This is a genomic window from Bradyrhizobium sp. LA2.1, from assembly GCF_040547725.1.
GTDB classification, from domain to species: Bacteria; Pseudomonadota; Alphaproteobacteria; order Rhizobiales; family Xanthobacteraceae; genus Bradyrhizobium; species Bradyrhizobium barranii.
This window is the reverse complement of sequence record NZ_JBEPQI010000019.1, coordinates 53925-109417: the sequence shown is the minus strand read 5'-3', so window position 1 is coordinate 109417 and position 55493 is coordinate 53925. Positions and strand designations below refer to the sequence as shown.

At 65.1% G+C, this 55493-nt stretch carries 55 protein-coding genes and 1 pseudogene (2 of these 56 cut by a window edge); 22 read left to right on the top strand and 34 right to left on the bottom strand.

Going from position 1 to position 55493, the window contains the following annotated elements; genetic code table 11:
* The 3 genes from ABIB95_RS31245 to ABIB95_RS31235 form a co-directional block, all read left to right on the top strand.
* Window positions 1-2137: the 3' portion of a T6SS phospholipase effector Tle1-like catalytic domain-containing protein gene (locus ABIB95_RS31245; protein WP_354245131.1), read on the top strand. The gene continues 611 nt to the left of window position 1, outside the view; only the last 2137 of its 2748 coding nucleotides appear in the window; its start codon lies off the left edge, out of view; the stop codon is at window positions 2135-2137.
* A gap of 121 nt (window positions 2138-2258) precedes the next feature.
* Complete coding sequence (locus ABIB95_RS31240; RefSeq protein WP_028147348.1) at window positions 2259-2942, top strand: response regulator; 684 nt, start codon at window positions 2259-2261, stop codon at window positions 2940-2942.
* On the top strand, window positions 2939-4888 hold the full coding sequence (locus ABIB95_RS31235; protein WP_354245127.1) for a sensor histidine kinase: 1950 nt from the start codon (window positions 2939-2941) through the stop codon (window positions 4886-4888). The genes ABIB95_RS31240 and ABIB95_RS31235 overlap by 4 nt, the downstream gene beginning before the upstream one ends.
* Window positions 4889-5025: 137 nt before the next feature.
* Here the strand turns inward: ABIB95_RS31235 and ABIB95_RS31230 are convergent, their stop codons facing one another.
* Window positions 5026-5307, bottom strand: coding sequence for a hypothetical protein (locus ABIB95_RS31230; protein WP_014491556.1), 282 nt, complete (start codon window positions 5305-5307; stop codon window positions 5026-5028).
* A 226-nt stretch (window positions 5308-5533) separates the two neighbouring features.
* Between ABIB95_RS31230 and ABIB95_RS31225 the strand changes: the two genes are divergently transcribed.
* Window positions 5534-5758, top strand: a complete 225-nt coding sequence (locus ABIB95_RS31225; RefSeq protein WP_354245124.1) for a hypothetical protein — start codon at window positions 5534-5536, stop codon at window positions 5756-5758.
* A 137-nt stretch (window positions 5759-5895) separates the two neighbouring features.
* On the opposite strand, the gene ABIB95_RS31220 is transcribed toward ABIB95_RS31225, so the two are convergent.
* The 7 genes from ABIB95_RS31220 to ABIB95_RS31190 all read right to left on the bottom strand — a co-directional run bounded on the left by ABIB95_RS31220 (window position 5896) and on the right by ABIB95_RS31190 (window position 11607).
* Window positions 5896-7785 carry a hypothetical protein gene (locus ABIB95_RS31220; RefSeq protein WP_354245121.1) on the bottom strand — a complete coding sequence of 630 codons (1890 nt, stop codon included), beginning with the start codon at window positions 7783-7785 and terminating at the stop codon, window positions 5896-5898.
* Window positions 7786-7787: 2 nt separating this feature from the next.
* Window positions 7788-8255, bottom strand: a complete 468-nt coding sequence (locus ABIB95_RS31215) for a hypothetical protein (RefSeq protein ID WP_354245119.1) — start codon at window positions 8253-8255, stop codon at window positions 7788-7790.
* An 8-nt stretch (window positions 8256-8263) separates the two neighbouring features.
* A complete protein-coding gene (locus ABIB95_RS31210; RefSeq protein WP_354114106.1) occupies window positions 8264-8485 on the bottom strand; it encodes a hypothetical protein in 222 nt (73 codons plus the stop codon).
* 130 nt (window positions 8486-8615) lie between these two features.
* The gene (locus ABIB95_RS31205) at window positions 8616-9296 is read right to left on the bottom strand and encodes a hypothetical protein (RefSeq protein ID WP_354245115.1); all 681 of its coding nucleotides are present in this window, start codon (window positions 9294-9296) and stop codon (window positions 8616-8618) included.
* An 87-nt stretch (window positions 9297-9383) separates the two neighbouring features.
* Window positions 9384-10091 carry a hypothetical protein gene (locus ABIB95_RS31200; protein ID WP_166104261.1) on the bottom strand — a complete coding sequence of 236 codons (708 nt, stop codon included), beginning with the start codon at window positions 10089-10091 and terminating at the stop codon, window positions 9384-9386.
* A gap of 131 nt (window positions 10092-10222) precedes the next feature.
* Window positions 10223-10471, bottom strand: coding sequence for a hypothetical protein (locus tag ABIB95_RS31195; protein WP_028147356.1), 249 nt, complete (start codon window positions 10469-10471; stop codon window positions 10223-10225).
* Between the two features lie 170 nt (window positions 10472-10641).
* Window positions 10642-11607, bottom strand: a complete 966-nt coding sequence (locus tag ABIB95_RS31190) for an NAD(P)H-dependent flavin oxidoreductase (protein ID WP_354177710.1) — start codon at window positions 11605-11607, stop codon at window positions 10642-10644.
* 108 nt (window positions 11608-11715) lie between these two features.
* Between ABIB95_RS31190 and ABIB95_RS31185 the strand changes: the two genes are divergently transcribed.
* A complete protein-coding gene (locus ABIB95_RS31185) occupies window positions 11716-13278 on the top strand; it encodes an AMP-binding protein (RefSeq protein ID WP_354245112.1) in 1563 nt (520 codons plus the stop codon).
* 421 nt (window positions 13279-13699) lie between these two features.
* Here ABIB95_RS31185 and ABIB95_RS31180 read toward each other — a convergent pair whose 3' ends face one another.
* The 8 genes and pseudogenes from ABIB95_RS31180 to ABIB95_RS31145 all read right to left on the bottom strand — a co-directional run bounded on the left by ABIB95_RS31180 (window position 13700) and on the right by ABIB95_RS31145 (window position 19496).
* Complete coding sequence (locus tag ABIB95_RS31180; protein WP_354245264.1) at window positions 13700-14080, bottom strand: thioesterase family protein; 381 nt, start codon at window positions 14078-14080, stop codon at window positions 13700-13702.
* Window positions 14081-14237: 157 nt separating this feature from the next.
* Window positions 14238-14399 (bottom strand): annotated as a pseudogene (locus ABIB95_RS31175) (acyl-CoA thioesterase domain-containing protein); the annotation flags it as partial.
* Between the two features lie 217 nt (window positions 14400-14616).
* Window positions 14617-15585: an NAD(P)H-dependent flavin oxidoreductase gene (locus tag ABIB95_RS31170; RefSeq protein WP_354245109.1), complete on the bottom strand. Its 969-nt coding sequence runs from the start codon at window positions 15583-15585 to the stop codon at window positions 14617-14619.
* 155 nt (window positions 15586-15740) lie between these two features.
* The gene (locus tag ABIB95_RS31165; RefSeq protein ID WP_208084269.1) at window positions 15741-17141 is read right to left on the bottom strand and encodes an aspartate ammonia-lyase; all 1401 of its coding nucleotides are present in this window, start codon (window positions 17139-17141) and stop codon (window positions 15741-15743) included.
* A gap of 27 nt (window positions 17142-17168) precedes the next feature.
* Window positions 17169-17708, bottom strand: a complete 540-nt coding sequence (locus ABIB95_RS31160; RefSeq protein WP_354245105.1) for a hypothetical protein — start codon at window positions 17706-17708, stop codon at window positions 17169-17171.
* A 122-nt stretch (window positions 17709-17830) separates the two neighbouring features.
* Window positions 17831-18433: a YqaA family protein gene (locus ABIB95_RS31155; protein WP_081369120.1), complete on the bottom strand. Its 603-nt coding sequence runs from the start codon at window positions 18431-18433 to the stop codon at window positions 17831-17833.
* 132 nt (window positions 18434-18565) lie between these two features.
* Entirely contained in the window at window positions 18566-18970 is a 405-nt protein-coding gene (gene hisE / locus ABIB95_RS31150; RefSeq protein ID WP_028147364.1) for a phosphoribosyl-ATP diphosphatase, read from the bottom strand.
* Window positions 18971-19118: 148 nt separating this feature from the next.
* A complete protein-coding gene (locus ABIB95_RS31145; protein ID WP_063985842.1) occupies window positions 19119-19496 on the bottom strand; it encodes a hypothetical protein in 378 nt (125 codons plus the stop codon).
* Between the two features lie 227 nt (window positions 19497-19723).
* Here ABIB95_RS31145 and ABIB95_RS31140 point away from each other — a divergent pair, with 227 nt between their 5' ends.
* The 6 genes from ABIB95_RS31140 to ABIB95_RS31115 all read left to right on the top strand — a co-directional run bounded on the left by ABIB95_RS31140 (window position 19724) and on the right by ABIB95_RS31115 (window position 27351).
* A complete protein-coding gene (locus tag ABIB95_RS31140) occupies window positions 19724-20773 on the top strand; it encodes an ABC transporter substrate-binding protein (protein ID WP_354245102.1) in 1050 nt (349 codons plus the stop codon).
* A 91-nt stretch (window positions 20774-20864) separates the two neighbouring features.
* On the top strand, window positions 20865-22661 hold the full coding sequence (locus ABIB95_RS31135) for a glucan ABC transporter ATP-binding protein/ permease (RefSeq protein WP_354245099.1): 1797 nt from the start codon (window positions 20865-20867) through the stop codon (window positions 22659-22661).
* Between the two features lie 176 nt (window positions 22662-22837).
* Window positions 22838-24307, top strand: coding sequence for a D-alanyl-D-alanine carboxypeptidase family protein (locus ABIB95_RS31130; RefSeq protein ID WP_354245097.1), 1470 nt, complete (start codon window positions 22838-22840; stop codon window positions 24305-24307).
* Window positions 24308-24498: 191 nt separating this feature from the next.
* Window positions 24499-26184, top strand: a complete 1686-nt coding sequence (locus ABIB95_RS31125) for a long-chain fatty acid--CoA ligase (protein WP_354245094.1) — start codon at window positions 24499-24501, stop codon at window positions 26182-26184.
* A gap of 30 nt (window positions 26185-26214) precedes the next feature.
* Window positions 26215-26769, top strand: coding sequence for a DUF924 family protein (locus ABIB95_RS31120; RefSeq protein WP_354245091.1), 555 nt, complete (start codon window positions 26215-26217; stop codon window positions 26767-26769).
* A gap of 96 nt (window positions 26770-26865) precedes the next feature.
* Window positions 26866-27351: a peroxiredoxin gene (locus tag ABIB95_RS31115; protein WP_007597501.1), complete on the top strand. Its 486-nt coding sequence runs from the start codon at window positions 26866-26868 to the stop codon at window positions 27349-27351.
* Between the two features lie 180 nt (window positions 27352-27531).
* Here ABIB95_RS31115 and rnhA read toward each other — a convergent pair whose 3' ends face one another.
* From rnhA to ispH, 3 genes are read right to left on the bottom strand one after another with little or no spacing between them, the layout of a single operon-like run.
* Entirely contained in the window at window positions 27532-27996 is a 465-nt protein-coding gene (rnhA, locus tag ABIB95_RS31110; RefSeq protein WP_014491534.1) for a ribonuclease HI, read from the bottom strand.
* Window positions 27993-28976 (bottom strand): homoserine kinase, encoded by a 984-nt coding sequence (locus ABIB95_RS31105; protein ID WP_354245087.1) that lies wholly within the window; start codon window positions 28974-28976, stop codon window positions 27993-27995. Before ABIB95_RS31105 ends, rnhA begins: the two co-directional genes overlap by 4 nt.
* A gap of 6 nt (window positions 28977-28982) precedes the next feature.
* Window positions 28983-29951: a 4-hydroxy-3-methylbut-2-enyl diphosphate reductase gene (ispH, locus tag ABIB95_RS31100; protein ID WP_063985850.1), complete on the bottom strand. Its 969-nt coding sequence runs from the start codon at window positions 29949-29951 to the stop codon at window positions 28983-28985.
* A gap of 265 nt (window positions 29952-30216) precedes the next feature.
* On the opposite strand from ispH, the gene ABIB95_RS31095 reads away from it, so the two are divergent.
* Window positions 30217-30912 (top strand): DUF1013 domain-containing protein, encoded by a 696-nt coding sequence (locus ABIB95_RS31095; RefSeq protein WP_166104219.1) that lies wholly within the window; start codon window positions 30217-30219, stop codon window positions 30910-30912.
* Window positions 30913-31221: 309 nt separating this feature from the next.
* Here the strand turns inward: ABIB95_RS31095 and ABIB95_RS31090 are convergent, their stop codons facing one another.
* The 5 genes from ABIB95_RS31090 to ABIB95_RS31070 all read right to left on the bottom strand — a co-directional run bounded on the left by ABIB95_RS31090 (window position 31222) and on the right by ABIB95_RS31070 (window position 37206).
* On the bottom strand, window positions 31222-31968 hold the full coding sequence (locus ABIB95_RS31090; protein WP_354245083.1) for an OmpW/AlkL family protein: 747 nt from the start codon (window positions 31966-31968) through the stop codon (window positions 31222-31224).
* A gap of 181 nt (window positions 31969-32149) precedes the next feature.
* Window positions 32150-32419 carry a hypothetical protein gene (locus ABIB95_RS31085; RefSeq protein WP_354245080.1) on the bottom strand — a complete coding sequence of 90 codons (270 nt, stop codon included), beginning with the start codon at window positions 32417-32419 and terminating at the stop codon, window positions 32150-32152.
* Between the two features lie 260 nt (window positions 32420-32679).
* Window positions 32680-34590: a propionyl-CoA synthetase gene (locus ABIB95_RS31080; RefSeq protein WP_354245077.1), complete on the bottom strand. Its 1911-nt coding sequence runs from the start codon at window positions 34588-34590 to the stop codon at window positions 32680-32682.
* Window positions 34591-34923: 333 nt separating this feature from the next.
* Window positions 34924-36309, bottom strand: coding sequence for a tetratricopeptide repeat protein (locus tag ABIB95_RS31075; protein ID WP_354245074.1), 1386 nt, complete (start codon window positions 36307-36309; stop codon window positions 34924-34926).
* A 132-nt stretch (window positions 36310-36441) separates the two neighbouring features.
* The gene (locus ABIB95_RS31070; RefSeq protein ID WP_354245071.1) at window positions 36442-37206 is read right to left on the bottom strand and encodes a tetratricopeptide repeat protein; all 765 of its coding nucleotides are present in this window, start codon (window positions 37204-37206) and stop codon (window positions 36442-36444) included.
* A 130-nt stretch (window positions 37207-37336) separates the two neighbouring features.
* Between ABIB95_RS31070 and ABIB95_RS31065 the strand changes: the two genes are divergently transcribed.
* Both ABIB95_RS31065 and ABIB95_RS31060 read left to right on the top strand, forming a co-directional pair.
* Entirely contained in the window at window positions 37337-38914 is a 1578-nt protein-coding gene (locus tag ABIB95_RS31065) for a cation:proton antiporter (protein WP_081369119.1), read from the top strand.
* Between the two features lie 86 nt (window positions 38915-39000).
* Window positions 39001-39771 (top strand): hypothetical protein, encoded by a 771-nt coding sequence (locus ABIB95_RS31060; RefSeq protein ID WP_354245067.1) that lies wholly within the window; start codon window positions 39001-39003, stop codon window positions 39769-39771.
* A 183-nt stretch (window positions 39772-39954) separates the two neighbouring features.
* On the opposite strand, the gene ABIB95_RS31055 is transcribed toward ABIB95_RS31060, so the two are convergent.
* From ABIB95_RS31055 to ABIB95_RS31035, 5 genes are all read right to left on the bottom strand, one after another.
* Window positions 39955-40761: an SDR family NAD(P)-dependent oxidoreductase gene (locus ABIB95_RS31055; protein ID WP_354245064.1), complete on the bottom strand. Its 807-nt coding sequence runs from the start codon at window positions 40759-40761 to the stop codon at window positions 39955-39957.
* A gap of 93 nt (window positions 40762-40854) precedes the next feature.
* Window positions 40855-41268 (bottom strand): DUF1850 domain-containing protein, encoded by a 414-nt coding sequence (locus ABIB95_RS31050; RefSeq protein WP_354245061.1) that lies wholly within the window; start codon window positions 41266-41268, stop codon window positions 40855-40857.
* Window positions 41229-43337 carry a TRAP transporter permease gene (locus ABIB95_RS31045; RefSeq protein WP_354245058.1) on the bottom strand — a complete coding sequence of 703 codons (2109 nt, stop codon included), beginning with the start codon at window positions 43335-43337 and terminating at the stop codon, window positions 41229-41231. The genes ABIB95_RS31050 and ABIB95_RS31045 overlap by 40 nt, the downstream gene beginning before the upstream one ends.
* Window positions 43338-43521: 184 nt before the next feature.
* On the bottom strand, window positions 43522-44469 hold the full coding sequence (locus ABIB95_RS31040) for a TAXI family TRAP transporter solute-binding subunit (protein ID WP_166348695.1): 948 nt from the start codon (window positions 44467-44469) through the stop codon (window positions 43522-43524).
* A gap of 209 nt (window positions 44470-44678) precedes the next feature.
* A complete protein-coding gene (locus ABIB95_RS31035) occupies window positions 44679-45158 on the bottom strand; it encodes a hypothetical protein (protein WP_354114086.1) in 480 nt (159 codons plus the stop codon).
* Between the two features lie 197 nt (window positions 45159-45355).
* Between ABIB95_RS31035 and ABIB95_RS31030 the strand changes: the two genes are divergently transcribed.
* Window positions 45356-45664, top strand: a complete 309-nt coding sequence (locus ABIB95_RS31030; RefSeq protein ID WP_208089254.1) for a hypothetical protein — start codon at window positions 45356-45358, stop codon at window positions 45662-45664.
* Between the two features lie 172 nt (window positions 45665-45836).
* Here the strand turns inward: ABIB95_RS31030 and ABIB95_RS31025 are convergent, their stop codons facing one another.
* Window positions 45837-47051, bottom strand: a complete 1215-nt coding sequence (locus ABIB95_RS31025; RefSeq protein ID WP_354245053.1) for a hypothetical protein — start codon at window positions 47049-47051, stop codon at window positions 45837-45839.
* A gap of 56 nt (window positions 47052-47107) precedes the next feature.
* Window positions 47108-47734: an NUDIX hydrolase gene (locus ABIB95_RS31020; RefSeq protein ID WP_354245050.1), complete on the bottom strand. Its 627-nt coding sequence runs from the start codon at window positions 47732-47734 to the stop codon at window positions 47108-47110.
* Between the two features lie 71 nt (window positions 47735-47805).
* Between ABIB95_RS31020 and ABIB95_RS31015 the strand changes: the two genes are divergently transcribed.
* From ABIB95_RS31015 to ABIB95_RS30985, 7 genes are all read left to right on the top strand, one after another.
* Entirely contained in the window at window positions 47806-48231 is a 426-nt protein-coding gene (locus tag ABIB95_RS31015; protein WP_063986737.1) for a PaaI family thioesterase, read from the top strand.
* Window positions 48232-48601: 370 nt separating this feature from the next.
* Window positions 48602-49624: an aldo/keto reductase gene (locus ABIB95_RS31010; protein ID WP_354114083.1), complete on the top strand. Its 1023-nt coding sequence runs from the start codon at window positions 48602-48604 to the stop codon at window positions 49622-49624.
* 12 nt (window positions 49625-49636) lie between these two features.
* A complete protein-coding gene (locus ABIB95_RS31005) occupies window positions 49637-50953 on the top strand; it encodes a tetratricopeptide repeat protein (RefSeq protein ID WP_354245046.1) in 1317 nt (438 codons plus the stop codon).
* Between the two features lie 202 nt (window positions 50954-51155).
* Window positions 51156-51731 carry a hypothetical protein gene (locus tag ABIB95_RS31000; RefSeq protein ID WP_071917092.1) on the top strand — a complete coding sequence of 192 codons (576 nt, stop codon included), beginning with the start codon at window positions 51156-51158 and terminating at the stop codon, window positions 51729-51731.
* Window positions 51732-51786: 55 nt separating this feature from the next.
* Window positions 51787-52134 (top strand): DUF3088 domain-containing protein, encoded by a 348-nt coding sequence (locus ABIB95_RS30995; protein ID WP_354245043.1) that lies wholly within the window; start codon window positions 51787-51789, stop codon window positions 52132-52134.
* Between the two features lie 133 nt (window positions 52135-52267).
* Window positions 52268-52843, top strand: a complete 576-nt coding sequence (locus ABIB95_RS30990; RefSeq protein ID WP_354245040.1) for a cysteine hydrolase family protein — start codon at window positions 52268-52270, stop codon at window positions 52841-52843.
* Window positions 52844-52970: 127 nt separating this feature from the next.
* Entirely contained in the window at window positions 52971-53291 is a 321-nt protein-coding gene (locus tag ABIB95_RS30985) for a hypothetical protein (RefSeq protein ID WP_354245037.1), read from the top strand.
* A gap of 46 nt (window positions 53292-53337) precedes the next feature.
* Here ABIB95_RS30985 and ABIB95_RS30980 read toward each other — a convergent pair whose 3' ends face one another.
* The 3 genes in view from ABIB95_RS30980 to ABIB95_RS30970 are tightly spaced (at most 19 nt apart) and all read right to left on the bottom strand, a layout consistent with a single transcriptional unit that may run on beyond the window.
* On the bottom strand, window positions 53338-54606 hold the full coding sequence (locus ABIB95_RS30980) for a flavin monoamine oxidase family protein (protein ID WP_354245034.1): 1269 nt from the start codon (window positions 54604-54606) through the stop codon (window positions 53338-53340).
* A 9-nt stretch (window positions 54607-54615) separates the two neighbouring features.
* Window positions 54616-55326: a RibD family protein gene (locus ABIB95_RS30975; protein ID WP_354245031.1), complete on the bottom strand. Its 711-nt coding sequence runs from the start codon at window positions 55324-55326 to the stop codon at window positions 54616-54618.
* 19 nt (window positions 55327-55345) lie between these two features.
* Window positions 55346-55493 carry the end of an FABP family protein gene (locus ABIB95_RS30970; protein ID WP_063985871.1) on the bottom strand. 515 nt of this gene lie beyond the right edge of the window, so only the last 148 of its 663 coding nucleotides appear in the window; its start codon lies beyond the right edge, outside the window; its stop codon occupies window positions 55346-55348.

Below are 55493 nucleotides of genomic sequence, written 5' to 3'. Positions count from 1 at the left end.
CACGGTCCGCAAGGCCATGGCCGGCCGCAAGAACGTCAAGATCGAATTCCTCGGGCTGTTCGACACGGTCGAGGCTTTCGGCGTACCGATCGAGGAGCTGCGCGTCGCGATCGACTGGGCAATTTGGCCGATTTCGTTCCGCAATCATCGGCCCTCGCGCAAGGCGAAGCACATCTGTCACGCGCTCGCGCTCGACGACGAGCGCACCACCTTTCATCCGCTGCGGATCGACCAGAGCCGTCTGGCGAATGATCAGACTGTCAAGGAGGTGTGGTTCGCGGGCGTCCATTCCGACATTGGCGGCGGTTACCCGGAATCCACCCTCTCCTTCGTTCCGCTGGTCTGGATGACCGAGCAGCTCGGTGGCCAATTGCGCTTCCAGAACGGCACGATCGAGCGTTTCCGCGAGTATCAATCGGCGATCGGGCCAAAGCACGATTCACGCAGCGGCGCCGCCGTGCTTTACCGCTACGGTCCGCGGCCGATCCTCGAAGGCGATGTGAACGGCGGCAAACCGGTCGTTCACTTCGCCGTGGTCGAACGAATGCTGTTCGGATGCGACGATTATGCGCCGATCATGCTGCCGGCGAACGCGCGGGTGCTGATGCCCGACGCAAGCATCAGGGAGCTCACCAATGACGGCGCGCACCAGGCCATGCATGACGCCTACGCGAAGAAAGCGAGGCGTCCGATAAGCAAGGAGGAATCCGACGCCTTCACTGGAATGAAAGCGCCAGACGCGGACATGGCGAATCTGGCGCGCGGCGCCGTGTGGTGGCGACGCGTGGCCTATTTCGCGCTCCTGATCATGACGGGCATCATTGCCGCCTGGCCGTGGATCGCCCACAAGATCATAGATACATCCGGCAAGAGCCTGCGCGATTTTGTCAGCAACATCGACTGGGGTTTCAGCGCCATACTCGGCTCCGTCGCGAACCTGCTCAAGAACGTGTTGCCCTCCTATGCGGGGCCATGGCTCAATATCGCACTCTATTATCCTGTCGCGACCTCACTCGTCGTGCTGGTCACGTGGTGGGTCTGGAGCATCAACGCCTCGCTGCGTGATGGCATCCAGGAGCGGGCGCGGCTCGCCTGGTACCGGCCGGAACGGAAGGCGAGCGCAAAAAACCTCAGCCGGATGAGTTGGTTGTTCAGGTTTGGCGGTTTGATGCAGCGAAATGCGCGGTGGATGAGCTTTCCGTTCACCAAGATCATCTTTCCCATCGTCTCCATCGTCGTCATCTACGCCGCGGGCTTGCTGATCGCCTCGAGCAGCTTCTTCACCTGGCGCGTCGCGACCGGACAGGTTTGTGAAGCCCCGGAAACAAAAGCCGCAGAGGCGAAGAAAAAGGGAGCGAACGTCGCGGTAGACATTCCGCCAGCCAAGCCGGTGGGCGACAACGCGCTTCCTGCGGCCGAGCTTTTCAACGTCAACCAGTTCTGCTGGGCAAGCAGGCTCGCCGTGGAGAAGGGCCGCAAATACCGGGTCTGGATCGATATCGACCAACGCTGGTTCGACCGCACGATCATGACCGGCGTCAACGGATTCCAGACCTACGAAAACCACCATTACCTCGCTCTCCCGACCCGGCGACTGTTCGGCGCGGACTGGTTCCAGCCGGTCGTACGCGTCGGCGAGAAGGGCCTGAACGATCAGCCACTGCAGGCCATGAACGTGATGTCGGCAGATGAACTGCCGCGCCGCATTGACCCGACCCTCCCCGAGGACAATGCTCAGGATGAGCCAAAAAACAGATATCCCGTCCGCATCGAAAACGCTGAGGAATCGAGCACGGACGATGCGGCGAAGCTGACGAAACTCAAGGCCGATATCGCGAAGATGGGCACATTCGATGCGCTTCCGCCAGACGAGTCGGCCCGCAAGGTCTGGGACACGCAGAAACTTGCAGACCGGATGGTGGCCGAATTCACCGCACCTGATTCCGGCGAGCTGTTCTTCTACGTCAACGACGCCGTGCAGATCGTCCCGGGCTTCCTGCGATGGCTGGCCCCGGCAAAATACGCCGACTATTTCGGGTCGGACGAACAATACTACAAGAACAACAGCGGCACGGCGCGGATCACGGTACAGCGTCTGCCCGCGCCGCCGACGCCATCGGCTGCGGCAAAGCAGTAGGCGCCGGCCACAACGGAGCGGAAGAGTGACAACGCCCCCATGATTATGGGTGTCGCGGCGTCCGCGCCGCGGCTAAACTTGGCCTCGCGCCGCGGGGGACACGCGGTGCGGGACGATGAACATGAGCGAACAGGGCGAGACGGGTGAGGCCATCACCATCCTCCTCGTCGAGGACGACGCGCCGACCTGCTGGCGGCTCCAGGATGCGCTGGTCAAGGCCGGCTACAAGGTGCGCAGCGCAGGAACGCTCGGCGAGGCGCGCCAGGCCCTGAACGGCGGCGCGCCGCGCGTGCTGCTGACCGATCTGCGATTGCCCGACGGCCATGGCATCGAGCTGATCCGCGAGACCCGGCAGCGCTTTCCCGACACCGAGATCATGGTGATCTCGGCGCTCGGCGACGAGGAGAGCGTGATCTCGGCGATCACGGTCGGAGCCACCGGCTATCTCCTGAAGGACGCCTTCCCGACCGACATCGCCACCACCGTGCGCGATCTGGTCGCCGGCCATTCGCCGATCTCGGCCTCGATCGCCCGTTTCATCGTGCGCAGAACGCAAGGCGTCGCGCCGAGTTCGGCCGAGCCGCCGCGGGGTCCCGTGCTCAACACCGCGCGACTCACCCCGCGCGAGATCGATATCCTCTGGGGCATCGCAAAGGGTTTCAGCTACGCCGAGATCGCGAGCCATCTCGGCCTGTCCAGGCAGACCGTGCCCGGCCACATCAAGAACATCTATCGCAAGCTCGAGGTGCACACGCGCAGCGAAGCGGTGTTCGAGGCGGTGCAGCAGGGCCTGATCAAGCTGTGAGCGAGATAGCGGCGAAGGCACCTGCACGCCCGCGGCGCCGGCTGATCGCGGCGCGCCTCGTGCCCTATCTGCTGCTACAGGCGCTGATCGTGATCGTCACCATCCAGGGGCTGCGGCTACTCCAGCCCAGCGACCCCGATGATTTTGCCGTGAGCGAATTTTCGCTGCGGGAGGACGGCACGACCCGGGCGGTGACGTTGCCGCATTTCACGTCGTCGCGCTACGCGCTCCAGGACCCGCCGCTCTATTCGGGCGCGTTCGTCTTCAAGCCCGACGCGGCAAACACCGCCTGGTCGGTCTTTCTGCCGCGCTTCAGCAATGGCGTGGAGGTCGCGGTCAACGGCGTCGCGATCCTGGACTCCCGGCGCGATCCCACCGCCAACCGGCCCGACCGCAACACGCCGGAGATCACAGTGATCCCGTCGTCGCTGCTGCGCGACGGCAGCAACACCATCACCGTGCGGCTGTTGGTGTGGGGTCCGCTGCGAGGCTTCCTCGACACCGTCTATGTCGGGCCGGACGAAAGCCTGCGGGGAGCCTACGAGACGCGCACGCTGCTGTTCGTGACGCTGCCCGTGGTGTTCTCGGCCTGGCAATCGTTGCTGGCGGTGATCCTCGCCATCATGTGGCTGATGCGACGCCGCGAGCCGGTCTATGGCGTGCTGGCGGCAGGAATGCTCGTCGGCGCGATGCAGGCCTTCGCGCCGGCGCCGCTGCCACCCGCGCCTTATCCGCGGCTGGCCGCCATCTTGCTGGCGTCCGCGCCGATCGAGAGCGCGCTGGTCGTGACGTTCGCGGTGCTGTTCTTCGGCTGGCGCTGGCCGCGCTACGGGCTGCTGTTGTTCGCGCCGGGGCTCGTCATCCTGCTGGTCGGGCTCTTTGCGGGCCAGCCGATCCCGCGCGTCACCTTCCTGTTCCTCGGCGTGCCGACCGTGGGCCTGTGCCTGATGCTGCTGGTCGTCATCCTGACGTGGGCGGTGATCAGGCGGCAGGACGCGGCGAGCTTTACCTTCGGCTGCGCCGTGACCATCGTGCTGACCTGCTGGTTTCACGACATGCTCTCGGCGTTCGAGTTCGTGCCGGACGATCGCACCTTCGTCACGCGGCTGTCCTATTCCGCGATGCTGGTGGCGATAGGCGCCGGACTGACCTGGCGCTTCGCCCGCGCGCTCAACGAGGTCGACAGCTTCGCCGGCCAGCTCATCGCACGCGTGCGCGAGGCCGAGGAGCGGCTGAAGGCAAGCTTCGCCCGCGAAGAAGAGCGCGCCCGTGCCGCCGCACTCGCCAACGAGCGCACGCGCTTGATGCGCGACCTGCATGACGGCCTCGGCGGTCAGCTCGTCAGCATCGTCGCGCTCTCCGAGCGCGGGCACGAGAGCTCGAGCATCACGGACGCGGCGCGCGCCGCGCTGAAGGATCTGCGCCTCGTCATCGATTCCATGGACGACATCGGCGGCGACCTGATGCTTGCGCTCGGCTCCTGGCGCGAGCGCGCGGCGGCACAATTGCGGCCGCACGACGTCGCACTCGAATGGCACGTGGCGACGCCGCAGGGCCTGCCGCTGCATCCCGAATTGCGGCCATGGCACGTCATCCAGATCGTGCGCATCCTCGACGAGGCCGTGACCAACGCGGTCAAGCACGCGCAGGCGCGCCATATCGTTGTTACCATCGAGACGCTCGACGATGGCCAGGGAGATGGCCAAGATAACGGCCAAGGACCGCGTGGCATGATCAGCGTCGCGGACGACGGCAAGGGCTTTGCCCTGCCCGGCAACGGCGAAGCCGGCAGTGCGGGCCAGACCGCACGGGGTCTGCGCAACATGCGAAGCCGGGCCGCGCGCTGCGGCGCGGTGCTGGATCTCGCCTCGGATTCCTCGGGTACGCGCGTGCGGCTACAACTGCCGAAAATCTTTCCCGATAGCGACGCCGCCGCCACGGGCTGAAAAGCCCCCTCCCCGAACGTGTGGGACGTACGGAGAGAGGGAACGGGCCGGATTATCGTCATGCGGAGGACGGGGGGTTCGTCCGCAAGTCATCCTTTCGCCCGAAGCGATGCAATCAACTCAATCAAACGAGATCGTCAGCGCACGCCGACGCGATTGACCGGGCCTCCGCGATTCATCGGCGTTCCCGCACGAACGCCGACGCCGGGCGCGCCGACCCCGGGCGTCGCCACCGCGACCGCGGCGGCCGGCGCAACCACCACCGCCCCGGTCGGCCGCACCACGCAGCCCTTGGGCACGCCGACCGTCTTGCAATAGACCACCGCCTGCGCCGGGCTCGTGCCCAGCGACACCATCGCCGCACCCGCGAGCATCATGACCGTCAGGCCGGCGCTCAGCGCTCCCACGTTTTTCGACATCTTGCTCTCCTGCTTCCCGTTCGGCGCCCCGATGCAATCACCGGGTTTCGCAGCCGACGTGCAGCCTGAATGGCAAAAGACGGCGCGCGGATACATGCCATGAAGATGGGGGTACGGCGGGCGAGCCGATGCCATGAACATGGCATGGACCGGCAACGGACCTTCGCGAGATGGTCCGGCTCACCCGATCCCAGCGGGACCCGTCACAATCCCAAAGAGGTGTTTCATGAAGACTTCAGTCCTTGCCGCGCTGCTGCTCGCTGCCGTCATCCTGCCCGCCGCTGCGCAATCCGGTCCGACGCCGCAGGAGCAGATGGCCTGCCGCGGCGACGCCGGCAAATTCTGCGCCGAACATATCGGCAAGCCGCCGCAGATGAATGCCTGCCTGCGCGAGAACAAGACAAAGCTCTCGGATGCCTGCCGCAAGGTGGTGGAGTCGCACGGCGGGTGATCTTCTTCCCCCTGTGGGAGAAGGTGCCTTGCCAATGGCAAGGCGGATGAGAGCTGCTTCAACGCACCCAGAGCACGGCCGCTCCGCGGCTCTGCCGCGAACCACCCTCTCCCGCGAAGAAGGGAGAGGGACAGCAGCTAGTTCGTCAGGCCATAGACGTCGATGCGGCCGTCATAAGTCGGGCGATAGATGCGGCCTTTCCAGACGATCGGACGATTGAACTTGGGATGCATGAAGGCGTGCTCCGGCCCCCAGTCCTCGCTGTCCCAGATCACCTGGAGCCGTTTGGAGCCATCCGGATTGGTGGCGAAATTCTGCGCGTCGTAGACCAGGAAGCGGCCCGGACTGAGAATCATGTTGCTGTCCTGATAGGGCACCATCGCCACGATGATGCCATCGGTGCCGTTGTTGGCGGCAAGCGTGATGCTCCAGCCGGGCATGCCGCCCGGCGGACGCGGCGATTGCGGCGAGGCGATCTCGTTGCCCCCGGCGAGATAGGTCGTTCTCCCGTCGGCCGCAATCGACCAGGCCCGCAAGGCGCTGTTCTCGCCGCCAACGAAATGCATGGTGCCGTGGGTGGCGGACTGGAACAGCAGCGGCGTGCCATGCAGATGCCGCGTCGCGCCGCCGGGAAACACGTTCAGCTCCATCGGTGACGTCGGCGCCGGCGGCACGGCGGGATCGAAATACGTGTACAGGATCGGTGGCATGAGCAGCCTGTTGTAGTTCGCCGCGAAATGGCCGGCCGCAAGTTCGCCCGGCTGCGTCTTGCCGAGCGCATTGGCATTGCCGGTGTAGAGGATGCCGTCCTTGCCCGCGGCCAGAATGGCATGGGCGGAGGCGACATAGACCGGACCGCCGGAACCGAAATCCTGGTCGCCCCACATCGACTCGTTCATCGCCTCCATGTGATGCGCCACGACCGGCGCGATCTGCGCATCGGTTGCACTGCGACCCGAGGTGACCGCGACATGTGGCATCTCGCGCGCATACCGAGGCTTCAGCGTCATTCCCATGCGCCTTGCATGCGCGATCACGGAGGGCAGGGAAACGTTCGACGGCAACGCCAGTTCGTCATTGTCGTCGTCGGCGGCTGCTGCGTCCGCGGCCGCGCCGACCCGGTTGGCGTCGGTCCATGGCGCCCACCACGACATGACTTCGAAATGCGCATGGCTTCCGGTGTGCAAGGCGAGCCGCACGATGCTCTCGCCGAAATCGCCATGCTGCGGCGAGAACGCTCCGTTGCCGGTGATGACGTAGATTGAACCGTCGGGAGCGAGGGCCGGGCCGGCCCCGCTCTGCCACAGCCCGCCGCCGGAGCCGGTGACGGTGGAGCACCACGACGCAGCGAGCCGCCAGGCATGGACGTCGACCGCGAGCAGCCAGCCGCGCGCCGTCTTCGACGTCTCGGCGATCGTGCCGAAAGGAATCAGCACGTGGTTCCGCGTCAGCGTCAGGGCGCTGCGCTGCTTGCGCTGGGCCGAGACGAATTTCTGCACCGGCAGGCCGTTCGGCGGCGTGTAGACCGCGCCCTCCAGGTTCAGCAGCCCATGCACCTTCGAGCCGTCGCGGATCCGCAGCGCCGCGAGGAAATGTTGCCCCTTGGCGACGCTGCCGTCGTCGCTGATCCAGGCGCAGGCGTAGAGAATGCCCGCCCCCTCGTCGATCACCGGGGTCGAGAGAATGCCCCAATGGACGTTGGTCATGTGGCCGTCGATCGCCCTCGTTCCGACGATGGGACGTCCGAGGTTGGTCGCCCAGATCTTCTCGCCGGTCAAAGCGTCGAATGCATAGACCCAATTGCCCATGCTGGCCTGGAAGATCAGGTCGCGGGTCTTGCCATCGGCTGTGTGCAAGCCACCGACCGCCAGCGGCTGCGCCTCGAGCCTGGGATCGTCGGGAATCGGAAGGCTGAAGAGTTTGATGATGCCCCTGGTGCGGACGGCGGTCGCCGTCAGCACCGTCTCGGAATTGTTCGTACCGGTACGGGCACGGTCGTAGCTGCGGGTCGTGACGGAGGCGACCATAGTCAGGCTCCGTAAGCGAGGAGGCTTCCGGCCGCAATCAGGCAAGCCGCTGCGAGCGGTCGTACGTCGCGCAAGCCTGCGCGCCACCCGCGCGACACGACGGCTCCGCAGGCAAACCCAAGCCCGGCCATCATCGCACTCGACAGTGCGGCAACGGCCGGCGCATCAGGCGAGCGCGACACGAGATTGTCGATCGCCAGCAGCGGTGGCAGCACATAGAGCCAGCCCGGCGCATTCAAAAGACGTTGCGTGATGGGGTGGCGCACCACCAGCGATGCGCCGCACGCGATCAACAGGATCGCTGCGAGCCCGCCCGCGACCGGCATCGTGACGCCGAGCGCGGAACCCAGTGCATCGCAAGCGCCGAACATCAGAATGAGCGACAGCACATGCCGTTGCGGAACGATGAATGCGAGTGCAAAGGCCACGATGAGACTGTCCGCGGACGTCCACAACAGATGTATCGACATGGAAACCTCTAAAAGGTTTGCAATGCGAGATAAGTGAGGTCAGTCGAGAAGGCCGCCCCGCCATCCGCCTTCGCGGGCAATTGCAGCGCGGTGAGGCCGCGATTCCGCGCGTGTCGTGCGAGAAAGTGGAGCAGCCAGGCAATGCCGGCTCTATCAACCGGCGTCGGCACGGTGACGCCTTCGCGGTCCGGCGCGAAGAAGCGACCCCAAGCTAACAGCGCTACGCCCATGACGCGGCCTTTGGCTAGCCACGCCAATCATGCATTGAACGGAGATCGTCTGGAAGTTGAAATTCGAGGCAAGCGCGTCCGCAGAACGAACCGTCGCTCACGATCGCGTGCGCGACGGCGGGGATCGGCGCTAATCGTCGTCGGACCCGAACAGCCTGATCTGCGGCAAGCCGCCGCGCGGCCGGCTCGCGACATCGCGCGCATCGGAATCTTCGCGGATGTTGCGCGCGACGTCATCCCAATCGGTGCGGTCGCGCATGCCACGCGGCTCGCGGGGATCGTAGTGCCGGCGCTCGGCCCAGCGCTCGCGGCGCTCCATGCGGCGCCGTTCGGACGCGGCGCGCTTCACGTCGGAATCCCTCGCCTTGGCATAGGCGTTGTCGGGTGAGGATGGCGGCTCTGTCGATGCCTGCTGCTCGGCAGGCCTTGCGACTTGCGGAGGCGATGCCGGTGCCGCCGGCTTGGGCGGCTCGGCCGCGGCCGCCTGGGAAGGCTGCGGCGCTGACGGCTCGGCGTTCGCGTGACTCGCCTGCGTGTCGGACTTTGCGGGTTCGGCTTTGGCCTGTGCCGGCGCGGCGATCATGGCGCCGAAGGCTTGCGAGCCGGTGAGATATTGCAAGCGCTCGGAAGGCGCGTCCGTCATCGCGGGTTTGGCAGCTTCAGCGCGCTGCGCCATCTTGCTCGTGTCCGGCCCCAGCTTGGGAGCGACCGGATTCATGATATTGCCGGCGACGATGCCGCCACCGAGACCAATGGCGATGGCCGCGACGATCGTTCCTGCACCGACGAAATAAGCTGTCGAGGCGCGCATTGGTCCACTCCCTCTTTGGAGCGGGCAACGTTTGTCGATTGCCGGATGTTCCCGATGCGGGGCGGAGTTCCCGGAGGAACTTACGCGTCAGATCTGCTGCGCGACTTTTTCGAGCCCGATGATGCGGGCGAGCTTGCGCACTTCTTCCTTCTGATCCTCGCGCAGCTGGAACAGCAGCGGCATTGCGGCCGACTTCAACTGCTGGACCTCGTCGCAGTTCGGATCGATCGGCACGCCCGGCGCGTTCGGATTCGAGAGCTTGTTCGCGGAGATCTTGCGGACGACATTGCGCAGCGCGGTCTCGACCGAGGGCCAGTAATATTCCTGCGACGACGATAGTTTCAGGCGATCCCTGATGCCTGCGATCTGCACGTCGGACAGCAACGAATAGTTTTTCTGCGGCTGCGGCTTGGCGGCGACCTTCGGCTTGGCCGGAGCTTCGACGGGAGCTTCTGCGGCGGCAGGCGCTTCATGCACACTCGCCTTGGGCATCGGGAAATCGGCGGGCGTCGCGGCGGCAAACGCCTGGCGCAGCGGCTCGGTCAGCACCGGCGCCTGTGAGAGCTTGTCGGCAGAGACCTGGACCGGATCGATCGCGGCCGAGGCCAGTGCCAGCGTCGGAACCAGACGGTCGGCCTTGGCGGCGCGATTTGTCGAAAGCTGCTTGGGCGGCGGGGCCTGCGTGATCATCTCCGCGCTGACGCTGGGCACGCTGTCACGGCCGAGGATGGCGGTGGTGGCGGCGCCGAGGACGAGGAAACAGGTCAGCACGACGATGGTGATGGCTTTGGACAAACGTCTCTCCAGGCCCAGCTTCAAGTCCACGTGACGAGTGCCCGGAAACTGGGCGGTAAATAAGGCTTAACCGAGCCATCGCGACGGCAATCGCGCGGACTGTGGCGACATGCCCCGAAATCTCAAGGAAATCAGGCAGCTAGCGCCAGGTCGTAGGCATCCTGGATGTCGGCGACGATCTCGGAGGCCTCCCAGACCGCGCGCGGCTCGACCGATTGCAGCGTCACCGTCCAATTGCCGCCCCGGCGGGTGCGGGGGACGCTGAGGATGTCGAAGCGCACGTTGCGGCACAGCGGATGACGGGCCAGAGCATGGGCCACGCGGACCCGGATTTCGTCCAGCGTCGCGGCTGTCTTGCTATTGAGAAAATCGAAGTCCATCGCCTGTCCCTCTCGGTCCTGATTGGCGGCCGTGAGGGGGATTCTTGGCGGGCGTTGGTTAATCTGCCGTTAAGTACGGGGCCGGGGAGGAGCGCTCGATTAACTGTGATCGGGAGCGACGGCTCCTCCTCTCCCTCCCCCACAAGCGGCGGCGAGGGGAAAGACGCCGCCTACCGCCCGCCCGCTTCGCGATATTCGGCAAGGGTCCGCGCCACGAGATCGTCGACCGCCATCACGTCGGTCACGCCCGATGTCGCGTGTCCCCCGCTCCAGATATCGCGCCAGCGTTTCGGGCGGTTTTCGCGTGCGTCGACGTCAATGTCCTTGCCGATGTCGATCGCGCCCCGCGCCGGCAGATCGTCGGGATCGAGGCCCGCAGCCACGATCGACGGCTTCAGCATGCTGGTCTGCAACCCCGTGAACGCGGTGGTGAGCAGGATGTCGTCGGCGCTGCTGTCGACCAGCATGTCCTTGTGGCGCTCGTCCGCCATGCTCTCGCGCGTCGCGATGAATTTCGTGCCCATGTAGCCGAGATCGCAGCCGAGGACTCCAGCCGCATGCAGCGCGCGGCCGTCGCTGATCCCTCCGGCGAGCACGATGATGCCGTCAAAGAATGCGCGCACCGCGCGGACGAAGGCGAACGGATTGAGCCAGCCGGTCTGCCCGCCTGCGCCCGCGGTGAGCAGCACCAGCCCGTCGGCGCCGGCTTCCGCCGCGCGCTGGGCGTGGCGGATCGAGGCCACGTCCGCCAGCACCAGCGCGCCGGCATCGTGCAGCGGCTTCAACACCGGCGCGGGCGATCCAACAGAGGTGATGACGATCTCCGGCTTGTGTCGCAGCAGCACCGCGAGATCCTGCTCCAGCCGCGCGTTGGAGCGATGCACGATCAGGTTCGGGCAAAGCGGCGCGGCCTTACGACCTGTGTGATCTTCGTGTTGCCGCAGTCGCGTTTCGATCTCGGTGAACCACGCCTCGAGTTGTTCCGTGCTGCGGCAATTCACGGTGGGGAAGCTGCCGATCACGCCATTGCGACAGGCCGCGACCATGAGCTCGACGCCCGACACCAGAAACATCGGCGCCGCGATCAGAGGCAGAGCGAGACGATCACGGAAGTGTTGCAGTCGATCGGATGCCACTCACGCCTCCTTGCGCGGGCTTTGTCGTTCCATCCCGCCTTCCCTGTGCTAGCGTTGCGCGCAAACATTGGCACGTCAAAAGCCGATGACAAAGCAACGGGGAAACATATGTCCGATCCGCTCCACGCATCGTCCCCGACTTGCGCGCAGACGCTGCGGGCACTGTCGCGCTATCCCGGCCGCACCGCTTTCGCCTGGCCCGGTGGATCGCTGAGCTATCAGGGCACCATCGACCTGATCGGACGCATCCAGGCCGTGTTCATGCGGCTGGGCTTGCAGCCCGGCGCGCGCGTCGCATTTCTCACCGCGAACCGTGCAGACACCTGGTGCGCCGGTGTCGCCGCGCAATTATCCAGGCTCTGCGTCACCTGGCTGCATCCGCTGGGATCGCGGGCAGACCAGCTCTTCCAGCTCGAGGATTCCGAGGCCGAGATGCTGGTGGTCGATGCCGCCACCTTCCGCGATCGCGGCGGCGAGCTCGCCGCGAGTGCGAGCCGGCTCAAGGCGGTCTTCACCACGGGACCGGCCGACTATGGCGTCGACCTCCTGCAGGCGATCGAGATCGAAGGCCATGCCAGCGCGCATTGCTTCGCCGGCCCCGACGATCTCTCCACGCTGAATTACACCGGTGGCACGACCGGAAAATCCAAGGGCGCACTGCGCTATCACCGCGAGAACGCCGGGGGTGCTGCCGCGATCCTCGCCGACTTCGAGATCCCTGACACCCCGCACTACCTCGCGGTTGCCCCGATCAGCCATGTCGCCGGCACGAAAGTCGTGCCGACCCTGATGCGCGGGGGCACCGTGCATATGCTGAAGGGTTTCGATCCCGAGGCGGTGCTGGCGACGATCGCGCGCGAGCGCATCAATTTTACGCTGTTCGTGCCGACCATGATCTATGTGCTGCTCGATCATCCCGCGCTGAGCAGGACCGATCTGTCCTCGCTCGAGCTCGTGCTCTATGGCGCTTCCGCGATGTCGCCGAGCCGGCTGGTCGAGGGCATCGAACGCATTGGGCCGGTGTTCTCGCAGCTTTACGGGCAGACCGAATGCTATCCGATTTCGGTGCTGCGCAAGGCGGATCATGATCCAAAAACGCCGGAGTTGTTCCTGTCCTGCGGTTTCCCGATCTCGGCCTGCGAGGTCAGGATCCTGGACGACAACGACCAGGAAGTGAAGACGGGCGAAGCCGGCGAGATCTGCGTGCGCGCTCCGCATGCCATGGCCGAATACTGGAAGCGGCCTGACATCACAGCCGAGACGCTGAGGAATGGCTGGGTCCACACCGGCGACGTCGCGCGCAAGGACGAGCGCGGCTACATGTTCATCCTCGACCGCAAGAAGGACATGATCGTCTCCGGCGGCTTCAACATTTTTCCGCGCGAGGTCGAGGACGTGCTGTCGCAGCATGCGGATGTCGCGATGGTCGCGGTCGTCGGCATTCCCGACGAGAAATGGGGCGAAGCCGTTACCGCCATCGTCGTGCCGCGTGAGGGGGCACAGCCCGATCCGGACGAGCTGATCAATCTGGTGAGGACGCGAAAAGGCTCGGCACATGCACCGAAGCAGATCCAGTTCGTCAAGCAGCTGCCGATGACCGGCGTCGGCAAGGTCGACAAGAAGGTGCTGCGCGCGGGCTTCTGGAGTGGACGGGACCGGATGGTGGGGTAGTCATCCCCGATCTGCAACTTGTGGCAGGTAGCACCGCACGTATTCCCGCGGCCGGACCCCGGGGTTCTACGGTCGCTGTGACCCGCGAACAACAGCTCGGAAGGGACTTTTCAGGCACGCCGTCCGCGCAATTGCAGGCGAATCAACGAATCAACTAGACCGCTGACGGGGCTGGGAAGCGGAGTATCAAATGAGAGTCGCTTCCTTGGAAAGTGCGTTGGCCGCGATCACGTTGATCACGGCTATCATCGTCCTGCTGTGGGAGATCAAGATCGTCTACGGCAGCTGAACTGGCAGGACGCTGGCGTCGAGCAGAGACCTCCGGACAAGAAGAGGTTCGCGACCAGGGCATCCCTTCCGCGGCGGCGGAAGTCTGCCGTTCAATCGGCGCAAGGAGCGATCACGGCGCTTGCCGTCACGCTTAGCGCTTTTCGATCACCAGACTCTGCACCGCCCGGCCGAAATAGCCGTGACGATCCGCGAGCCGCGACATCGCGAGGCCGGCGCCGTCGGGACCGATCCAGGATTCGCCGTCGAGCAAGATCCACTCGCCGACCGGCTGGCGCGATAGGTTCACGGTGAGGTCGGCATTGATGTAGGTCCAGGCACGGAAGTCGAGCGGTCGAGGCGGTGCCGTTGGAAAAGTCGGCGGCGACCACGGCGCGCATCGCCTGCGAGACCGCTTCGCCTTCGACCAGCGGATGATCGAGGCGAAACCAGATCGCGCCGGCCCCGGCCTGGCCGAACCGGCCGCGCGCGGCGCGCATCGAGACCATGCCTGCGAACGGACTGGTCGCGCCATGGCCATCCTCGACCAGCGAGTCCTCGGGCGACGGCAGCGTGACCGGCAACTCCTTGACGTCGTCCGGCAACGGCTGTGATTGCCGCTTGATCTTGAGCACGGTGGCACCGACGACCTGAACACCGTCGGCGAACAACTTGATCTCGCAGAGCTGGATCTTGCGCCCCTCGCGCAAAACCTCGCTCTCGATCGTGAGCGGCGCCACCGGCACCGGGCGCATCAAGTCGATGGTGACGCGCGCAACATTCATCGGCACCGGCGTCGGAATGCGTTCCGCCGCCCACGTCACCAGCGCAGACGGCGCTGAGCCGTGCTGCATGCGCCGGTCCCACGGACCGGTAGCATTGGGGCTGGTGACGACGCTGTTGCCGTCGACGCGGTAGATGGCGGTCATGTTTGCACGATATCTCGGCTGGCGTTCCCCGGACGCCGCGCGTAGGCGGTGCGCTGCAGAGCCGGGGTCCATGTGCTGCAGCGATGGGTCCCGGCTCTGCGCAGCAGCGTTGCACGCTGCAGCGTCCGGGACACGAGAGCGGTTAGAGCGGCGGATCGATCGCCTCGTCATATTCCTTCTTGAAGCGCGCAATCAGATCGGCGGCGGGGATGATGCCGTCGACGCTGCCGATGCCCTGGCCCGAACCCCAGATCTCCTTCCAGGCTTTCGGCTTGGCGCGCTCGCCGGAGGTATCCGTGCCGAAGTTCATCTTGGACGGATCGGACGTCGGCAGGTTTTCCGGATCCATGCCGGCCGCGAGGATCGACGGTTTCAGATAGTTGCCGTGCACGCCGGTGAAGAGGTTGGAGTAGACGATGTCGTCGGCCGTCGAGCCCGCGATCATCTCCTTGTATTTCTCGACCGCGTTGGCTTCCTTGGTCGCAATGAAGGCCGAGCCGATATAGGCGAAATCTGCGCCGAGGATGCGGGCGGCGCGGATCGCCTTGCCGTTGCCGATCGCACCCGACAGCGCGATCGGGCCGTCGAACCATTTTCGCGTTTCTGCAACGAAGGCCAGCGGCGAGATGGTGCCGGCATGGCCGCCGGCGCCGGCCGCAACCAGGATCAGGCCATCGGCGCCCTTCTCGATCGCCTTGTGGGCGAACTTCTGGTTGATCACGTCGTGGAAGACGATACCGCCCCAGCCGTGCACTGCTTGATTGAGCTCCTCGCGCGCGCCGAGCGACGAGATGATCATCGGCACCTTGTACTTGGCGCAGAGCTGCATGTCGTGGTCGAGCCGGTTGTTCGACTTGTGCACGATCTGGTTCACCGCGAACGGCGCCGACGGCTTGTCGGGATGGGCGCGGTCATAGGCCGCGAGCTCTTCGGTGATCCGCGCCAGCCATTCGTCGAGCAGCTCCGGCGGCCGCGCGTTCAGCGACGGAAACGAGCCGACCACGCCGGCCTTGCACTGCGCGATCACGAGATCGGGCACCGAGATGATGAAGAGCGGCGAACCGATCACCGGGATCGACAGGCGCCCCTTGAACAAGGCAGGCATGGACATAGGCGAAACGATCCTTTGGTGGCGAGCAAATCGAAAGCTGGAGGCCATACCAACAAGGCAATCTTTCCACTGTCAAGTATTGCGTTTTGACGCCGTGGCGGATGCCGTTACCGCAATTCCAACATGCGGAATTCGCTACGCAAATGCGGGCGGTATCACCCAATCAGATCCGGATTGATCAGCCGCTCGAACGAGAACATCTCGTCCCATTTCTCCTGCGTCAGCAGCTTGCGCTCGACCACCACGATCTGGTGCAGCGACTTGCCGCTCTTGTAGCCCTCGCGCGCGATCTCGGCGCATTGCTTGTAGCCGAGCAGCGGCTTCAGCACCGTAACGATGCCGAGCGAATTCAGCACCATGTTGCGGGTGTGCTCTTCATTGGCGGTGATGCCGACAACACAGTTCTCGCGCAGGCTGTTGACCGCGCGCTCCATGGTGCGGATCGAGAAGAACAGCGCGAACGAGATCACCGGCTCCATCACGTTGAGCTGAAGCTGGCCGGCACTTGCGGCGAGCGTGACGGTGGTGTCGAGGCCGATGACGAGGAAGCTGGTCTGGTTGACGACCTCGGGGATGACAGGATTGACCTTGCCCGGCATGATCGACGAGCCCGGCTGGAGCTGCGGCAGGTTGATCTCGTTGAAGCCGGCGCGCGGGCCCGAGGCCAGCAGGCGGATGTCGTTGCAGATTTTCGTCAGCTTGCTCGCCGTGCGCTTGAGCACGCCTGAGAGCTGCACATAGGCGCCGGTGTCCGAGGTCGCCTCGACGAGATCGCCGGCAAGGATGAAGTCGACGCCGGTCAGCGCGCTCAAATGCCGGACCGCAAGTTTTGGATAGCCGACGGCCGCGGTGACGGAGGTACCGATCGCGGTGGCGCCGAGATTGATCTCGCGCAGCAGCGCGCGCGCCTCGGAGATGCGGTCGACCTCCTCGCCGATCGTGGTGCCCCAACCGCGGAATTCGGCGCCGAGCGACATCGGCACGGCGTCCTGAAGATGCGTGCGCCCCATCTTCAGCACGCGTTCGAACTCACGGCCCTTGGTGAAGAAGGCCTCCTGGAGCTGGCGCAGCGCCGTCATGTAGCTCTCGAGCCGCAGGATCAGCGCCAGCCGGAACGCGGTCGGATAGGTGTCGTTGGTCGACTGGCCGTAATTGACATGGTCGTTCGGGCTGACATGCTGGTAGTCGCCCTTGCTGAAGCCGAGCGATTCCAGCGCGAGATTGGCGATCACCTCGTTGGCGTTCATGTTGGTGGAGGTGCCGGCGCCGCCCTGGATGAAGTCGGTGACGAACTGATCCATCATGTCGCCGGCGATGACGCGGTCGCAGCCCTGGATGATCGCGTCCGCAACTTTCGCGTCGATCGCGCCGAGGTCGCGGTTGGCCATCGCGGCAGCCTTCTTGACGTAACCGAGCGCCTTCACGAAGTAAGGCTCCTGGTTCATCGGGATGCCGGTGATGTGGAAGTTCTCCTTCCCGCGGATGGTCTGGACGCCGTAGTAGATGTCGTCGGCGATCTCGCGCTGTCCGAGGAAGTCCTGCTCCGTGCGGCTCATGGGCGCTCCTTTGCTGGCGCTACGTCCTCAGTTCTGGCACAGCGCGCTGGTGACGAAGGTATCGGTGCGGCAGTCATCCGGTTTGCGTTGCCGGCCCGGGATCAGAACCTTGGCCGAGCATTTTTCCGCGGAATCGGCGTTCAGGCTCTTGCCTTCCTTGTAGCCCTTGCTCTGGCAGAGCTGGTCGGCGGCCTGCTTGCAGTCGGGCGCGCCATTCGACGAGGCGGGGCAGGCCATGCGCCCCGACACCATGGCCGACGGCGTCGCCAGCCGCGACAGATCGTTCATGGTCTCGCTCGGGCTTTTGATCGGCGGCAGGATCGAGGGCAGCTTGTCGAACAGCTTGCCCATTTCGTTGATCAGCCCGGGATTTTCCTCGCGCGCCGGCGGCGACGAAGGAACTGATGTCGAGGGCGGCGGCGTGGTCTGCGGTCCCTGCTCTCGCAAGCCGAGCGCTGGCGGCGCGGATTGCGGCCAGCCGGTGCCGCCGGCACCGAGCAGGAGCGAAAGCACTGCGAATATCAGCGTCCCCGGTCGGAGGACCGGATTGCCGGATCGAACCATCATGACGGCAACCGTAGCCGAACCCGGCGCAGCGGCAAAGCGGAGGGTTATTGAGCGAACATGATCTTTGCGGAGAACGGCTTCACACGTTGCGCTGAGGCGGCCCTTCGGGTCCGGATCATTCCCTAGATCAGCTTGACCGCGACGACGAAGCCGAGCACCAGCACGGCGGCGCCGAGCGCCACCCAGAGACCGAGATGCTTCTCGATCCTGACGCGGATCCAGTCGCCATAGCGGTTGAGCAGGATCGCGACGATGAAGAAACGGCCGCCGCGCGCGACGATCGAGCACAGGATGAACAGGCCGATATTGTAACCGGCAAAGCCCGAGGTGATGGTGACGAGCTTGTAGGGGATCGGCGTCAGGCCCTTGAGCAGGATGATAACCGCGCCCCACTCCGCATAGGAGGCGCGGAAGGCATCGACCTTGTCGCCGAGGCCATAGACCTGGATCAGCCAATGGCCGACCGAGTCAAACAGCAGCGCACCGATGGCGTAGCCCAGCAGACCGCCCACCACCGAGGTCGCGGTGCAGACCGCGGCGTAGAGCCAGGCGCGCTGCGGGCGCGCCAGCGACATCGGGATCAGCATCACATCCGGCGGGACCGGAAAGAAGGAGCTTTCTGCGAAAGCCACGGCTCCCATGATCCAGAGCGCGTAGGGCTTGTGGGCGGCGTCGATGCACCAGTCGTAGATACGTTTCAGCATGGCGCCGCGATGAAGCACCATGGGACGGATTTGTCCATCGCGAGTTTTGTGACGATTTGGCGTGATCTGGAACAGTGTGTCGCGGTTTTCCGAAAGATCACGCGCAAACAACAACCTAAAGCGCGATGACGCTTTGCTCCGGTTTCACCGCGTTTAGTGGCGCTTGCGCGAGACGCGCCCTTCCAGCGCGACAATTGGCCGCCTGGCGGCAACGCGCGGTGACGCGACTTTGGGCAGTTTCATCGGCGACTTCGGCAGCTTCTCGGCAATGCCGAGCATGTCTTCCCGCCGCGCCATTTCGCGCCAGACATCCTCCGGGCGCACGCCGGCCGAGGCCCAGAGCACCGTGAGATTGTAGAGCAGGTCGGCGCTTTCCCGGATCACGGCCTCGCTGTCGCCATTGACCGCGTCGATGACGACCTCAATGGCTTCTTCGGCCAGTTTCTTCGCCATTTTGGATGGCCCACGCTGAAACAGCCGGGCGGTACGCGATGTTGCCGGATCAAGATCCTTGGCCGCGAGCACAGCCAGATATAGCCGCTCAAGCGAATCACTCATGGTACTCAAAACTACCCTAAACCAATGGCGAGCGCGTTAACGCGCAGGGTTAAAAGCGAAAAACAGGCCGCCGCGGCAAGCGCGACGGCCCGTTGTGGTCAAGACTTGGTAGCCAGGGACTTGGTAGCCAAGGACTTGGTAGCCAAGGCTAGTAGCAGTTCTGCATGTAGCCCTGGCCACAGAGCTCCGACGGAGCCGTGCCGCCATAGCGCTGATATTGGTAGTTCGGGCCCGGGCCGTAGTAAGGACCGTAGGCGGGGCCACTGTAATAGGCAGGGCCGCCGTAATAGCCATAACCCGGACCCGGACCGTAATCATAAGCGTAGGCGTCACGGGTCGCAGCGATCGCAAGGCCGGTGCCGACGATGCCGGCGATGGCCGCAGCAGCCGCTACGCCGCCACCACCGCCATGCCAGTGGCGGCCGCCTGCGTATGAGGCGGTCGGGGCGACCGCGGTCAGCGCCAGCACCGCGGCGGTGGCAAAGACGGCCTTGCGGCCGGCAAATCTCGAAAATCGGTCAAACATGTCCTGGACCCTCCTTGGGACCTCGAATGGTGCCTGACGACAGGCTCATGTCCTTCAAACACCCGCAGCCCATGTTGGGTTCCCGAACCCCAACAGAAGCTGAACGGGGTTGCGTCATGATCACGCAACCCCCGCTCATCCGCCGTTCATGTTGGCGCGCGCAGGCTCGTCGCTGGCCGGCGCTGCGAGCGTCACGAAACCACAACAATGCGGGACCGGCGCGCCTGATGTTTGCATTCAAGACGATCGTCCTTCGCGGCCTGCTGGCCATTGCAATCTCGCTTGCCGCGCTGGCTGCGCGCGACGTCAGCGCGGCCGAGACTGCTGCGCCGTCCACGGCGATCCACTTCACATTCGATCGTCCTGTCGATGCGAGCATGGCGCCGTTCTTCCTCGCCGCGAAGGACGGTAATTTCGGCGCCGAGCGTCTCAACGTGTCCTTCAAGAGCGCCACCGGATCGCCGGAGGCGCTCGCGCGCGTCGCCAAAGGCGACAGCGAGCTCGCGCTCGTCGACATCAACGAGCTGATCCGCTTTCGCGACAAGGACGATGCTGCGCCGGTCAAAGCCGTGTTCGTGTTGTTCAATCGCGCGCCTTACGCGATCGTCGCGCGCAGGAGCCGCGGCATTCACTTGCTGCCCGACCTCGACGGCAAAACCGTCGGCGTCGCCGACGGCGATCTGTCGATGCGGCTGTGGCCGGCGCTGGCGCAGCAGAACGGCATCAACGCGTCGCAAGTGAAATTCCACAAGATCAGCGCCGCGGTCCGCGAGCCGCTCCTCTCCGCGGGCCAGGTCGATGCCGTCGCCGGCTTCAGCTATCTCTCGGCGGTGAACCTGCGCGACCGCGGCGTGCCCGGCGGCGATCTCGTGGTACTCCGCTATGCCGACTATGGCTGCGACGCCTACGGCTTCGCCGTGGTGGCCAACCCCGCTTTCGCCGCCGCGAAGCCCGACGCCGTGAAGGGGTTCGTCCGCGCATTGATCGCCGGCGTCAACGCGACCATCAAAGAGCCGGCCCGTGCGGCGGACGAAGCCACGAGCCGGATCGACGACGGCGACCGCGACCTCGAACGGGAACGCCTGCGCAGCGTGCTCATCGACAACATCCTGACCGACGAGGTCAAGCGCAACGGCCTCGGCGGCATCGACCCGGCGCGCCTGGACCGCTCGATCGACCAGATCGCGCAGGATTTCAAATTCCGCAAACGGCCGGCGGCCGGCGATATCTTCGACGACCGGTTCCTGCCGCCGGTCGCGGGACGACTGATCAACTGAGCAAAACCCGCAGCTTCCGCTGTATCTCGCGGGCGATCCCTGATTAGAATGTGGACTCACACCGTTTCGTCCGCCCGAGTTCGTTCCTCGCATGCCCATCCTCCGCCTCTACACCCGCGTTCTCGAACTGCTCGGCAAGGAGGCGCGGCTGGGCTGGTTGCTGGCTTTTGCCAATCTGCTGCTTGCGGCCTCGCAGTTCGCGGAACCCGTGCTGTTCGGCCGGATCGTCGACGTGCTCTCCGGCAAGTCGGTCGCCGGGTCGAATTCGGCCTGGCCGTTCCTGCTGGCCTGGGTGGCGTTCGGGCTGTTCACCATCGGCTGCAGCGCGATCGTGGCGTTGCAAGCCGACCGGCTCTCCCACCGCCAGCGCCAGGCGGTGCTGACCGACTATTTCGAGCATATTCTGCAACTGCCGCTGACCTTCCACTCAGGCACCCATTCGGGCCGGCTCATGAAGGTGATGCTCAACGGCACCGATGCGCTGTGGCGGTTGTGGCTCGGCTTCTTCCGCGAGCACTTTGCCGCGATCCTGTCGGTCGTGGTGCTGCTGCCATTGTCGCTCTACCTGAACTGGCGGCTCGCGGTCCTGCTGTTCGTGCTCTGCGTCGTCTTCACCGCGCTGACGACCTTCGTCGTGCGCCGGACCTTCGGCATGCAGATGCAGGTCGAGGAGCACTACAGCGAGCTCTCCGCGCGCGCCTCCGACGCGCTCGGCAACGTCGCTCTGGTGCAGAGTTTTGTGCGCGTCGAATCCGAGGTGAAGGGCTTGCGCTCCGTCGCTGATGATCTGCTCGCGGCGCAGATGCCGGTGCTGTCGTGGTGGGCGCTCGTCACCGTCATCACGCGCGCCTCCACCACCATCACGGTGCTCGCGATCTTCACGCTCGGCATCGCGCTGCACGACCAGGGGCTGACCTCCGTCGGCGAGATCGTGATGTTCGTGAGCTTCGCGACGATGCTGATCCAGAAGCTCGAGCAGGTCGTGAGCTTCATCAACAACGTGTTCATGGAAGCCCCGCGGCTGCGCGAGTTCTTCAACGTGCTCGACGCCGTGCCCGCGGTCCACGACCGCCCCGACGCGATCGATGCCGGGCGGCTCTCCGGCCTCGTCGAATTCAACGACGTCACCTTCTCCTATGACGGCAAGCGGCCGGCGGTCGAGGACCTCTCCTTCACCGCGCTGCCCGGCCAGACCATCGCGCTGGTCGGCGCGACCGGCGCCGGCAAGTCGACGGCGATCGCGCTTCTGCATCGCGCCTTCGATCCGCAGTCGGGCTTCATCAGGATCGACGGCATGGACGTCCGCGGCGTGACGCTGACCTCGCTGCGCCGGAACATCGGCGTGGTGTTCCAGGAGGCGCTGCTGTTCAACCGCTCGATCGCGGAGAATTTGCACGTCGGCAAGCCGGATGCGACCGAAGCCGAGATGCGCAAGGCCGCGGAGCGCGCGCAGGCGCTCGAATTCATCGAGCGCAGCGGCGGCTTCGAGACCAATGCCGGCGAGCGCGGCCGCATGCTCTCCGGCGGCGAGCGCCAGCGGCTGTCGATCGCCCGCGCGCTGCTGAAGGACCCGCCGATCCTGATCCTGGACGAGGCCACCAGCGCGCTCGACGCCGTCACCGAGGCCAAGGTGAACGCCGCTCTCGACGAAGTGATGAAGGGACGCACCACGTTCGTGATCGCCCACCGTCTCTCCACCATCCGCAACGCCACGCGGATCCTGGTGTTCGAGAACGGCCGCGTGATCGAAAGCGGAACTTTCGATGAACTCGTGGCCAAAGGCGGCCATTTTGCCGAACTCGCCAGGGCCCAGTTCATGGTTCAGGAAAATGCACGGGCCAGCGTGACGGCCGCTGAGGCTGCGGCGACTGCGGTCAAGTCCCCATAGCATCGTCGAAATTCGGCCTATTTCATCACGGAATACCCGGCCGAAACCCCTATTCTCGACGCACGAGCCGGTATAGGTTTGCGACGCCGCAAGCGGCGGCGCCGGATTTCAGAACCGAACATCAGATCACGAGAGCCGACCGGAACCGGCGGGTCTCCAAGGACCGGAATCGGATAGTGCACGCCCTTCGCCCGCTGCTTCGCAAGTCCCTGTTCAACCTGTTCGCCGCGGCCCTCGCATCCGCGGTGCTGCTTGCGCCGCGCACGGCGGGCGCCGAAGCACTGCTGCTGATCGAAGCCGACAGCGGCAAGGTGCTGCAGGCCGAGAACGCGACCATCCCGTGGTATCCGGCCTCCGTCACCAAAATCATGACGGCCTACGTGACGCTGAAGGCGGTGAAGGACGGCAGGCTCACGCTCGACACGCTGATCACGGTGTCGCCGACGGCGGCTTCGCAATCGCCCTCGAAGATGGGGTTCCGTCCGGGAACGCAGCTCACCGTCGACAACGCGCTGAAGATGATGATGGTGAAGTCGGCGAACGACATGGCCGTGGTGCTCGCCGAAGGCGTCGGCGGCTCGATCGACGGCTTCTCGGCGATGATGAACGACACCGCGCAGAAGCTCGGCATGACGCAGACGAGCTACGTCAATCCGAACGGCCTGCCCGCCGACGGCCAGATCACGTCCGCGCGCGACCTCGGCATTCTCGCGCGCTCGTTCCTGCGCGACCTGCCGGAATACGAATACTTCGTGCACATCCCGGCGATCCGCTTCGGCAAGCGCGTGACCGGCAATTTCAACAAGCTGATCGGCCGCTACCCCGGCGCCGACGGTTTCAAGACCGGCTTCATCTGCGCCTCCGGCTACAATCTCGTGGCGTCGGCCACGCGCAACGGCCGCCGGCTGATCGCCGTCGTGCTCGGCGCCAACTCCGGCACTGCGCGTGCCGTGAAGGCGGCGCAGCTGCTCGAGCGCGGCTTCAGCCAGGACAACCTCACCTGGCTCCGCCCCTCGCTCGGCACCGTCGACAGGCTGGTGCCGGTCGACGCCTCGCCGCCGAACCTGCGCGAGGACATGTGCGGCGGTCATCGCAAGCGGCCGGCCAGCGACGATGACGACGCGCTGATCGCCACCAATGGCGGCACGTCCGGATCGGCCTCCGCCACCGGCGGCGAAGCCCAGGTGACCTTCTTCACCGCGGGCCTTCAGCCGCCCCTGATGAAGGCCTCCGAGCTGATGGCCACGGCGCCCGCGGCGGCCGAGCCCGTGCTGGTCTATACCGGCCCGACCCGCACCGGCACTGCCCTGATCGCGGCGGTCGCGGCCGATGCCGACCAGCAGGCCACGCCAAAGCCGCGTGGCAAGAAGTCGCGCGTCGCCAGGAAGCCCGACGCGACCGACAAGCCAGCCGACAAGCCGAAGGATGCCAAGACGGCGGCGGCAAAGCCGGCTGCCGCCAAGCCTGACGCCAAGAGCGATACCAAGTCCGCTGCGAAGCCGGCCGGGACCAAGCATGCCGCGGCCAAGCACGATGCGGCGGCGAAACCCGCCGAGAAGCCTGCGGCAAGCGGCGATCAGGCGGCCAAGCCCGCCAAGCCCAAGGCCGCGACCAAGCCCGCCGCCAAGCCGGCCAACAACAGTTAACGGCACCCATCGCAAGCCGCGCCCGCGCTTCGCACCTGCGGCAGAGCGGCTTGCGACAATTCCAGTAGCCACTCCCTGACCTTTGTCCTAAGCCTCGACCGGCTTGCCACCCGTTCCGGCAGGCTCGATACTGGCCGCAATGAGGCAAGCCCGAGACACAACGGGCTCTGGTAAATTGAGGGGAGTTTTCCATGGAGCGCATCTGGCTCAAGCAATATCCGCCCGGCGTCCCTGCTGATATCGAGCCGACCCAATACGCATCGCTGGTCGACCTTCTGGAGGAGAGCTTCGCCAAGTTCGCCGACCGCAAGGCATTCATCTGCATGGACAAGGCGATCAGCTATCGCGACCTCGACCAGATGTCGCGGGCGCTCGCCTCCTATTTACAGGGCCGTGGCCTGCAACGTGGCGCCCGCGTCGCGATCATGATGCCGAACGTGCTGCAATATCCGGTCGCGACCGCTGCCGTGCTGCGCGCCGGTTTCGCGGTGGTCAACGTCAACCCGCTCTACACGCCGCGCGAGCTCGAGCATCAGCTCAAGGATTCCGGCGCCGAAGCCATCATCGTGCTGGAGAATTTCGCCCACACGGTCGAGCAGGTGATCGCGAAGACGCAAGTCAAGCATGTCATCGTCGGCAGCATGGGCGACCTGCTCGGCTTCAAGGGCATGATCGTCAACGTCGTCGTCCGCCGCGTCAAGAAGATGGTGCCGGCCTGGTCGCTGCCAGGCGCGGTGTCCTTCAACGACGCGGTATCGGCCGGCCGCAGCCTGACGTTCAACAAGCCGAAGCTGTCGCCGGGCGACGTCGCCTTCCTGCAATATACCGGCGGCACCACCGGCGTCTCCAAGGGCGCCACCCTGCTCCACCGCAACATCGTCGCCAACGTGCTGCAGAACGACGCCTGGCTCCAGCCGGCACTCGCCGCGCCGCCGCATGTCGATCAGCTGATGATCGTCTGCGCGCTGCCGCTCTATCACATCTTCGCGCTGACGGCCTGCTACCTGCTCGCGGTGCGCGCCGGCGGCTGCAATCTGCTGATCCCCAATCCGCGCGACATCGCGGGCTTCGTCAAGGAGCTGGCGAAGTACCAGGTCAACAGCTTCCCGGCCGTGAACACGCTCTACAACGGGTTGATGCACCATCCCGACTTCAAGAAGCTCGACTTCTCCAAGCTGAAGATCTCGAACGGCGGCGGCATGGCGGTGCAGCGCCCCGTCGCCGAGCAGTGGAAGGCGGTGACCGGCTGCTTCATCGCCGAAGGCTACGGCCTCTCGGAGACCTCGCCGACACTGACCTGCAATCCCGCGACCACGACCGAGTTCTCGGGATCGATCGGCATCCCCGTGCCTTCGACCTGGATCTCGATCCGCGACGACGACGGCAACGAAGTCCCGCTCGGCCAGCCCGGCGAGATCTGCGCCAAGGGCCCGCAGGTGATGTCGGGCTACTGGAACAGGCCGGAAGAGACCGACAAGGTGATGACCGCCGACGGCTATTTCCGCACCGGCGACATCGGCGTGATGGACGAGAAGGGCTACACCAAGATCGTCGACCGCAAGAAGGACATGATCCTGGTCTCGGGCTTCAACGTCTATCCGAACGAGATCGAGGAAGTGATCGCGAGCAATCCGGGCGTGCTCGAATGCGCCGTGATCGGCATCCCCGATTCCAAGTCGGGCGAGGCGGTGAAGGCGTTCGTGGTGAAGAAGGATCCCAACCTCACCGCGGAAGCCGTGATCAAGTTCTGTCAGGAGCAGCTCACCGGCTACAAGGTGCCCAAGCACATCGAATTCCGCACCGACCTGCCGAAGACCAATGTCGGCAAGATCCTGCGCCGGCAGCTCCGCGACGAGAAGAAGGCGGAGGCGGCGTAAGCCGCGCCTTGGTTCATGACTCTTGGGTTCATGACTGACGGCGGTGACATCACGCCATCAGGCATTCTCGCCTTCTGGCGCGAGGCCGGCCGCGAGCGCTGGTACAAGCGCAGCGACGCTTTCGACGCGGAGGTCGGGCGTCGCTTTCTTCCGCTATGGAAGCGGGCGACCGCCGGCGAGCTGGCCTCCTGGGAAGAAAGCGACGAGGGCGCGCTCGCGCTCGTCATCGCGCTCGACCAGTTTCCCCGCAACATGTTTCGCGGCACGCCGGAAGCCTTTGCCAGCGACGCGCCGGCGCGCGACGTCGCCCGCCGCGCAATCGATCGGGGCGTCGATCGCAGGATCGATCCCATCCTGCTCGAATTCCTCTATTTGCCCTTCATGCATTCCGAGCACCTGCCCGACCAGTTGCATTGCGTCGCGCTGTTTCAGAACACCGACAATGCCGAGAACCTGAAATACGCGCGGGAGCACGCCGACATCATCCAGCGGTTCGGCCGCTTTCCCCACCGCAACCGCCTCCTCGACCGCGCCACTACCGAGGAAGAACAGGCCTTCCTCGACGCCGGCGGTTTTGCCGGCTGATGACATAACGGTGAAGGACCGCGACCCTCGCCGCCAATGTTGTGCAGCGCCGCCGCACGGTCTAAAAAGCGGGACCGATTTTCAGGGAGACTGACGATGGCGATCCAGACTGGCGACAAGCTGCCCGAGGCGAAATTCCGCGTGATGACGGCCGAGGGTCCGCAGGTGAAGACCACCGACGACATCTTCAAGGGCAAGAAGGTGGCGCTGTTCGCAGTGCCCGGCGCCTACACCGGCACCTGCCACAAGATGCATCTGCCGAGCATCTTCCTCAACGCCTATGCCATGAAGGACAAGGGCGTCGACACCATCGCCATCGTCTCCGTCAACGACGCTTTCGTCATGAACGCCTGGAAGCGCGATACCGACCAGCGCGACGAGGCGATCTTCCTCGCCGACGGCAATGCCGACTTCGCCAAGGCGATCGGCATGGAGCTGGACGCCTCCGGCAACGGCCTCGGCATCCGCTCCAAGCGCTATTCGATGCTGGTCGAGGACGGCGTGGTGAAGAAGCTGAACCTCGAAGCGATGCCCGGCAAGGTCGAGGTCTCCGGTGGCGATACGCTGCTGGGGCAGCTGTAAGGCGGCCAACGCTCTCAACCACAAATGACACTGTCATGCCCCGCGAAGGCGGGGCATCCAGTACGCCGAGGCCTCTCGGCTCAATCACAAGTGTCTCGGAGTACTGGATCGCCCGGTCAAGCCGGGCGATGACAGCTGAGAATGAGGCGGCAATGACGGTAGAGTGGCCGCGGCCGCGCCCTACTCCCCCACCCGCTGCTGCAACCGCGCCTTCACGATCCCGTCGCGCGCGAGCTGATCCGCGCGCTCATTCTCGGGATGCCCGGCGTGGCCCTTGACCCAGTGCCAACGGACCTCGTGCTGCTTCAGCGCCGCATCGAGGCGCTGCCATAGCTCGACATTCTTCACCGGCTTCTTGTCGGCAGTGCGCCAGCCGTTGCGCTTCCAGCCGTGGATCCAGCCGGTGATGCCCTGCCGCACATACTGGCTGTCGGTATAGAGATCGACGGTGCATGGCTTCTTCAGCGCTTCGAGCGCGGAGATCGCCGCCATCAATTCCATCTGGTTGTTGGTGGTGTGGCGTTCGCCGCCGTTCAGCTCTTTTTCCTTGTCGCCGAACTTCAGGATCGCGCCCCAGCCGCCGGGCCCGGGATTTCCCGAGCAGGCGCCGTCGGTATAGATCGTGACAATGGGAAGCTCGCTCACGCGACCAGTCCTGACGGCATCAGCCCGTAATCGCGCACGCTGGAAACGCTCTGGTGGAAGCGCAGCTTGCGAAAATATTCCAGCGGGTCCTTGGGCTTGACCAGCGCTCCCTCGGGCACGTTGAGCCAGTCGACCAGCCGCGTCAGCAGGAAGCGGATCGCGGCGCCGCGCGCGAGCAGCGGCAGCGCGGCTTCTTCCGCCTCGGAAAGTTTTCGCACACGGCCATAGGCATTGAGGAAGGCGCGCGCCTTGGTGACGTTGAACGAATGGTCCGGCTCGAAACACCAGGCATTCAGGCAGATCGCGACGTCATAGGCCAGCATGTCGTTGCAGGCGAAGGTGAAGTCGATGATGCCGGAGAGCTTGTCGCCGAGGAAGAAGACGTTGTCGTTGAAGAGATCGGCGTGGATCACGCCCTCCGGCAGATTGCTCGGCCAGACCCCGCTCGAGAGATAGTCGAGCTCGGCGGCGAGAAACGCATGCAGGCCCGGCTGGACCTCATCGGCGCGGCTTGCCGCCGCGTCGAACAGCGGCCGCCAGCCGGAGACCGACAGCGCATTGCCACGCTTGATCGCAAAATTGGCGCCGGCCAGATGCATCCTGGCCAGTCCCTCGCCGACGCCGGCGCAATGGGCCACGATCGGCTTGCGCGGCCAGACGCCTTCGAGAAAGGTGATGATCGCGGCCGGCCGGCCCGACAGCTCGCGCAGCGCCTCGCCGTCCCCGGCCTTCACCGGCAGCGGGCAGGTGACGCCGTGCTCGGCGAGATGCGTCATCAGCGCGAGAAAGAACGGCAGGTCGTTCTTCGCCACGCGCTTCTCATAGAGCGTGAGGATGAACGAGCCTTTGCTGGTGTGCAGCAGGAAGTTGGTGTTCTCGACGCCCTCGGCGATGCCCTTGTAGGAGAGCAAGTCGCCGAGATCGTATTGCTTCAGGAAATCCGCAAGCTCGTCGGCGGCAACGTCGGTGTAGACCGCCATAAAAGTCTACTCGGCGGCGGCTTCGGGACGCACCTGGCGCGGCAACGGGAAGAACTCGTTCTCTTCCGCGGCCGAGACCGTCTCCACATGCAGCGTGTAGCGCTCGGCGAACGCGTCCATGATCTCCTCGACGATCACTTCCGGCGCGGACGCGCCCGCGGTGATGCCGAGGCTCTTGATGTTGCCGAACCTGGTCCAGTCGATGTCGGTGGCGCGCTGCGCCAGTACCGCGATCCCGCAGCCTTCGCGCTCAGCGACCTCACGCAGGCGCTGCGAGTTCGACGAGTTCGGAGCGCCGACCACGATCAGGGCGTCGACCACCGGCGCCACCTTCTTCACCGCGAGCTGGCGGTTGGTGGTGGCGTAGCAGATGTCTTCCTTGTGCGGGCCGTTGATGTTCGGGAAACGCTCCTTGAGCAGCGCCACGATCTCCGCGGTGTCGTCGATCGACAGCGTGGTCTGCGTCACGAAGGCGATGTTGTCGGGGTTCTTCGGGACGATGGTCTTGGCGTCCTCGGCGGTCTCGATCAGGGTCACGGCGCCGACCGGAAGCTGGCCGAGCGTGCCGACCACTTCGGGGTGGTGGGAATGGCCGATCAGGAAGATCTCGCGGCCACGCTTGAAGTGGATCGCGGCCTCGCGGTGCACCTTGGTCACCAGCGGGCAGGTCGCATCCAGCGAGAACAAATTGCGGGAGGTGGCGTCGGCCGGGACCGATTTCGGCACGCCATGGGCCGAGAACACCACCGGCGCGGTGGTGTTTTCCGGGATTTCGGCGAGCTCTTCGACGAAGATCGCGCCCTTCTTCTTCAACCCGTCGACGACGTATTTGTTGTGCACAATCTCGTGGCGAACATAGACGGGGGCGCCGTATTTATCGAGCGCCCGTTCCACGGTGTCGATCGCCCGGACCACCCCGGCGCAGAAGCCGCGGGGAGAACAAAGCACGATCTTGAGGTCTGGTTTGGCTGACATTGAGCGATCTCGGGACCGAATCACCCGTTTCGCCTTCTGGCGGGGGCGGTCAATGGATGGAATTGGGCTTTAATGGGTCTGCTAGGACTTTACAGGCGCTTCCAAGGGAATTGGGCCCCCTTTCGGGCTCTGTCAAGGCACTATCTATAGCAGAACCATTGCGTGGCTAGCCCCTCCGGGCTTATATAGCGCGAATTCCCTGTCATCGCTGATGACCACCGGTTTCGCCTCCAGAGGGGTGGGCGAAGCACAAAGGAGATTTGCCATGAGCAACGCACCTCTGATGCCCAAGGCGACCGCCGTCTGGCTGCTCGACAACACCGCGCTGACCTTCGATCAGGTCGCCGATTTCACCAAGATGCATCCCCTCGAGGTGCGTGCGATCGCCGACGGCGACGCTGCCCAGGGCATCAAGGGCATGGATCCCCTTTCCAACGGCCAGTTGACCCGCGAGGAGATCGAGAAGGGCGAGAGGAACCCGGACTACCGGCTCCGCCTCCAGGAGAGCAAGGTGATTCTGCCGCCCCAGCCCAAGCGCAAGGGCCCGCGCTACACCCCGGTCTCCCGCCGTCACGAGCGCCCGAGCGCCATCCTCTGGCTGCTGCGCAGCCATCCGGAGCTCAAGGACGCCCAGGTCATGCGCCTGGTCGGCACCACCAAGAGCACCATCGCCAGCGTTCGCGACCGTACCCACTGGAACACCTCCCAGCTGACCCCGATCGACCCGGTGACGCTTGGCCTTTGCTCGCAGATCGAGCTCGATTTCGAAGTGGCGCGCGCGGCGAAGGAAAAGCCGATCGACGCATCCTATGGCGGCGCCACCCTGCTGCCGGCCTCCGAGACCACCAAGAAGGACGAGTTCGAGCCGGCAGAGCGATCGAACGACGACCTCAACGTCGACGCCGTGTTCGCCAAGCTGAAGACGCTCGGCGGCAAGAAGCAGGACGAGGAGGAGGAGTAAGGCTCCGCTCCCGGTTACGATCGAACGCAATTCGAACGCGGCAGGGAAACCTGCCGCGTTTTTGTTTTGCGGAGACCCTCGCGATCGGCACAGATGCAGCCACACGCAAGCTGCAGTCCCCTCCCCCTTTGCGGGGGAGGGTTAGGGAGAGGGGTGCCCCACGGGGACTCTCTCCATCAACTCAAAGCGTCTCGCGCGACTCTCACGCACCGTTTGCTGGGCTACCCCTCTCCCCTGCCCTCCCCCGCAAGGGGGGAGGGAGCGCAGGGTTCGCCTAGGCGACAGCTCGAAAACGACAGCAACGACGTATCAAAACTTGTACGTCACACCGCCACCGACCAGCCACGGATCGATATGCGCGGTGCCTGTGACCGGCAGGCCGCTGACGGTCGCTGAGTAATCCGGCCGCAGCCAGAGCTTCTTGACGTCGACGTTGAGACCCCAGTGCCGGTCGAGCATGTAGTCAAAGCCGAACTGCACGGCGCCGCCCCAGGCGTTGCTGACGTGCACGCTGGTGGTGATGGCAACGATCGCGGGCGGACCGACGATGGCGGCTGGCGTATTGGCAGCCGAATTGTTGAAGAACACGGTGTAGTTCACGCCGGCGCCGATATACGGCTTGAACGCGCCGAAATTGTCGAAGTGATATTGCAAGGTCAGCGTCGGCGGCAGCAGCGTGGTCTTGCCGATCGGCAGGTTCGCGAGCGAGCCGTTGCCGCTGATCGAGTGCCTGGTCACGCCGAGGATCAGCTCGGCCGCGATGTTCTTGGTGAAGAAATAGCTGATGTCGAGCTCGGGCACGACCTGGTCGCTGATCGAGAGCCCGGAATTCGGCGACGACAGCGACGGCACGCCTGCGACATTGACGGTTGAGCTACCGGCATCCGGCAACACGCCAAGCACGCGCAGACGCACCATCCACGGATTGAACGCTTCTACCGACGGCGGTGCCTTCTTGTAGACAGGCAGATCGGCCGCCTGCACCGAGCCAAAAGTCCCCACGAGCATCGCGCCAACCGTCGCAAGCCGCGCCAGGTTTTTTGTCGTTCCGTTCATTGCATTCCCCTTCAGCCATCTCTCGCGCGTCGTTGCGCGACATCAGCGTCAGAGCAGAAAGGGGATGGTGATGGATTTGACGCCGATCAAATCAGGACTGACGCGACACGATTTGGTTGTAGCGTTGCCGATGTGTCACGAGAAACGCGAATGAATGCGCAGGATAATTCCGTAGCCGATGTCACGGCCGCTCGGGATGGTTCAGCATGTACTCGCCGAGATCGCGCTGACGGCGGTCGGACCGGGCGGTGGCAGCGTTGCGCTGGACGTCGCGGTCCTTGCGGCAGGCCACGTATTCGGGCGAGCCCTGCGCATAGCCGCGACTCTGACAGACCGCGTCGTCATCGTCACCGCCCACCGCCACCGGCGTCTGGTAGCGCGCGGAGCAGGCGGAGACAGCGAAGGCGAGCAGCACGGCGACAAGCAGGCGCGGCGCGGTGGCGAGTGGCATACGAGGTCCCCTGTTGGCCGGCCCTGTTTAGCCCGGAATGAGGAGATTGTAAGTCCCTGGGCGTCGTTCCCCACGCGCTGTCATTCCCCGCGACCCGGCTACGCCAAGGCTTCGCCGGGGTTGAGGTCCAGGGGCACCGAAGCTTTAGCGTAGGCGGCAGGCGGGGAATCCAGTACTCCGCGGCGGTCATTGGGTCACACAACTCCGGCCGCGGCGTACTGGATCACCCGCTTTCGCGGGTGATGACAGCGGAGATCGCCTCACACCCTCCCCTTCAGCGCCTCGCCGATCTCGTCCAGCACCTTGGGATCCTCGATCGTGGCCGGCATGGTCCAGGCTTCGCCATCGGCGATCTTCTTGATGGTACCGCGCAGGATCTTGCCGGAACGCGTCTTCGGCAGGCGGCCGACGGTGATGGCGAGCTTGAAGGCGGCGACGGGGCCGAGCCTGTCGCGCACCAGCGCGACGATCTCTTTCTCGATCTCCGCAGGCGCGCGCTTCACGCCGGCCTTGAGCACCAGGAAGCCGCAGGGCACCTCGCCCTTGATCGCGTCCTTGACGCCGAGCACGGCACATTCGGCAACATCTGGATGCGAGGCCAAAATCTCCTCCATGCCGCCGGTGGAGAGTCTGTGGCCGGCGACGTTGATAATGTCGTCGGTGCGGCCCATCACGAAGACATAGCCGTCCTCATCCTTGTAGCCGGCGTCCGACGTCTTGTAGTAGCCGGGGAATTCAGTGAGGTAGGCTTCCTTGAAGCGCGCATCCTGATTCCACAGCGTCGGCAGGCAGGCCGGTGGCATCGGCAGCTTGATGACGATCGAGCCCATGGTGTTGGGGCCGACGGGCTTTGCGGCTTCGTCGACGACGTCGACCTGGTAGCCCGGCATCGGCACCGTCGGCGAGCCATGCTTCACCGGCAGCATGCCGAGACCGACCGGATTGCCGGCGATGCACCAGCCCGTCTCGGTCTGCCACCAATGGTCGATCACCGGCACCTTCAACTGCTGCTCCGCCCATTCCACCGTCGGCGGATCGGCACGCTCGCCGGCGAGGAACAGCGTGCGGAATTGCGACAGGTCGTATTGCCGGATGAACTTTCCTTCCGGATCCTCTTTGCGGATCGCGCGGAACGCCGTCGGTGCCGTGAAGAAGGCGACCGCCTTGTGCTCGCTGATGACGCGCCAGAACGCGCCGGCATCGGGCGTGCCGATTGGCTTGCCCTCGTACATGATCGACGTCGCACCATGCAGCAGCGGGCCATAGATGATGTAGCTGTGGCCGACCACCCAGCCGATGTCGGAGCCACACCACCAGACCTCGCCCGGCTTGACGCCATAGAGATTGAACATCGACCATTTCACCGCGACGAGATGGCCGCCATTGTCGCGCACGACGCCCTTGGGGATACCGGTGGTGCCTGAGGTGTAGAGGATGTAGAGCGGATCGGTGGCGGCGACAGGCACGCAAGGGGCTTTCTTGCCGTCGTTCATCGCCTTGCGGCGCAGGCTCGCCCAATCGTAGTCGCGGCCGGGCGTGAGGTCGCAGATGTGCTGGGGACGTTGCAGCACGATGCAGGCCTTCGGCTTCGTGCCCGCAAGCTTGATCGCCTCGTCGAGCAGTGGCTTGTACTGCACGATCCGGCCGGGTTCGATGCCGCAGCTTGCGGAGAGAATGAGCTTTGGCTGCGCGTCATCGATGCGGGTGGCGAGCTCCTTGGCGGCAAAGCCGCCGAACACAACCGAGTGCACCGCGCCGATGCGCGCGCAGGCGAGCATCGCGACCACGGCCTCCGGCACCATCGGCATATAGAGGATGACGCGATCGCCCTTGGCGACACCAAAATCCTGCATGATGGCGGCGAGCGCCTGCACCTCAGCCAATAGCTCGGCATAGGTGAACCTGGTGACCGAGCCGGTCAGCGGCGAATCATGGATCAGCGCAACCTGGTCGGCGCGGCCGCGTTCGACATGGCGGTCGAGTGCGTTGTAACAGGTGTTGACGACGCCCCCCATGAACCAGCGGCCGTAGACGCCCTGCGAGGCATCGAAGATCGTCTTTGGCGGCTCGATCCAGTCGATCTCCGTGGCCGCCTCGGCCCAGAAGCCCTGGGGATCAGCCAGCGAGCGCGCATGGACCTCGTGATAGAGGCTCGTTCCCTTGACGTTCATTCCTGCGCTCCCATCCCTTTATTCGCCTGGCCTTGACCTGACCGACAGGACGAGCGTCCCGCCATGACAGGGATCAAGTGCCGGCGTTGTTTGAGAGGTATTTTCCCGGGAACGGGCCGCGGTTCAAGCTGAAAAGGATGGGTCTTTGGGAGGGAGGGAAGAAAGGCCATCGAGGCAAGCTGGAGCCACGACAAAGGTGAGCCCTCTCCCCCCTTGCGGGGGAGAGCGGGAGAGAGGGGTGGCCACGAACTCAGTCTAGAGTTTGTGGCCACCCCTCTCCCTAACCCTCCCCCGCAAGGGGGGGAGGGAACGCAGTGTGCGCGTAGAGGCGCCTCAACTCTCCATCGCATTCAGCCGCTGCAAGCGATCCTGCATGACCTTCCTCAGATCGTAGCCGGGCCGGCCGAAGCTCGCATTCCGGAGGTTAAGGAAATCGCGCTGGGTCTTGCGCAGGTCGCCGGCGGAGCGGCCTTTCGTGGCCTTCAGCACGCGCTCATAGGTCTCGGCGATCTGGCGATCGAGCACGCCGAGTTGCGGATCGGCGCAGATCACCTTCTCGACCTCGCGCTTCGCCGTGGCGCAATCGAACGACGGGCCGTTGCCGGAATTCGCCGCGAGCGGACGCAGCGGCTCGGCGCCGAACTTCGCGATCTCCGCCATCACAGTGCGGCGGCCGTTGGCCGCGTTCTCGTTGCCGGGATCGAGCTTCAGCGCCGTCTCGTAATCGGCCAGCGCCTTCTTGCGCTCGCCCATCTTCTTGTAGAGCACCGCGCGGTTGTTGTAGGTCTGCGCGAAATTCGGATCGATCTTCAGCGCGGCCTCGTAGTCGCTGAGCGCCGCGCCGAGCTCGCCCTTGAGCTGGTAGGAATCGCCGCGGTTGGTGAAGAAGTTCGGCCGCGGCGCCAGCCGCAGCGCCTGGTTGTAGTCCGCGATCGCCTTGTCGTACTCACCCATTGCGGCCAGTACCAGGCCACGATTGTCGTAATATTCGGGGACCTTCGGATCGAGCCTGATCGCCTCGCCGTCATCGGCGACCGCCTTGTCGAGCTGGCCGAGCTTCTTGTAGGCCGCGCCGCGATTGGTGTAGGCGCGCGGCCGATTCGGATCGAGCCGCAGCGCCTCGCTGAGATCGCGGATCGCCTTCTCGTTGTCACCGCCGAGATAATAGTTCACGCCGCGGTCGGACCAGGCCTGCGCATCATCCGGCTTCAGCTTGATCGCCTGGTCGTAATCGGCGAGCGCGCGGTCGAGCCGGCGCTGATTGGTGTAGACGACGCCGCGCAGCTCGTAGGCTTCCGCGTCCTGTGGATCGAGTTCGATGGCCTTGCTGAGATCAGCCGCGGCACGGTTGAGATCGCCGCCGGCCTCGCGCAGCAGGTCGCCGCGCAGGCGCCATGCCTTTGCATTCCTGCCGTCCAGCGCGATGGCGCGGTCGATATCCCGCAGCGCCTGCGTGAGGCCGCCTGAGGTTCGCGCATTGGCGTCGGCGCGCACCAGCAGCGCGGCGGCGCGGTCGGAGCTCGAATTGGTGGTCTGGTCGATGATGGCGCCGCACGCCGTGATCAGTTCGGCCGGCGCAGTCTTGCTGCCCATCACGCAATCGACGGCAGCAGAGGCCGGAGCGGCGAGGACAAGGCTCATCGCGGCGCTGAGCAGGAAGGCGCGAAGCGGGATTTTGGCAAACGGGAACATTTGCGCGGAAGAACGCGTGCCGCACATCAGGAAGACTCCGTGACATCAGGTTTTCACCATTGTCGCGGCGGGCGAGGAATGGGTTCAATTCGGGCCTGTTAGGGACGCACCGCCGCCCGCACTCCCTCGCCCCGCTTGCGGGGAGAGCCGAAGACCGCCTCAATACCCGTCCACCCCGTTGATCCGCTGCAGCCGCTCCTGCATCGCCTTCTTCAGATCGTACCCGGATCGCCCATAACCAGCATTGCGGCGGGCAATGAACTCGTCCTGCTCGCGCTGGAGCGTCTTGGCTTCCGCAGGATTGCGTGCCTCCCGGATCACGCGGGCGTTCGATGCAAAAATCTCCCGATCGAGATCGGCGAGTTCGCGGTTGGCGCAGATCGCCTTCTCGACGGCCCGGGCCGCACTCCTGCAATTGAAGCTGGGCTTGCCGGCGACAGCCATCTGCGCGCCGATCCGCTCGAGTTCGCGCGCCATCGCCTTGTGATTGGCCTTGGCCTTCTCGTGGTTTGGATCGATCTTCAGCGCGGCGCCGAAATCCTGCACCGCCTTCGGCTTGTCGCCCTTCTTCAGCCAGAGCTCGCCGCGGGCGTTGAAGAGGTCGGCCAGGGTCGGATCGAGCTGAAGAGCGCGGCTGTCGTCGGCGATCGCGCGGTCGACCTGGTCATGCCGAGCATAAAGCGCCCCGCGCGCGATCAGCGCCTTGACCAGGTCGGCCTTGGCCGTCTTCTCGTTGTCGATGACGGAGGCGCAGGCGGAGCCGGCCTTGTCCATGTCGTCGGCGGCAGCAGCAGCGAGGCACGGCGCGACATCGACCTGCACGACGGCGGCGGGCTCGCCGCCGGTCGCGGCACGGGCCGCCCCGAGCGAAAGCGCACAGAGTGCCACCGCACCGGACAATCGAATGAGATTTTGAGAACGCATGCTTGCTGCAGTCGGAAAGTCTTGGCCTGAGTCTTGGCTTGAATCTTGGCTTGAATCTTGACCTGGGTCTTGGCTTGAGCCTTGCCTTGAGGGCGCACTATCCATCATACGGCCGGATTGGTGCTAGCTTGTGGCACAGCCAAAATCGGTTTCGGGGATCAACGTGTCGACATTCGAATGGATCATCGTGCTTCTGCTCGGCGCCGTTGCATTATCGGCGCTGGCGCGGCGGATCAAGGTCCCCTACCCGACCTTTCTCGCCATCGGCGGCGCGCTGATCGCCTTCGTGCCGAACAGCCCGTCCTGGACGCTCGAACCCGACCTGGCCTTGGCACTTTTTGTCGCACCGGTGCTGATGGATGCCGCCTTCGACACCTCGCTGCGCGATCTCCGCAACAACTGGGTTCCGGTCTCGACCCTGGTGGTCGCCGCGGTCGGCCTGACCACGGTCGGCGTGGCCTTCGTCGCGCACCGGCTGATGCCTGACATGCCCTGGGCCGCCGCCATTGCGCTCGGCGCCATCGTGGCCCCGCCGGATGCCGCGGCCGCGGTTGCAATCCTGAGCCAGGTCAAGCTGCCCTATCGCATGGTGAAGGTGCTGGAGGGCGAGAGCCTGCTCAACGACGCCAGCGCGCTCCTGATCTATCGCATCGCGGTCGGCGCTGTCGTCATGGAGCATCTGAAATGGAGCGAGGTCGCGCCGACGATCGCACTCGGGCTGGTCGGCAGCGTCCTCGCCGGTCTTTTGGCCGGCCGCATCATCCCGCTGTTCCTGGAACGCGTGAAGGAAGCGCCGAGCGCGATCATCGTGCAGTTCGCCACCACCTTCATGGTCTGGATCGCAGCCGAGCATCTCGGCCTCTCCGGCATCCTCACCATCGTCGTCTACGCCATCACCGTCGCGCGCACGGCGGGGGCGCGCATGCCGGCGCGGTTGCGGGTGCCGTCCTATGCGGTCTGGGAGACGATGGTGTTCGTGCTCAACGTGCTCGCCTTCATGCTGATCGGCATGCAGATGCGGCCGATCTGGACGCGGCTCGACGCGGAGGTGCGCTGGGAATATTGCGTGGCCGCAGCCTGGATCCTGCTCACGGTGGTCCTGGTGCGGCTCGCCTGGATCACGTTCTACCGCGCGACGCTGCGCGTGCTGATCGCGCACGGGCTCTATCATCCGAAGGATCCCAAGCAGGTTGCCTCGCCGAAGGGTGGCCTCATCATCTCCTGGTGCGGCATGCGCGGTCTCGTCACGCTCGCCACCGCCTTCGCCTTGCCGGAAAACTTCCCCTATCGCGACTTCATCGTCTTCATCGCCTTTGCGGTGGTGCTGGGCTCGCTGGTCATCCAGGGCCTGACGCTCCGGCCGCTGATCCTCGCCTTCGGCCTCAAGGACGACGATCCCGTCGGTATCGAGGTCGCGCGCGCCCGCGCAGTCGCCTATCGCGCCGCGCTCGATGCGATCGAGGACGATCCGTCGGAGGAAGCGGAAATCCTGCGGCTCGAATACCGCGCCATCCTGATGCAGGCCGACGACGATCCGCACGGCGGCATCGCCAATGGCGAGTTGCCCGCCGATCCGCTGCGCCGCCGCGCCATCGAGGCCGCGCGCAAATCGATCCTCGGCCTTCGCGATACCGAAGTGATCGGCGACGACGCGTTTCACCGGATCGAGGAAGAGCTCGATCGCGCAGAATTGAGCGCCGGCGGTTAAACTCCGCTCGAGCGTTGAGCGGCGTCCCGGCCTATCCAGGTGGTTAGGAGCTTGAACCAAACACCGCCTCTCCAGACTCATTCCAGATGACGACCTTGATCGACGACCGTCGTGTACGCGCGCGTGATGCGTCGCCTGCACGATCTTTTTATCTCAATATGGCACTGGCCTGCGCGGCCACCGCGTTTCTCGGCTTCGCGCCGACCTATTTCGTACCGCTCGCGCAGCGGACGTTTTCCGCGAGCCCGGTGATTCATTTTCACGGACTCCTGTTCTTCACCTGGTCTCTCTATTTCGTGATCCAGACCTGGTTCGCGGCGTCGGGCCGCGTGGTCAATCACCGCGCGCTCGGGATTGCCGGCGTGTCGCTTGCGACCGCGATGACGATCTTCGGCTTCCTCGCCTCGGTGCACGTGATGCAGCACGCCGCCGCACTTGGGCAGAAGGATGCCGGCATCGGCTTCTCGATCGTGCCGATGAGCGGCATCGCGTTCTTCGCGGTGGTGTTCGTGCTCGCGATCATCAACACGCGAAAGTCCGAGATTCACAAGCGCCTGATGCTGCTTGCCGCGGTCTCGATCCTCGACGCCGCGATCGCGCGCTGGTTCATTACCTTCCTTGCGCCTCCCGGACCGCCCGGCCCGCCGCCGGTGCCCGTCACGATCGCCCCGGCCGTGGTCGCTTCGCTCCTGCTCGTCGTCGCCATGGTGCGCGACTGGCGCACCGATGGCCGCGTGCACCCGGTCTACATCTACGGCACGCTCGCGCTGCTGGCGGTGAAGGTGCTGAACTGGCCGATCAGCGAGAGTGCGGCGTGGCATTCGTTTGCCGGAGGCATCCTGGCGCTGGCGCAGTAATCGATCTGTAGCCGAAACACCAATGCTAATTCCGTCACCCTGAGGTGGCCGCCTCTTCAGCGGCCCTCGAAGGGCGACGGCCCGGCTGCTACATCTCGGCCGCTCATCCTTCGAGGCTCCCAGCGCAGTGCACATGCACTGCGCTACTCGCACCTCAGGATGACGGAGTTAGCTGAGGCGAGGCTACGCCCCCGCCTTGCACGTGATCCCGCCGTCGACCACGAGCTCGATCCCCGTCACATATTTCGACTCGTCCGACGCCAGGAACAGCGCGGCATTGGCGACGTCCCAGGCCTCGCCCATGTGCCCCATCGGCACCTGCGCATCGCGGGCGCGCCACATCGCCTCGACGTCGCCCTTGGCGTAGCTGTTCGCGAGACCCGCGGAATGCTCCACCATCGGCGTCTTCATCAGGCCGGGCAGGATTGCATTCACCCGCACATGGTTCATCGCGAACTCGATCGCGGTGGAGCGCGTCAGCTGGTTCATCGCCGCTTTGCTGGCGTTGTAGCTGACATAGGAAATCCCGACATGCCGGATCGAGGCGATCGAGGAGATGTTGATGATCGAGCCGCCGCCCTGCTTCACCATCACGGGGACGACGTGCTTCATGGCGAGATAGGCACTCTTGAGGTTGACAGTGAAGACGCGGTCCCAGCTCTCCTCGGCGACCTCGACCACGCTGCCCATCTCGGCGATGCCGACATTGTTGTCGAGCACGTCGATGCGGCCATAGGCCTTCAGGCACGCCGCCACCATCGCCTCGATCTCGCTCGCGCGCGAGACGTCCGCGGTGAAGGCAGTCGCATTGCCGCCCTCACCCGTGATGATCTTCGCGGTCTCCTCGGCTGCAGCACCGTTGCGGTCGACGCAAAACACCTGCGCGCCCTCGCGCGCAAAGGTCACCGCGGTCGCCTTGCCGTTGCCCCAGCCGGGCCCGATCGAGCCGGCGCCCACCACCATCGCAACCTTGCCCTTGAGCCGATCCATCGCGTTTCTCCCGTGTTGTTGTTCTTGTAGCCCGGATGGAGCGCAGCGCAATCCGGGGCGACTGTTCCCGGATTGCGCTTCGCTTCATCCGGGCTACGGATCGTTACAAATCTTCATCGTGGTGACGTTAGCACCGATGGGATGCCCGACAATCTCCGAAAGAGTCCGGCAGCTTCCATCATGGCATAGCCGCCATTCCCCGGCCGCGCCGGAATTGCCAAGCACGACCTCCGGCATCGGTGCACGCTGCGGCTGCCATTGAAACCAGCCGTCGACGAGCCGCGCCTCGGGCGGCGGCTCCATGCCGGGCCCGGTGCCCTTGACGCGCGCCTGCACCAGTTCGAGGCCGGCAGGCGTCACGCGCCAGTCCTCCTGCCAGTCGACCTTCGCGATCGAATGCGTCCACACCAGCGTGAAGGCGGAAAGCGCCAGCGCTTTCACGCCACCCGCTGTTGCGAAGCAGAGGCTCACGCCGCTTCGACGATGGCCGGCGGTCGCTGCCGCCATTGCCACAGCAACAGCGCGGCGGAGAGCACGAAGCCGGCGGTATCGCTGAACGGGAAGTCGCCGAGCAGGCAGAGCGCGGCTCCGAGCGCGAGCACGCGTTCGAGCAGCGTCATGCGCGTGAACAGAAAACCGATCGCGACCATGCCGAACAGGCCGATCGCCACCAGCGCCTTGAAGGTCGCGAGCGCCACCGCGCCGTAGAAGCCGAGCTTGGCCGCCATGGGATCGCCGGCTTGCAGCATCAGCGCCGGGGAATAGACGAAGATGAACGGAATGACGTAGCCGGCGAGCGCGATGCGCATCGCCTCCCAGCCGATCTTGTCCGGGTTCTCCTTCGCGATCGGCGCCGCCGCAAGTGCTGCGAGCGCCACCGGCGGCGAGAGGTCGGCCATGATGCCGTAATAGAACGCGAACATATGGCTCGCGATCAAGGGCACGCCGAGCTTCGCCAGCGCGGGCGCAGCGAGCGCGGCGGTGATGATGTAGGTCGGGATGGTCGGAATGCCGGTGCCGAGCAGGATCGACAGCAGCATGGTCATGATCAGCGCCAGGAACAGGCTCTTCTCGCCGAGACCGATCACCCAGCTGCCGAAAATGGTGCCGACGCCGGTCTGCGACATCATGCCGATGATGACGCCGACGATGGCGCAGGCCATACCCACCGTGATCGCCGACTTCGCACTCTCGGCCAGCGCATTGCGGCATTCGCGCAAGGCCGCGAACCCGCCGCGCACGAACGCCGTGATCACGATCAGTCCGACGACGACGCTCGCGACCGGCACGATCTGGAGACCGTCGCGCGACAGCGCGCCGACGACGAGCGCAAGTCCGATCCAGAAGATGGAGCGGACGACCATCGAGGAGGCGCCGGCCGTGATGCTGGCGCCCAGGATCAGCGTCACCGTGAGCGCAAGGCCCATGCTGCCAGCATAGAGCGGCGTAAAGCCCTCGAACAGCATGTAGACGAGCGCCGCGAGCGGCAGCACGAGATACCAACGCGTCACCAGCGCCTTCCAGGCGCTCGGAATCTCCGAGCGCTTCATGCCGACGAGGCCGTGCTTGCCGGCTTCGAGATGGACCATCCAGAAGGCGGACGCGAAATAGAGGATGGCGGGGATCGCCGCCGCCTTGACGATTTCCGAGTACTGGACGCCGAGCGTCTCCGCCATGATGAAGGCGACCGCGCCCATCACCGGCGGCATGATCTGGCCGCCCATCGAGGCCGTCGCCTCGACACCGGCGGCAAAGGCGCGGCGATAGCCGAACCTGATCATCAGCGGAATCGTGAACTGGCCGACGGTGACGACGTTGGCGACGCCGGAGCCGGAGATGGTGCCCATCATGCCCGAGGCGAACACTGCGACCTTGGCGGGGCCGCCGCGGGTCCGGCCAAATAGCCCAAGAGAAACGTCGGTGAACAGCTGGATCATGCCGGCGCGCTCCAGGAACGAGCCGAACAGGATGAACAGGAAGATGTAGGTCGCCGAGACGTAGATCGGCACGCCGTAAAAACCTTCGGTGCCGAACGACAGATGCGTGACGATCTGGTCGAAATCGTAGCCGCGATGGTTGAGCGGCGACGGCAGATATTGCCCGAAGAACCAGTAGAGAAGACACGCGCCGCACATCAGCGGCAGCGCCGCGCCCATCAGCCGCCGCGTGCCCTCGAAGATCAGCACCGCGAGCAGCGTGCCGACCGCGAGATCGAGCCGCGTCGGATCGCCGTCGCGCGCGATCAGGTCGGCATAGAAGATCCACTGGTAGAGGCCGCAGAAGAAGCCGGCGCCGCCGATCACCCAGCCGAGCGTACGGCCGACATCGCTCTTCGCGGTAAAGTTGGCGATCAGGCCGAAGGTGAGGAGAACGAGGAAGCCGACATGGACGCCGCGCACCACCTGGCTCGGCAGATAGTTGAAGGCGGCGACATAGAGCTGGAAGGTGGCGAAGGCAATGCCGATCCAGTAGGCGAGAGTGCCCCACCGGCCCGGACCAAAACCTTCCGGAAAACCGTGCTCGAAATTGTCGAATTCAACCTTGATAGGCCCTGCGGAGCCCTCTGCCTGCAACATCGATATGTCCCCAACCGTCCAGCGCTTTTAACATTGCACAGCGTCTCGAGACCGTCATGCCCGGGCTTGTCCCGGGCATCCACGGACTTTCTCGCCTAGCCTTAGAACGTGGATGGCCGGGACATCTGCGCGAAGACGCGCTTCGCGCTTTTGCCCGGCCATGACGTCCGAAAACGAAAGCTGACTACTTGATCAGCCCTTTTTCCTTGTAATAGCGGATCGCGCCGGGATGCAGCGGAACCGGGCTGCCGGTGGCGGCCGCCTCGAGCTTGATCTCCTTGCCCGCGGCATGGGCGTTCTGCAATTCGGGCAGCGACTCGAAGATCAGCTTGGTCATCTGGTAGGCGAGGTCGTCCGACACCGCGGAGCTCGTCACGAGATAGTTGACCACGGCCGCGGTCGGCACGTCCTTGTCCTGGCCGGTATAGGTATTGGCCGGAATGATTGCCGAGATGAAGGGCGGGCCGATCTTGTCGATGGTCTCCTTCGGCACCGACACCACGGTGATCGAGGCCGAACTCGAGAGATCCTTCAGCGAGGCGACGCCAAGGCCGGCCGATTGAAGCGTCGCGCCCAACTGGCGGTTCTTCATGAGGTCGACGGATTCGGCGAACGGCAGATATTCGACCTTGCCGAGGTCCTTATAGGTCATACCTGCGGCCGCGAGGATCGCACGGGAATTGAGCTCGGTGCCCGACTTCGGCGCACCGACCGAGAGGCTCTTGCCCTTGAGGTCTGCGAGCGTCTTGATGCCCGATTCGGCGGTCGCGACAATCTGGATGTAGTTCGGATAGATCGCGCCGATGGTGCGCAGCTTGTCCAGCTTGGTCTTGAAGCCGGCTTCCTCGTCGCCCTCCCAGGCGGCTTTGAGCGAGTCACCCAGCGTGAACGCAATTTCACCGCGGCCCTGCTGGAGCAGGATCAGGTTCTCGACCGACGCCTTGGTGGCCTGCACCTGCGTCTTCACGTTCGGAATCTTGTCGCCGTAAATCTTTCCGATCGCGACCCCGAGCGGATAGTAGACGCCGGAGGTGCCGCCGGTCAGCACGTTGATGAAGGATTGCGCATGCGCGCAAGGTGCCGACGCCGCCAGGGCAAGAGCCGCGGCCGCGCCGAAAATCGTCCGTTTCATGGTTGTTGTACTCCCCAAACCGGCCGGGAAATTGGCCGGATGGGGGAAGCGGGTCAACCCGTCCAAAAGTCACAACAGGACTGCGGTAAACGGCTGACCCGGCTCGATTTTTGGGGAACCCGCGGGTGCGGCGAGGTGGCGCAGTCAGGGTCTGGCGCGTGTCTCGCCGCGCAGGCAAGCCTTACTGGCAGGCTCTTGCTGGCAAGCCCTTATTGGAAGGTCATGTCCAGGCACTTGGAGATGTCGGAGCCGAGGCCGGAGGAGATGATGATGCAGCCGCGCACCTTCTGCGCGGTGACGTCGGCGGCCCAGACCGAGTAGCCGCCGGGACCGAAGAACGAGTTGGTGTTCGGCGGTTCGGTCTCGGTCGCGTCGAAATCGTATTTGCCGTCGGTCTCGAAGATGCGCGGCTTCTTGGTGCAGCCGCCGTCGGTCTGGACGTTGATGACTTCCTTGTTGTCGCGGGTCAGCGCGAGCGAGACCTGGCAGCGGAAATATTCCGAGGTCTTGGTATTGAACAGGTAGGTGTAGGACTTGCAGGTCGCGGTGTTCAGCTTGCCCGGGGCGAGGCCACGGCTGCACGAAATCCGCTGGTTGTGGCTGAGCTGGTAGTCATCCGCCCGGGCGGCGGGCGCCAGCGCCGTCACCAACAGCGCGGCGGCTGAGCAGGCTTTCACGACATGGTTCATCCGAATCATCCCCCTACCAATATTTTTGTCGAATTGCGTTCTAGACTGAAAGCGGAACATAGTCGCGCGGGGACGAAGGGAAAATCACAAACTGCTGGGCAGGACGTGATGCGCTGCGGCGCTTTCGCAAATTGACCTGTAAACGCCGTTCGTGATTTGTTCAAGATGGCAACCCCAACGATGGGGAGGATGGGATGATGGCATTTTCAACGAAGACATTTGCACTTGCACTCACTGCAGCGCTCGGCGCGTTCAGCGCACCCGCATTGGCGCAGACCGCGGCAACGCCCTGGGAGCTCAAGCCCGACACCGGCTATGCCTATGACAAGGACGGCAAGACCTTCTCCTACAAGATGGGCACCAGCAATGCCGGTGAACTCCTGAAGGGCGCCAAGAAGGTGCCGAAAGGCACGCTGTTCTTCATCGGCCACAACGGCCAGCTCTACATGCGCAGCGGCCCGTATCTCGAAGGCGACGGCAAGTTCAAATTCGGGTCGGATCAGTAAGGGGCGACGGCCAACCCAAGCATTCGGTGTCATCACCCGCCTTGTGCGCGCTTGCGCACTGGGGCGGGTGATCCAGTATTCCAGAGGCCGTTGTGCTTCAATCGAGAGACTGCGGCGTACTGGATGCCCCGGTCAAGCCGGGGCATGACAGCGGAGGATGTGGCAGCGAGGACTAAAACGCCCCTGCCAGCTCCCGCGCGCCGGCATTGTTGCTGTTACTGTCCATCCGCGTATCCGTCACCGCCAGCAGCTTGGCCACCGTGTTGTGGCGGATCGCGACCGGGTTGCGCTCGTAGCCGCCGCGCTGGAAGAAGTTCGAGGTCGGCACCTGCTCGCGCATCGCCTGCGGCATCGTCACCATGTCGAGGCCGGTGCCGTCGCCGGTGAGGTTCATCATCTCGAGCTCGGCGGCGGTGAGCGGCCGGGTGTAGCCCTTGGTGCGCGCGAACAGCACCGAAGTCAAAAGCTTATGGGTTTGCAGCATCGGGCCGATGTCGATGTCGAGCACCATGGCATGCATGGCCCAGCCCTGCGCGGTGTTGCCGATCTTCTCGTGCTCCGACCAGGTGTCGGGCACCGATTTCGCCTGCGCCACCATCTTCTTCAGCACGGCAAGCTTGTGCTCGAGCGGCTGGCGCGCCGGCCCCGACGTCCGCGCCACCTTGTCGGAGAGCGCGCGGATCAATTCATGGCCCTGCTCGGCCAGCAGCTCGACGCTGTTGGTGGTCAGGAGCTGGTTGTAGCCCATCGCGGTCGAGATCGCGCGCTTGCCGCCATGTTCGATTCCCGCCTGCACGTCGTAACTGCCGGTGCCGCCGGTCTCGAACGAATAGACCCGCACCGCCTGCTCGCGCGTCAGCCCGGAGGCGAGCGCGTAGCGCGCATAGGCGCGCTTGAACTCGACCTCGCTGGACGGCCGCTGCGGCGTGAACTGATAGAGCTCCCGCGCCGCCTGCAGGAGATCGGCGGCCACCGGTATCGGCTTTCTGGTCGGACGATCCGGCGTTTCCTCCGGCTCCGGGTTCACCGGCCGCTTGGGCCCGTTATAGAGCGGCGGATGCTGCAGCACATAATCGTCAAGCGTGACCTGCTGTCCGCTGCGCCGCTTGGCGTTGCGGCCTTTCCGCTTCTCGGAGATCTGGCTCCAATAGGCACCCGCCTCTTCGTCGAAGGCCGCGCGCGCTGCCTGATAATCCTGCAGCTTGCGGCGATATTCGAGCACGGCCGGCGACGCGCCACCCTGCGCAAAGAACTGCGACAGCAACTGGGCCTTGGCATCGCGGACGGCCGGCGGCAGCGCGTCGGCCTCGCCGCCTCGCGCAGTGGGCGCGAGCAGGACGAGCGCGAATGGAACCAGCGCGAGATGTTTTCGAATCGAATGATGCATGCTGCCCTCTTAGCAGGCATCCGGTAACCGTCACGTTAACGCGCCGTTTACCATCGTCACTTCCAGGCGAACACCGGCTGCTCCAGCTCGGTGACCCGGGTGTGACGTCCCGCCAGCACCTCGCGGAACTGGTAGATCAGCGCCGCGGTCGGCGCGTGAATCAGGCTCGTCTCGTGATGGAAGCGGATCACGCGGCGGGAGCTTTCGGGAATCGCGATGAAGTCGAACGCGTCTTCATGCTCGATCGTGGCGAGCGCGATGCGGTGGACCGAGGCGACCTCATCCGGGTTCGGCCGGATCGCGGCACTGTCGGCCGTCCAGACCACCACCGGCGTGATCAGATAGCCGGAGCGGGTCGGATAGTCGTCGAGCGTGCCGAGCACCTCCGCGTGCGTAAGGCGGAGGCCAAGCTCCTCATCAAGCTCGCGCAGCGCCGCCTCGACCGGCGTCTCGCCGGCATCGCAGCGGCCGCCCGGCAAGGCCCATTGGCCGCGATGGGCGCGCAGGTGTGACGCGCGCAGCGTGAGCAGGAATGCGGTGTCATCGCCGTCACTCCCCGCGGTCAGCGCGACCGCCACCGCGGCGCGTTTCAATGCGGCCGGCGCATCATCCTCCGGCAGGCGCGTGAAGGCCGCGCAGGCAGCCGCGATATTCCGCCGTGTGGCATCGTCGAACGGTCTCATGATGCTTGACTACACCACGTCAGGCCCCGATGAAATGAGCTCGCAAGGCCCGCGCAGCAATGGACGAACACATGACCAACAAGGCCGCCGCAAGGCTCAAATCGGACGGCTGGAGCATCCTGGAGACCACGGGCTTCTTGCACCTGATCGGCCCGTTATGGGAGCGCAAGGTCGACGGCCATTACGAATTCGCACTCGCCACCGAGGACAAGCACCACAATCGCCGCGGCATGGTCCAGGGCGGCGTGATGATGACGTTCGCGGACCGCACCTGCGGCATGACCGCCCGTTACGTTTCCGGCAAGGAGTTCATGGCGACGGTGCAGCTCGACACCCATTTCGTCGAGGCCGGCCAGATCGGCGACATCCTGATCTCCCGCCCCCGCGTGGTGCGCTCGACGCGCAGCCTCATCTTCATGAGCACGGAAGTGACGGTGGATGGTCGCTGCATCGTGATGGCGAATGGCGTGTTCAAAATCTTGAAGGGGCCGGGGTAGCGTCGCGCGGTCGGGCTGCCGCTCCAACCACACCCACCGCCGTCATTCTCCGCGACCCGGCTACGCCAAGGCTTCGCCGAGGTTTCGGTCTCGGGCGCGCCGAAGCTTTAGCGTAGGCGGCAAGCGGGGAATCCAGTACGCCGCGGCTTCTCCGCTCAATCACGAACGTCTCGGAATACTGGATCGCCCGATCAAGTCGGGCGATGACACCGAGTGTGGGGCACGATCGTGCCCCAATCTCGTCATTGCGAGCGCAGCGAAGCAATCCAGGCTCTCACCGCGGACGCATCTCTGGATTGCTTCGCTGCGCTCGCAATGACGGAATTAGCTGGCTATGCTGCCGGCTTCGATAGCGTTGAGGACACAGCCCATGCAATACCGCCAGCTCGGCCGCACCGGCCTGAAAGTTTCGCCGATCTGTCTGGGCACCATGATGTTCGGCGGGCCGACCGATGAAGCCGCATCAAATCGGATCATCGCCAAGGCGCATGAGGCCGGGATCAATTTCATCGACACGGCGGATGCCTATTCGAAGGGCGGCTCCGAGGAGGTGGTCGGCCGCGCGATCGGCAACAACCGGCACGCCTGGGTGCTCGCCACGAAACTCGCCAACCCCATGAACACTGGTATGGGCGACGATCCCAACCGTGTCGGCCTGTCGCGGCGCTGGGTGTTGCAGGCCGCCGATGAGAGCCTGAAGCGGCTCGGCACCGACCACATCGACATCTACTATCTGCACAAGGAAGACCATGCGACGCCGCTGGAGGAAACGGTGCGCGCGATGGGCGATTTGATCCGCGCCGGCAAGGTGCGCTATTTCGGCGTCTCGAACTACCGCGCCTGGCGCGTCGCCGAGATCTGCAACATCTGCGACCGGCTCGGCATCGACCGGCCCGCGGTGAGCCAGCCTTATTACAACGCCATGAACCGCATGCCCGAGGTCGAGCACTTCCCGGCGTGCTCCTATTATGGCCTCGGCATCGTGCCCTACAGCCCGCTGGCGCGCGGCGTGCTCACCGGCAAGTACAAGCCCGACGCCGCGCCGGACAAGGAGACACGCGCCGGCCGCAACGACACCCGCATGATGCAGACCGAATGGCGGCCGGAATCGCTCCAGCTCGCGCAGGAGATCAAGACCCACGCCGAGACGAAAGGCATCACCGCCGGCCAGTTCGCGGTCGCCTGGGTGCTGAACTCCGCCTTTGTCAGCTCGATCGTCGCCGGCCCACGCACCGAGGAGCAGTGGGACGGCTACATCCGCGCGCTCGACTACCGCTTCACGGCGGATGACGAGGCGCTGATCGACCGGCTGGTCGTGCCGGGCCATCCCTCGACGCCGGGCTACAACGACCCCGCCTATCCGATCGAGGGACGCCGCGCGCGGACGGCTTGAGAGCTGAAGACGATGACGGCGCACGAAGACCGCTACGGCCTTTCGCTCTCGACGTCTTCGCACGAGGCGGCAAGCGCCTATCGCGAAGGCGTCGATCTCATGCTGGCCGGCTGGACCGGCACGGCGGAGGCGCTGGAACGCGCGATTGCGGCCGATCCGGATTTCGCGCTGCCCCATATCGCCCGCGCCCGCGTGCATGCCTTCTATCAGCAGGGCGATCTCGCCCGGCAGAAGGCGGCACGCGCGCGCGAGCTCACAGCGAAACGCGGCACGGAACGCGAGCGCTCGCATGTCGAGACGCTGGCGCTTGCGATCGAGGGCCGCCTGCCCGAGGCCATCGCATCGACGCTGAAGCATGTCGAGAGCTGGCCGCGCGACGCGGTGGTGCTGTCGCTGCCGCTCGGCGCGTTCGGCCTGTTCGCGTTTTCCGGCATGCCCGATCACGACCGCGCCCGGCACGAGCTGTGCGAGCGCGTCGCGCAGCATTATGGCGAGGACTGGTGGTTTCTCACCATGTACGGCTGGGCCATGACCGAGAATGGCGACGTCGCGCGCGGTCGCGGCGTCACCGAGCGTGGCTTCGACCTGCGCCGTCAGAACGCCCACGCCGCGCACGCCGTGCTGCATGCGATGTTCGAGGACGGCTCGATCGACGCGGCTGATCGTCTCGTCGACGAATGGATCCCCTCTTACGACCGCACCGGCATCCTGCACGGCCATATTCGCTGGCACCAGGCGCTCGGCGCGCTCGAACACGGCGATGCTGCCCGCGCGCTTGCGATCTATGCCGACGTGCTTCAGCCCTCCGCCACGCAGGCGCCGCCGCTCAACGTCGTCACCGACGGCGCCTCGCTGCTCTGGCGCCTGTCGGCTTACGGCCACACCGTGCCGGAAGCGCTCTGGCTCGAGGCCGATGCCACCGCGCAAAAACTGTTTCCGAAATCGAGCCTGCCCTTTGCCGACGTCCACATGGCGCTGTTCGCTGCGGCGACGCAGAACCAGGAGGCGCTGGCCGCGCGCCTTGCGGCGATCGAGCAGCGGCTCGGCGACGGCAAGCTGCCGGCCGGTCCCGTGGTGCCGGCGATCTGCCGTGCGCTCGCGGCCTTTGCCCGCGAGGATTACACCTCATGCGCGCAAACGCTCGCGCCCGTCCTCGGCGAGGTCGTGCGCATCGGCGGCAGCCACGCCCAGCGCGAACTGATCGAGGATACCTACATCGTCGCGCTCATGCGCAGCGGCGAGCTGCCCCGCGCCCGCGCGCTGCTCGACGCCCGCCTGCACCGCCGGCCCTCCCTTCGCGATACGCGCTGGCAGGGGGCGACCGTTTAGCTCTGCCACGAAAAAAACATCGGTCTGGCAGCAAGTGGCCTGCTAGGACGGGATGGGGCGATCGGATGAATCGCCGATGGGTGGCGCGGTGGTATTCCAGTCGGGTTTAGCTGAACAAACGAGATCGCAACCAATTTGTGGTTCGCTCGTTGTTGAGCGGAACTTTTCCGCCGCCGTGGCCCCCTGGCATACGAGCCTGATGATGCGCCTCCGCCGACCGGTCCTCGCCGCGGCCCTCGCGACTCTCGCAAGTCCTTGTTTTGCCGAGTCTTCCGCGCCCATTCCCGTCAACAACCCGCCGGCGCAGAACGCCTTTATCGACCTGCTGGCGCTGATGTCGGGCCACTGCAAGACGCTGAAAGTCGCGGGGCGCACCTTCGCTTGCAAGACGGTGGCTTACGCCCATGGCGACAAGGGCCGGGTCAATTTCGCAGTCGCCGTCGACGACCCCTCCGACGCCAACCACGTCGTGTCGTTCTCCGGCGAGAACGGCCAGCGCGCGGACGACAATTCCTACGAGCTGCGAATCGACCGCATGCTGCTCAATTCCAAGGACCGGCCCAAGGTCGACGGCCTGCCGGTGCCGGCCGAGCAGACCTCGACCGGCGTCTGCCGCCAGACCGGCAATTTCGCCGCAAGGAAGGTGACGGACGTCACCTGCACGGCGACCGACAGCGAGGGCCGCCGGTACGAGCTGCTGTTCGTCTCCGACGGCAAGCCGGTGAGCGTACGCCGCATCCGGCAATCGTCGCCATCGATCCAGGATCCGTTCAAGTAACGGCATCATCCGCTGCTGCCGGCATGTATGATCGCGCCATGCTTTGGAGCGATTCATGACGCGCGACCGCCTGTTTCTGCTGCGCCCTGGTTTCGAGGATCCCGCCTTTCCGGGCCGGCGCTTTTATTGCTGGCATTGCGCGCTGATCGAGGGCGTGCTCGCCTCGTTTCCGCAGCTCGCCGAAAAGCTCGAGGTCGAGCGGATCGCATGGCCGCGGCCAAGGCTGCCGGTGATCGCGCTGGTCGGCGAGGAGAACCAGTCGCTGCCGCTGCTCGTGCTGGCCGACGGGACGACGTCGCCGCACCAGACCAGCAGTCACCACGGCCGCGCCTTCATCGCCGACAAGGACGCGATCCTCGCCGCGCTCTCCGAACGCCACGGGTTTCCCGATCCGCATCCGTGAGGGCCGAGCACTCGCGCAGCTCTCCGCGTCCGGGGCACGAGAGCTGTCGCGAAACGAGGGAAAATCGACATTGCCTGCCACGTCGGTCGCCCCGCATACTTCGCGCAGCAAGCAAGTCTGGAAGCCGCTCCTTATGTCCCACTCCCTCCCCGCCCTCGTCGTCGTCGACGTCCAGCGCGCATTCGACGAATGGGAGGCGGCGGGCAAGCGGCGCAACAATCCGGACGCGGTGGCGCGCATCGCCGATCTCCTGAGGGCATTCAGGAAGCGCGGGGCGCCGATCTTCCACATCCGCCACGAGGGCACGAAGCCGACCTCGTCGTTCCTGCCGCAACGCTCCGGCTACGCGGTCAAGGACGAGGCGCGCGAAGCGCCGGGCGAGGCGGTGATCGTCAAGCGCGTCAACAGCGCCTTCATCGGCACCGATCTCGAGACGCGCCTGCGCGCAGACAACATCACGACGCTCGTGATCTGCGGCGCCACCACCAATCATTGCGTCGAGACGACGACGCGGATGGCCGGCAATCTCGGTTTCGACGCGAGCCTCGTGCGCGATGCGACCTGGACCTTCGACCGGATCGGACCAGATGGCGACAAGCATTCGGCTGAAGAGATTCATGCGATGACGCTGTCGAATCTCAACGGCGAATTTGCGCGCATCGTCGCCGCCGCCGACGTGATCGCTTCGCTCGAAGCGATGCGACAATAGATCGCGCCACATCAGATCAATTCACACGTTGATCGGAACTTCGTCTGCGTCGTTTCGACGCCCGCACTAGCCGGAACGCTCCGGACAGCCATCTGTTGTCACACGACTTCTCAACTGGAGTGATGACATGAAGTATCTCTTAGTCGCGATGGCTGTGGGTGCAGCGGCGCTCGCCGGCGGATCCACGGCCAACGCGGCGGGCAAGGCTAGCGCAAAGCAGAACGCGCCAGCCGGCCAGTCCACCGACATCAGCGCGCAGCACAGGCACCACCACCACGGCCATCGCCATCACCAATGGCGCCATCACCACCACGGCTACTATCGCCCGCACTACCGGAACTATGGCTACTACCCGCGGCACCAAGGCTATTACGGCGGCGGACCGTACGGCTACTATGGCGGCGGAGGTCCCGGCGTAACGTTCAGCTTCGGCGGCGGCCGCTGGTGAGAGATTGCTGGTGAGAGATTAAGGCCCGCCTTGTGCGGGCCTTTTTTCATCCCCGCAAAATCATCTCCGCCGTCTCCAGCCCGCTCGCCAGCGCCGCCTCGACCGTCCCCATGTCGCGGCCGCGATAGAGCGCTTCGCCGGAGAACAGCACCGGACCGTCGGCGCGCGCAAGGATCGCCTGGGCCTCGCGCGTCCGCGGCGTCGCCCAGGAATAGGCGCCGCGGGCGAAGGGATCGTGCAGCCAGTTGGTCGCCGCAGCCGCCACGAGATCGCGCGCGATGTCGTCTCGCGACACGCCGAAGATGGCCGCGAGCGAATCGACCCCGGCATCGATCAGCCCTTGCCGATCGAGCTTCGCAAGCTCGGCCGTGCGCGGCCCGCCGAACCAGCCGGTGAGCACGGGATGCTGGTCCGGATGCCGCGTCCACCACACCGGGATCGACTGGTCCGACAGCAGGAAGGTCATGTCCGCGAGATCTTCGTTTCGCTCGCGCCACCACGGCCGCGCGAACCGCAGCAGGATTTTTATCACGCTGCCGAAGCCGATATCGTCAGCTGCCGCAGCCTTCGCGCGTGCGGGCTCCGGAAGCGCGATCTCGCGCAGCAACGGCAGCGGAACGGTGAGGACCGCGCGATCGCAGCCATGCATGTCACCGCTGGCACAGCGGACGGCCAGCGCGCCGCCCGTCTCCTCGATCGCCGACACCGCGCGGCCGAAGCGAAACGTCACGCTAAGCCCGCGGCACTCGCCCTCTAGAAAATCGATCAGCGCGCCGTAGCCGCCGACGATGCGCGCCTGGGTGTGATGCCCGCCGTCCATCCATTCCTCGCGCAGCGCCAGCGTCGAGGCGCGCTCGGGGTCGGCGGCGTCGTAGCCCTCGACCATGCGCTCGATCGAATGGCGCAGCTGAACATACTCGGGGTCGGCAAAATGACGGCGCAGGAAATCGGCAACCGTGAGGTCATCCTTCAACGCCCCCAGCGCGGCGTACAGCTCTGCCTCGTGCGGATCGTGACGGTCTTCGTGCGAGAGCCTCGTGCCGTCAAAACTCCACTGGGTGCCTTCGATCTCCTGCAGCGACAGTCCCGCCTCGCGCACCAGCTTGCGCGTGACCGGCGCCTCGCCATGGACGAATTCGGCGCCGCCATCGGCGGAGTAGCCGAACTCCGACGCCGGCAGCGGATCGATGCGTCCGCCGCAGCGCTCGCGCGCCTCCAGGATCGTGACCGTCCTGCCCGCACGTGCCAGCTCGCGCGCCGCCATCAGCCCGGCCGCGCCGGCACCGACGATGACGATGTGCTCCAATTGTCCCATGCCGATGCCTTACTTGGGCATCGCTTGCGGGTCGTTCTTGATCAGATAGCGCATCAGCAGAACGCCGCCGCCGAGGTCGCACGTGCTCTCCAGCGTCATCGCGGCGAGCGGCGCGCGCTTGTCGCTGTCCGCATCCGTCGAATCGAACACGAAGGGTGCGCCCTTGGCGCCATCGATCGCGGGGCTGAGGATCAGGTTGAATTCGTCGATGAGGCCGGCGCGCAGGAAGGCGCCGTTGGCGACGCCGCCGCCCTCGACCAGCAGGCGCTTCACACCCAACTCCCGATGGAGGATGTCCAGCGTCAGTGCGAGGTCGATCTCGGACTTGCCGGCGAAGATATAGGACACACCCTCGTCGCGCAGCCCCGCCAGATGCGAATCCGGCACGCCCTCGGTCAGCACCACCACGATCGGGTCACCGCCGATGTCTGACCGGCCCCAGCCGATCTTGCCCTGCGCGTCGAGCACGACGCCGTAGGTTTTCGCATCGCGCCGCGCGAACCAGCTTTGGCGGGGAAATGTCTCGCCCGCCGTTTCGGGATAGGGCTTGCCCTTGGCGAACTCGGAGCCGGTGACGCGGCCGATCACCCAGGCGTCGCCGCCGAGTTCGTCATGGATCTTCTCGAACCAGTCTGTGCCCGCCCCCTTCGGCCGCCAGCGGCTGGGATGCGTGCGGCCGTCCAGGCTGGAATGCATCAGGCAAATGACGTAGGGCTTCATGCAATTCTCCGGGTACGCTTCAGGCCGCTGATCCATCGCGCCCGGCGCGATCCTTCACGATCACCGCCAGCGGATTGAGCTTTGGCGGCGCGACGAGCTTCAGCGTGTTGCTGTCGTGATGATTGAACGGCGCGCCGCGCACGAACAACTCGGTCTGGATCAGATAG

What these genes read in the sequence shown, in the direction of transcription:
- ABIB95_RS31240 (WP_028147348.1), top strand. Translation starts at nt 2,259, where the DNA reads ATGAGCGAACAGGGCGAGACGGGTGAGGCCATCACCATCCTCCTCGTC.
- ABIB95_RS31230 (WP_014491556.1), bottom strand. Translation starts at nt 5,307, where the DNA reads ATGTCGAAAAACGTGGGAGCGCTGAGCGCCGGCCTGACGGTCATGATG.
- ABIB95_RS31225 (WP_354245124.1), top strand. Translation starts at nt 5,534, where the DNA reads ATGAAGACTTCAGTCCTTGCCGCGCTGCTGCTCGCTGCCGTCATCCTG.
- ABIB95_RS31220 (WP_354245121.1), bottom strand. Translation starts at nt 7,785, where the DNA reads ATGGTCGCCTCCGTCACGACCCGCAGCTACGACCGTGCCCGTACCGGT.
- ABIB95_RS31215 (WP_354245119.1), bottom strand. Translation starts at nt 8,255, where the DNA reads ATGTCGATACATCTGTTGTGGACGTCCGCGGACAGTCTCATCGTGGCC.
- ABIB95_RS31210 (WP_354114106.1), bottom strand. Translation starts at nt 8,485, where the DNA reads ATGGGCGTAGCGCTGTTAGCTTGGGGTCGCTTCTTCGCGCCGGACCGC.
- ABIB95_RS31205 (WP_354245115.1), bottom strand. Translation starts at nt 9,296, where the DNA reads ATGCGCGCCTCGACAGCTTATTTCGTCGGTGCAGGAACGATCGTCGCG.
- ABIB95_RS31195 (WP_028147356.1), bottom strand. Translation starts at nt 10,471, where the DNA reads ATGGACTTCGATTTTCTCAATAGCAAGACAGCCGCGACGCTGGACGAA.
- ABIB95_RS31185 (WP_354245112.1), top strand. Translation starts at nt 11,716, where the DNA reads ATGTCCGATCCGCTCCACGCATCGTCCCCGACTTGCGCGCAGACGCTG.
- ABIB95_RS31180 (WP_354245264.1), bottom strand. Translation starts at nt 14,080, where the DNA reads ATGGCGCGACCAGTCCGTTCGCAGGCATGGTCTCGATGCGCGCCGCGC.
- ABIB95_RS31170 (WP_354245109.1), bottom strand. Translation starts at nt 15,585, where the DNA reads ATGTCCATGCCTGCCTTGTTCAAGGGGCGCCTGTCGATCCCGGTGATC.
- ABIB95_RS31165 (WP_208084269.1), bottom strand. Translation starts at nt 17,141, where the DNA reads ATGAGCCGCACGGAGCAGGACTTCCTCGGACAGCGCGAGATCGCCGAC.
- ABIB95_RS31160 (WP_354245105.1), bottom strand. Translation starts at nt 17,708, where the DNA reads ATGATGGTTCGATCCGGCAATCCGGTCCTCCGACCGGGGACGCTGATA.
- ABIB95_RS31155 (WP_081369120.1), bottom strand. Translation starts at nt 18,433, where the DNA reads ATGGTGCTTCATCGCGGCGCCATGCTGAAACGTATCTACGACTGGTGC.
- hisE (WP_028147364.1), bottom strand. Translation starts at nt 18,970, where the DNA reads ATGAGTGATTCGCTTGAGCGGCTATATCTGGCTGTGCTCGCGGCCAAG.
- ABIB95_RS31145 (WP_063985842.1), bottom strand. Translation starts at nt 19,496, where the DNA reads ATGTTTGACCGATTTTCGAGATTTGCCGGCCGCAAGGCCGTCTTTGCC.
- ABIB95_RS31140 (WP_354245102.1), top strand. Translation starts at nt 19,724, where the DNA reads ATGTTTGCATTCAAGACGATCGTCCTTCGCGGCCTGCTGGCCATTGCA.
- ABIB95_RS31135 (WP_354245099.1), top strand. Translation starts at nt 20,865, where the DNA reads ATGCCCATCCTCCGCCTCTACACCCGCGTTCTCGAACTGCTCGGCAAG.
- ABIB95_RS31125 (WP_354245094.1), top strand. Translation starts at nt 24,499, where the DNA reads ATGGAGCGCATCTGGCTCAAGCAATATCCGCCCGGCGTCCCTGCTGAT.
- ABIB95_RS31120 (WP_354245091.1), top strand. Translation starts at nt 26,215, where the DNA reads ATGACTGACGGCGGTGACATCACGCCATCAGGCATTCTCGCCTTCTGG.
- ABIB95_RS31115 (WP_007597501.1), top strand. Translation starts at nt 26,866, where the DNA reads ATGGCGATCCAGACTGGCGACAAGCTGCCCGAGGCGAAATTCCGCGTG.
- ABIB95_RS31105 (WP_354245087.1), bottom strand. Translation starts at nt 28,976, where the DNA reads ATGGCGGTCTACACCGACGTTGCCGCCGACGAGCTTGCGGATTTCCTG.
- ispH (WP_063985850.1), bottom strand. Translation starts at nt 29,951, where the DNA reads ATGTCAGCCAAACCAGACCTCAAGATCGTGCTTTGTTCTCCCCGCGGC.
- ABIB95_RS31095 (WP_166104219.1), top strand. Translation starts at nt 30,217, where the DNA reads ATGAGCAACGCACCTCTGATGCCCAAGGCGACCGCCGTCTGGCTGCTC.
- ABIB95_RS31090 (WP_354245083.1), bottom strand. Translation starts at nt 31,968, where the DNA reads ATGAACGGAACGACAAAAAACCTGGCGCGGCTTGCGACGGTTGGCGCG.
- ABIB95_RS31085 (WP_354245080.1), bottom strand. Translation starts at nt 32,419, where the DNA reads ATGCCACTCGCCACCGCGCCGCGCCTGCTTGTCGCCGTGCTGCTCGCC.
- ABIB95_RS31080 (WP_354245077.1), bottom strand. Translation starts at nt 34,590, where the DNA reads ATGAACGTCAAGGGAACGAGCCTCTATCACGAGGTCCATGCGCGCTCG.
- ABIB95_RS31075 (WP_354245074.1), bottom strand. Translation starts at nt 36,309, where the DNA reads ATGTGCGGCACGCGTTCTTCCGCGCAAATGTTCCCGTTTGCCAAAATC.
- ABIB95_RS31070 (WP_354245071.1), bottom strand. Translation starts at nt 37,206, where the DNA reads ATGCGTTCTCAAAATCTCATTCGATTGTCCGGTGCGGTGGCACTCTGT.
- ABIB95_RS31060 (WP_354245067.1), top strand. Translation starts at nt 39,001, where the DNA reads ATGACGACCTTGATCGACGACCGTCGTGTACGCGCGCGTGATGCGTCG.
- ABIB95_RS31055 (WP_354245064.1), bottom strand. Translation starts at nt 40,761, where the DNA reads ATGGATCGGCTCAAGGGCAAGGTTGCGATGGTGGTGGGCGCCGGCTCG.
- ABIB95_RS31050 (WP_354245061.1), bottom strand. Translation starts at nt 41,268, where the DNA reads ATGGCGGCAGCGACCGCCGGCCATCGTCGAAGCGGCGTGAGCCTCTGC.
- ABIB95_RS31045 (WP_354245058.1), bottom strand. Translation starts at nt 43,337, where the DNA reads ATGTTGCAGGCAGAGGGCTCCGCAGGGCCTATCAAGGTTGAATTCGAC.
- ABIB95_RS31040 (WP_166348695.1), bottom strand. Translation starts at nt 44,469, where the DNA reads ATGAAACGGACGATTTTCGGCGCGGCCGCGGCTCTTGCCCTGGCGGCG.
- ABIB95_RS31035 (WP_354114086.1), bottom strand. Translation starts at nt 45,158, where the DNA reads ATGAACCATGTCGTGAAAGCCTGCTCAGCCGCCGCGCTGTTGGTGACG.
- ABIB95_RS31030 (WP_208089254.1), top strand. Translation starts at nt 45,356, where the DNA reads ATGGCATTTTCAACGAAGACATTTGCACTTGCACTCACTGCAGCGCTC.
- ABIB95_RS31025 (WP_354245053.1), bottom strand. Translation starts at nt 47,051, where the DNA reads ATGCATCATTCGATTCGAAAACATCTCGCGCTGGTTCCATTCGCGCTC.
- ABIB95_RS31020 (WP_354245050.1), bottom strand. Translation starts at nt 47,734, where the DNA reads ATGAGACCGTTCGACGATGCCACACGGCGGAATATCGCGGCTGCCTGC.
- ABIB95_RS31015 (WP_063986737.1), top strand. Translation starts at nt 47,806, where the DNA reads ATGACCAACAAGGCCGCCGCAAGGCTCAAATCGGACGGCTGGAGCATC.
- ABIB95_RS31010 (WP_354114083.1), top strand. Translation starts at nt 48,602, where the DNA reads ATGCAATACCGCCAGCTCGGCCGCACCGGCCTGAAAGTTTCGCCGATC.
- ABIB95_RS31005 (WP_354245046.1), top strand. Translation starts at nt 49,637, where the DNA reads ATGACGGCGCACGAAGACCGCTACGGCCTTTCGCTCTCGACGTCTTCG.
- ABIB95_RS31000 (WP_071917092.1), top strand. Translation starts at nt 51,156, where the DNA reads ATGCGCCTCCGCCGACCGGTCCTCGCCGCGGCCCTCGCGACTCTCGCA.
- ABIB95_RS30995 (WP_354245043.1), top strand. Translation starts at nt 51,787, where the DNA reads ATGACGCGCGACCGCCTGTTTCTGCTGCGCCCTGGTTTCGAGGATCCC.
- ABIB95_RS30990 (WP_354245040.1), top strand. Translation starts at nt 52,268, where the DNA reads ATGTCCCACTCCCTCCCCGCCCTCGTCGTCGTCGACGTCCAGCGCGCA.
- ABIB95_RS30985 (WP_354245037.1), top strand. Translation starts at nt 52,971, where the DNA reads ATGAAGTATCTCTTAGTCGCGATGGCTGTGGGTGCAGCGGCGCTCGCC.
- ABIB95_RS30980 (WP_354245034.1), bottom strand. Translation starts at nt 54,606, where the DNA reads ATGGGACAATTGGAGCACATCGTCATCGTCGGTGCCGGCGCGGCCGGG.
- ABIB95_RS30975 (WP_354245031.1), bottom strand. Translation starts at nt 55,326, where the DNA reads ATGAAGCCCTACGTCATTTGCCTGATGCATTCCAGCCTGGACGGCCGC.